Source organism: Actinomyces oris (assembly GCF_006546825.1).
Taxonomy (GTDB): domain Bacteria; phylum Actinomycetota; class Actinomycetes; order Actinomycetales; family Actinomycetaceae; genus Actinomyces; species Actinomyces oris.
Genome location: NZ_VICC01000001.1, coordinates 64,191 through 121,259 on the forward strand (window position 1 = coordinate 64,191; position 57,069 = coordinate 121,259).

Here is a 57,069-nt window from a genome sequence, read left to right on the forward strand (position 1 = left end):
CACAGGCCCGTCGTCACACCTCCCTTATTTTCACAAGAGATATCGGACCAAATAAGAGGGACTCGTGGAGAGATTCATGTCACTCTTATTGGATATCAAGTATTTTCCAAGGTTCGTCCCATGGAAGTAGGAGGAAACCCTCCCACATCTTGCCCCCTCAATGCGCGCAAGCCCCACGCCAGATATATTCACCACCCGGTCACCCCCTGTTGGACACTCATTTATTCAGGCCGTGACCCCGGCGTGACATCAGCGCATCAGGAATTGCAGAATATGCGCCATGACAGCACAGAATTCTACTGGTTTCGATTGGCCCGCCCGTTCCGCCGACAAGATCTGGCTCGGCGTCTGCGGAGGCCTGGCCAACAAATGGAACGTCAATGCCTGGCTGGTCCGCATCACCTTCTTCCTCTTCGTGGTGCCGCTCGGCTACGTGTACTACCTGGGCGCCCAGAACATGCCCGACCCTTCCGCCCGCTGACCCGCCCTCACCTCACCGGAAACCTCGATCCCACTCAATGATTCCCGAGGCCGCAGAGCGCAGGAAAACAGCTCTCGATTTCAGGTAGAAATATCCCTAACCAGCCATCCCGACATCTTATCGACCAACCACTTCCTGCTTCCGCAAGAGTATCTATCTTCGGAAGCAGGAAGTGGTCTCAGCATATTTTTTATGGGATGACCCCGCCGCCAAGCCCCACTCAACTCAGGGCAACCTTAGTTTCCACTCCCAGGTTTCACTAAGGAATCAGATCTCCTTCCCACCATCCCTCCGCACAGTTGCGTCTCAACACAGCAGAAGGCCTCCTGACCTGCTGCGAGGTTGAGAAGCATTGCCTTAGACTCATATCGACGAAGCCCTCTTCATGTCGATCTGAGGACACCATGGATTTTGCTGTTCCACGACACCGTGCCACCGAAGGCACCTCATACCTTCCCGAACCGGGTGCGACCACCTTCGCACTATCGGACCTGAGCCCCGGCACCAGCGGACGTATCACCGGCCTGGCCGACGACGGCGTCGGCGGCGTCCTGGTCAAGCGCCTGCGCAACCTGGGCTTCGTCCCCGGCCGGATCGCCACGCCGCTGCGCCGTGCCCCGATGGGGGACCCGGTGGTCTACCGCGTCTCCGACTATGAGCTGTGCCTGCGCCGCCAGGAGGCCAGGCTCATCCAGGTCACCACTGTGGAGGCCGAGAACCGCATCATCCTCCAACCCCGGCCTGCCGGACGGCACGCGGCCGACGACCCCGAAGCACCGAACACGGGAGAGACTCTGTGAGCACCCACGACACCACGCGGCACGCCACCGGGCAGTCGCAGCACTGCGAGCAGCCCTATGACGGCGCCGACTGCCACTGCGGCTCAGGAAGCTCCAAGACCCTGGTGGCCGGCGCTCCCCGCATTGCCCTGGCCGGCGCCCCCAACGCCGGCAAGACCTCCATCTACAACGCCCTGACCGGCCTGCACGCCAAGACCGGCAACTACCCCGGCGTCACCGTCCAACGATCGATGGGAACATGCAAGGTCGGCGGCAAGACCCTGACCATCGAGGACCTGCCGGGCGCCTACTCCCTGGACCCGATCAGCCCCGACGAGCAGATCGTCCACGACGTCCTCACCGGGACCTCGACCACGGTCAGCGCCCCGGACGCCCTGGTCATCGTCGTCGACGCCACGACCCTGCAGCGCGGCATGAACTTCATCGCCGAGGCCCTCGCCCTGGGGCTGCCCACCTGCCTGGTGGTCACCATGACCGACGAACTCAGCCGCCGCACGGGCCGGCTCAACGTTGCGGCCCTCGGGCAGGCCCTGGGGATCCCGGCCGTGCGAGTCATCGGGCACCGCGGCGTCGGCATGCCCGACCTGCGCGCCCAGCTCGCCCAGGTCGAGAACTGGCAGCGCACCCCGCTGCCGCCGCCCACCGACCCCGACGAGATCACCTCCTGGGCCGACTCGGTGCTGGCCGCGGCGGACTACCAGGCGCCCCAGAACGACCAGATCACCTCCGCGGTCGACAAGGTCCTGCTGCGCCCCGTCCCCGGCACCATCGTGTTCTTCACGATCATGTTCCTCTTCTTCCAGGCGATCTTCACCTGGGCGGCTCCCTTCCAGGACGCCGTCGAAGGAGGCTTCGGGTACCTGGGCGGACTGGTGCACAACTGGCTCGATGAGTCCCATCCGCTCATCGCCGGGCTCCTGGGGGACGGTCTCATCGGGGGTGTGGGCTCCGTGCTCACCTTCATCCCCCAGATCATCATCATGTTCCTCATCATCGCCGTCCTGGAGGGCGTGGGGTACATGTCCCGAGCCGCCTTCCTCATGGACAAGGTCATGAGTATCGCCGGGCTGGAGGGGCGGGCCTTCGTGGCGCTGCTGTCCTCGCTGGCCTGCGCGATCCCCGGGATCATGGCGACTCGCACGCTGCCCTCCACGAAGGACCGGGTGGCCACGATGCTGGCCGCCCCCCTCATGACCTGCTCGGCCCGCCTGCCCGTCTACGTCATCATGATCTCCTTGACGGTCGACGGCGACGCCAAGGTCGGCCCCTTCGGGACACGCGGCGTCGTCATGTTCGCCCTCTACCTGCTGGGCGCGGTCTCCGCGATGGCGGCCGCCTGGGTGGTCAAGCAGCTCACCGACCGCGGCGGGGTGCTGCTGCCCTTCTACATGGAGATGCCGCCCTACCGCATGCCCCGCCTGCGCACCGTCCTCATCATGGTGTGGGACGCCTGCAAGGGCTTCTTGAAGAAGGCCGGCACGATCATCACCCTGACCACCGTCATCCTGTGGGTGCTGCTCAACGTTCCGATGCGCTCGGACGCCCAGTTCGAGGCCTTCTGCGCCTCCGACAAGCAGTGCGCCGCCATCGCGGCGGCCGTGGACAAGCCGGAGTCCTCCACCGTCAAGGGCGATGACGGGCAGGTCATCACTGACGCCGAGGAGCTCGGCAAGCTGCTGGACGCTCAGAAGACCTCCTACACGATGGACAACTCCTGGGCGGCCAAGGGAGGCAAGGCGGTCCAGCCGGTCTTCGAGCCCCTGGGCTTCGACTGGCGCATCAACGTCGCCACCCTGTCCTCACTGGCGGCCCGCGAGACCTTCGTGGCCACCCTCGGCCAGATCGCCGCCGCCGAGGACCCCGAGGACCCCGGCGCCCACCTGGCCACGATGACCTACCAGAAGGACACCCTGACCAACAAGGCCGGCGACCAGCTGTTCAACCCAGCCACCGTCATCGCGATCCTCGTGTTCTTCGTCTACGCCCTGCAGTGCATGGCCACGGCCGGTGCGATGCGCCGCGAGACCGGCACCTGGAAGTGGCCGATCATCGCCTTCACCTACATGTTCGTCATGGCCTGGGTCATGGCGGCCCTCAGCCGCGCACTCGTGGCAGCGTTCATGTAGCTGGAGCACAACGAAGCAGTGACCAGGACGGTGCCCCCGCGACGGCGGGGGCACCCCGGACATCAGGAGAAGTGAGGCAGCCGTGCCCGTCGTTCCCACGCACCCGACAACCACGCCGGACCCGGACGTACTGCGGTGGGTCATTCCCGACGGCCTGCTGGCCTTCACCGGGGAGGTCGCCCACGCCCCGGCGCTTCTCCAGCAGCTCCTGGACGACGGCACCCTGCGCTCGGTGAGGGTCGACGGCGGCGGGGTGCTCACCCTCCTGGGCACCGGCCACGACTGGCGCACGGAGGGGGCCCGGGTGCGATCCGCCCTGGTGGACGCCCTGGGCGCCCCGAAGTCGTGGAAGGGCGCCGCCACCGCCCACGCCTCCGGCCCCGACGACGCCCTGGAGGCCGCCGCCCGGCAGATCGCCGACGGTTCCCTGGGGACCTTCGTCAACAGCCACGGGGGCGCGCTCGTGGTGCACTCGGTGCACGACGGCGTCGTCGAGATCGCCATGGAGGGCGCCTGCGACCACTGCCCGGCCGCGGAGATCACGATGCACGCGCGCTTCGAGCACCTGCTGCGGCGCCGCTGCCCCTGGCTGGTCGAGGTCCGTCGGATCGACGAGTAGCCTCCCCCGACAGCAGCCCGCCGTCGAGCCGGGTATTTTTCGCACAGTCTCGCCGTTTTCCGCACGGCTGCGCGAGAAGTGCCCGGCTCGGCGCGTTGCGGGACGTGGGCCCGCCCCTGATCTGTGTCGGTGCCGCCCCAAAGTCGTGACGATAGTTAAGCCTCACCTTAGAATGTCATCGTCGATGCGCTCCCCCGCATCGCGATCGAGAACAGACTCAAGGATCCGAGGAGCTCCGAGAGCAACATGGCGACTGCAGTCTCACATCACAGCACAACGACGCCGGCCGGCACCGGAGCCGCCCCGCCGTCGACGCACACATCCCTGTCCGATCTGCGTCTGGGGACCAACGCCCGGGTCATCGGGCTACAGGAGGACACGGCAGACGACCCCATCGCCAAGCGGCTGAGCAACCTGGGCTTCGTGCCCGGCCGAACCGTGACGCCGCTGCGCCGCGCCCCGCTGGGTGACCCGGTGGTCTACCGCGTCGCCGACTACGAGCTGTGCCTGCGCCGCCACGAGGCCCACATGGTTCACGTCGAGGTCCTCACCGAGGCCGACGTCGTCGAGCCCCTCACCGGGCAGCGGGCCGGCACCACCGAGCGTGAGGAGCAGCGCCCATGAGCGACCACTGCGCAGCCTCCGAGGTCCCCGGCGCCCCCGACTGCCACTGCGGGTCCTCCAGCTCCAAGACCCTGGTGGCCGGCGCCCTGAGGGTCGCCCTGGCCGGGGCCCCCAACGCCGGCAAGACCTCCATCTACAACGCCCTGACCGGTCTGCACGCCAAGACCGGCAACTACCCCGGCGTCACCGTGGCGCGGTCGCTGGGGACCTGCCGGATCGGCGAGACCAGCCTGACCATCGAGGACCTGCCGGGCGCCTACTCCCTGAACCCGATCAGCCCCGACGAGCAGGTGGTGCGTGACGTCCTCACCGACGCCTCGCAGAGCATCACCGTGCCCGACGCCCTCGTGGTCGTCGTCGACGCCACGACGCTCCGGCGAGGGCTGAACTTCGTCGCCGAGGCCCTCGCCCTGGAGCTGCCCACCTGCCTGGTGGTCACCATGACCGACGAGCTCACGCGGCGCGCCGGGCGCCTGGACGTGGCAGCCCTCGGGCAGGCCCTGGGGATCCCGGCCGTGCGGGTGGTCGGCAACCGCGGCATCGGGATTCCCGAGCTGCGCGAGCACCTCACGGAGGTCTCCGCGTGGCAGCGCCCGCCGCTGCCCGCGCCGACGGAGCCCACCGAGGTGGCCTCCTGGGCCGATTCCATCCTGGAGGCCGCCGACTACCAGGCGCCTCAGCAGGACCGCATCACGACCGCCGTCGATAAGGTCCTGCTCAACCCCGTCCTGGGGTCCCTGGTGTTCTTCGCCATCATGTACATCTTCTTCCAGGCGATCTTCACCTGGGCGGCACCTTTCCAGGACGCCGTCGAGGGCGGGTTCAGCGCCCTGGGGGAGCTGGTGCACGGCTGGCTCGACGAGTCCCACCCGCTGCTGGCCGGGCTCCTGGGGGACGGTCTCATCGGGGGTGTGGGCGCGGTGCTCACCTTCGTCCCCCAGATCATCATCATGTTCCTCATCATCGCCTTCCTCGAAGGCGTGGGGTACATGTCGCGCGCCGCCTTCCTCATGGACCGGATCATGAGTCGGGCCGGGCTGGAGGGGCGGGCCTTCGTGGCGCTGCTGTCCTCCTTCGCCTGCGCGATCCCCGGGATCATGGCGACTCGCACGCTGCCCAGCGCCAAGGACCGGGTGGCCACGATGCTGGCCGCCCCGCTCATGACCTGCTCGGCGCGGCTGCCCGTCTACGTCCTGCTCACCTCCATCATGGTGCCCGCCGACGCGAAGATCGGGCCGCTGAGCGCGCGCGGCACCGTCATGTTCGCCCTCTACCTGCTGGGGGCGGTCTCCGCGATGGTGGCCGCCTGGGTGGTCAAGCGCCTCACCGACCGCGGCGGGGTGCTGCTGCCCTTCTACATGGAGATGCCGCCCTACCGGCTGCCGCGGCCGCGCACCGTTCTCATCATGGTGTGGGACGCCTGCAAGGGCTTCGTGAAGAAGGCCGGGACCGTCATCGCCCTGACCACGCTCATCCTGTGGGTGCTGCTCAACGTGCCGATGCGCTCCGAGGAGCAGTTCAACGCCCACTGCTCCGCCAGCGCCGAGTGCGCGGCCGTGTCCGCGGCGGTGGAGGACCCGGCGTCGTCGACCATCAAGGGCGATGACGGGCAGGTCATCACCGACCCCGAGGAGCTCGGCAAGCTGCTGGATGCGCAGAAGACCTCCTACACGATGGACAACTCCTGGGCGGCCGCCATCGGCAAGACGGTGCAGCCGGTCTTCGAGCCGCTGGGCTTCGAGTGGCGCGTCAACGTGGCGATCCTGTCCTCGCTGGCGGCGCGCGAGACCTTCGTGGCCACGCTCGGCCAGATCGCCGCCGCCGAGGACCCCGAGGAGCCCAGTGCGCACCTGGCCACGATGACGTACCAGAAGGACACGCTCACCAACAAGGCCGGCGACCAGCTGTTCAACCCGGCCACGATCGCGGCGATCCTGGTGTTCTTCGTCTACGCCCTGCAGTGCATGGCCACGGCGGCGGCGATGCGCCGGGAGACCGGCACCTGGAAGTGGCCGGTCATCGCCTACACCTACATGTTCGTCACGGCATGGGTCATGGCGGCCCTCACGAGGGTCATCGTCGCCATGCTCATGTAGGCGGGGTGCGGCGCGCTGGCCGGGCCGCGCCTGCACCGTGTGCGCCCGCCGCCCCGGCACACACCGCCTACCCCCGCACCTCCCCCACACACTTCGACCGAATCTTCATAAACGACGCGGCTCCGGGTCTTTTTTGAAGATTCGGTCGAAGTGTTAGGCGAGTGCCGGCACTTGGCAGCTGCCAGCCCCCGCGGTCGCCTCCCACTCCGCCCCGCGGCGGGTGATCGTCTAGGCTCGCGGCATGGCGACTCCGGAGTTCATCGTCTCCCTGCGACAGAGGATCGGGCACGACATGCTGTGGCTGCCGGGGGTGAGCATCGTCGTCGTCGACGAGGCCGGCCGGCTCCTGCTGGGGCGGCGCGCCGACAACGGGCGCTGGGCGGTGGTCTCCGGCATCCCCGAGCCCGGCGAGCAGCCGGCGGTGGCGATCCGGCGCGAGTGCCTGGAGGAGACCGGTGTGGACGTGGAGGTGCTGGCCATCACAAGCGTGACCGCGGGCGAGCCCTTCGCCTTCCCCAACGGGGACAACTGCGTGTTCATGGACATCAATTTCGTGGGGCGGGCGAGGCCCGGCAGCGCGGATCGCGCCCACGTGGCCGACGACGAGTCCACGCAGGTGGGCTGGTTCGCGCCGGACGCGCTGCCCGAGCCGCTGCTGAGCTCGACCCCCGCACGCATCGAGGCGGCCCTGGCCTGGCTGGCCGACCCGACGTCGGGCGCGCGCTTCCACCCGGCGTCCTGACGCCGGCTACCGCCTTCGTCCGGCCGGCGACATCCGGGGACGTCGACGGGGACATTCCGCGCGGCGGGGTGCCGTCTCTTCCGGACGGGGGCAACCTGCGCGTACGGGGACGGGATTCCTGTCCCCGACGGCGTCGAATGCCCCCGGCCGTAGGAGGGAAAGGCGGCTGCAGTCAGGCCTCGGGAACCTCGATGCCGATGCGCCGGAGGCCATCGGCCTGCGCGCTGTTCGGGTCCAGGGGCCTGGCGGCGGTGAGGATGACGCGCACGCCCTCGGGGGTGACGACCTCGACCTCGCGGGAGTTCCACGGAGTGACGCGCGGGCCGGTGACGCTGCCCGGCCGGCGCTGCTCACAGGCCGCGGCGATCTCGTCGATCTGGGACAGGACGCAGGAGAAGCTGACGCTCATCGAGGGGCCGTCGGCCGGGGCGGGTGCCTGCGGCGCCGGCACCAGGAGGACATCCTGGAAGGCCCAGCGGCGCAGGTGCACCAGCTGGCCGGGAATGCTGAACAGAGTGAAGAAGCCCAGTGCCTCGGTCCAGAAGTCGACCGAGGCGTCCAGGTCCGACGTCGGGACGGTGACGAACATCGGCATGCCGTAGATGCCGTGGAAGGGCTCGGGCGGTTGGGCGTCCTCGCTGGGCGCGGGCACGGGGCTCATCTCGAATGCGTTGAAGGTGCTCATGCGGGGCAGCCTCGTCCCTCACGCTACGTGAGGGTCAAGGTGATCCGCGTTGCTGTTGGCCCCCTGCGGCCGGGGACATTCCGCGCGGCGGGGTGCGGTCTCTTTCGGACGGGGACAGCCCACGCGTTCGGGGGCGGGATTCCTGTCCCCGTACGCGTCGATGGCACCCGCCGGCGGCAAAGTGCCCCCGACGGCGTCGAATATCCCCGGCTGCGACAGCACGCCTCTGTCATCAATAACGCCGTCAGAATGGAGCCATCGCAGAAACGACGAGGTTGCTGCGCGGCAGCGGCTCGCGGCGAGCCAGCGCCCGGCACCAGTCGTCGGCAGTGGTCACCGCCGCCCAGTTGGAGTGCAGCAGCGCCATGAGCGTGGTGTGCACCGTACGCGCATCGACCTTGCCGGCGCGATTGCGCAGGTTGATGGCGCCGACGGCGTCGGAGAGCACCTCCGTCGTCAGACCGATCGCCTCTCCCCAGGCCGCCGAGGCCAGGACGCAGTTATTCGCCATGAAGCCGACGAGCGTCACGGTATTGACGCCCTGCTCGTGCAGCCATGCGGCGAGGTCGGTTCCCGCGTAGATCGACCCGTGGTGCTTGACGACGCTTTTCCACTGCGGGGTCCGTCGGCGCTCGATGCTCGGGCGGAGCTCGAAGCCCTTCCCTCCAGGGGTGAAGGTGGCGCCGCCGGGCGGACCGGCGTGCTGCACGCAGACCACGGGGAGTCCGGCACTCTCGGCGGCATCGAGTACCTGCTCGATCCTCTCCATGCAGTCGCGCAGGCGCGGGTAGCGGATGCGCAGCGGCGGGCGGGCGTACTCATTCTGTACGTCGACGAGGACCAGTGCCCTGCGAGGGGCGGTTCGTCCCGGTTCATCGCGATCAGTCACGGTGTCTCCAGACGTGTGCGCCGTGGCGCGGTGGTTGCGTGGTGACACTCAGGATGTGCAATCGGACTGGTGTCCACCAGTGGCGCATATGCTACGTAACGATGGTTTCACGCCAGGTGTTGAGGGACACGGTTCGGCGCCAGGCGGGACGTGCTCAGGGAGGTCGCATGCATATCGCCGTCTACGCCTTCGACGGCATCACCATGTTCCACCTGTCGATCCCCCAGATGGTCTTCGGGACCGTGAGCCGGCTGGGTCTTGCCAACTGGCAGGTCTCACTGTTCACCACCACCTCCGAGTCGGTGACGCCCCCACAGGAGGCCGCGGCTCCCGCGGAAGGTGCGGGCCCACCGCCGTCCACCGCGCCATCGCGCACCACCACCATCCGCACCTCGGAGGGCTACATCCTTGGTGGTCTGGGAGGTCCGGAGCTGGCGAGCGAGGCCGACGTCATTGTGGTCCCCGCCTGGTTCTCCGACGGCCGCCCCGCCGAGGAGGATCTGCGCTCACTCCTGAAGACCGCACATGCACGGGGAGCCTGCGTCGTCGGCCTGTGCCTGGGGGCGATCCCCTTGGCCGAGGCCGGTCTCATCGGCGGGCGCCGGGCGGTGACGCACTGGCGGGCCTTCGAGCCGATGGCGCATGAGCATCCGGAGATCGCGCTGGACGAGTCGGTCCTCTACGTGGACCATGGCGATGTTCTGACCTCGGCGGGTGCGGCGTCGGGCCTGGACACCTGCCTCCACCTGGTGCGCACGCACCTGGGGGCGCAGGCCGCCAACGAGGTCGCGCGTCAGCTCGTCATCGCGCCACATCGCGAAGGCGGGCAGGCACAGTACATCGAGCGGCCGGTGCCGCGGCGCGCCGACGACGACCCGATCAGCAGCACGGTGGCCTGGGCGATGGAGCACCTGGGCGAGCCGCTACCCGTGGAACGGCTGGCGAGGAAGGCGCAGATGAGCACCCGCTCCTTCATCCGCACCTTCCGGGAGTCGACTGGCACCGCACCTGCAGCATGGGTTCGCGCGCAGCGGGTGCGCGAGGCCCAGCGCCTCCTGGAGAGCACGGACCTGGCGGTCGAGCAGGTGGCCTCGACCTGTGGCTTCGGCAGCGCCGTCACTATGCGTCAGGCCTTCGCCCGGATACTGAGCACGACACCGTCGGCCTACCGATGCCGGTTCCGCACCGTTTCTCCTGACCCCGCCGAGATGCGAGGTCGCACTGACATCTGAGGCCTCACCGCCAGCGACATCGACGGGGACTTTCTGCGCGGCGGGGTGCGGTCTCGTCCGGACGGGGACAGCCCACGCGTACGGGGACGGGATTCCTGTCCCCGCACGCGTCGATGGCACCCGCCGGCGGCAAAGTGTCCCCGACGGCGTCGAATGCCCCCGTCAGCGTGCGTGCCCACCTGTTCCTCGGCTGCCAGGACGCCAGCACAACCGAGCCCCCGCCGGTGCGCGGGCCCCTCATTCCGCGGGCGGCTCGACGACGAGCAGCTCCTCACCGGGAGGCGCGCACCTCGGCGCGAGGCGTCTGCGCCACCCTTGGTATGATCCGGGTATGACTCAGAAGATCGCGGTGAGCCTCCCTGACGAGCAGGTCGTCTCGATCCGTCGCGCGGTCAAGCAGGGCAGGGCTCCGTCGGTGTCGGGCTTCATCAGCGCGGCGGTCGCCCGTGTGCAGCGGGAGGACAACCTCGCCCAGCTGCTGGACGACCTTGATCGCGAGCTCGGCCCCGTCGACGACGCCGACCTGGCTTGGGCGGATAAGGCACTGGGGCTGGCGTGACCACCACCGGTAGGAGAGGCGTCAAGGGCCTGACTCTCGACACCGGCGCGTTGCTCGCGCTTGAGCGCGGGGACTCGCGGGTCCGCGCACTCCTTCGCCGAGCACTGGAGACAGGCCTGCCTCTGAGTATTCCCGCCGGCGTCGTGGCACAGGCCTGGCGGGGCGGTCCGCTGCAGGCCCGCGTCGCACGACTGCTCGCGGATCCCAGCGTGCACGTGGCGCCTCTGGACGACATGACGGCGCGAGCTGTCGGCCTGCTGTGCGGACGCAGCGACCATCGGGACATCGTTGATGTTCACGTCGCCCTGCTGGCGCAGGAGCAGGGGCACACCGTGGTGACCTCTGACCCTGAAGACCTGAGCGCGGTCCATCCCAGTCTCCCACTCATCACGGTCTAGACGAGCGTCGCAAGCCCCGGCTGCAAACCCCTGCCGGCGACATCGACGGGGACGTTCCACGCGGCGGGGTGCGGTCTCTTTCGGACGGGGACAGCCCACGCGTTCGGGGGCGGGATTCCTGTCCCCGTACGCGTCGATGGCACCCGCCGGCGGCAAAGTGCCCCCGACGGCGTCGAATGCCCCCGTCAGTGCGAGGGGCTGTCTGCACCTCGACTGGCTAGGACGCCGGCACGGCCACCCCCGCCAGCGCGCGCCCCCTCACTCCGCGGGCGGCTCGACGACGAGCGGCGCCTCACCGGGGGCGCGCACCTCGGCACGGGGTACCGGTTCCAGGACCAGACTCACGTGCAGCCGCTGGCCCTCCTCGCCGACGGCGTCGTAGGACAGTCGTGGGTTGTCCAGCTCGGTGACCTCGGTGCGGGCGCGCACGAGCCAGGGGTGGCGGCGTCGCAGCCCGATGAGGTCCTGGTGGAGCCGCAGCATCCAAGCCCCCTGCGGCGCGAGCCCGGACGGCGTGGCCGGAAGGGCCGGGCGGACCTCGTCGTCGCCGCCGAGGGTCTCGGTCTTCACCCCGCGGAAGGCCTGCTCGTCCCCGTAGTAGACGCTGGGCACGCCGCCCACGGTCATGAGCAGGACGACGGCGAGCGCCGCCCCGCCGGGCCCGACCTTGCTGGCGATGCGGGTGACGTCGTGGTTGCCGACGAAGGTGGCCGGGACGAACCGGTCCAGCAGCTCATTGTGGCGCTTGAGGCACCAGTCGAGCTCGTAGAAGTTGACGTCGGCCAGCGAGCTCCAAGTCGCCTTCCACAGCTCGTACTGGGTGACGGTGTCCACGGTGGAGGCCTCCACGAAGCCGGCGTAGTCGCCGTGGATGACCTCGCCCATGAACCAGGCGTCGGGGTGGCGCTCGCGCACGGCGGGCAGGACGCTCGCCCAGAAGGCGGGGTCGACGGCGTAGGCGGCGTCCAGGCGCCAGGCGCTGGCACCGCGGTCGAGCCAGTGGGTGAGCACCCGCACGGCCAGGTCGCGCACCTGGCCGGAGTCGTGGTTGAGGGCGGCCAGGGACTCGTGCCCCTCGAAGGTGGCGTAGCCGGGGCCGGTCGGTCCGGCATCGTTCCCGCCAGCACCATCCCCGACGGCGGCGTCGTCGAAGCGGAAGAGGCCGCGCTCCTCTCCCCCGGCGCGGGCGGCCCGGAAGAGGGGGTGCTCGGTGCCGACGTGCCCGAGGACGCCGTCGAGCATGAGGGCCAGGCCTCGGGTGCGGCAGGCTTCGGCGAGGCGGTCGAAGGCGGCGTCATCACCCAGGCGAGGGTCGATGCGCAGGTGGTCGGTGGTGTCGTAGCCGTGGGTGGAGGAGGCGAAGATCGGCCCGAGCGAGAGGCCGTTGGCACCGAGCTCGACAGCGTAGTCGAGCCAGGGCTCCAGGCGGTCCAGGCGCGCGGGGGCGCCGGGCTCGGTCAGGGGCGCGCCCGGTTCGGGACGGACGGGGGCGCCGGTGGCGCCCAGGGGGTAGACCTGCCACCAGATGGCGTGGTCGATCCAGGCGGGGGTTGCGGGACGGCTTATTCCAGGTGACTCACTAACCATGCCTCCAAGGGTGCCGCCGCACCCGTTAGCATGTCAAGGTGCCGTCTCGTACCGACAAGCGTCCCCGCCTGCGCATGGATCCCGCCGAGCGCCGCGAGCTGATCCTGTCCGCAGCGAGGCGGGCCTTCGCAAGCCGCCCGTACGAGGAGGTCTCACTGGTCGAGGTCGCGGCGGAGGCGCAGGCCTCCGAGGCACTGGTGCACAAGTACTTCGCCGGCAAGGCCGGTCTCTACGCCCAGGTCCTCCGGCGTGCCGCTGACGAGCTGGCCGAGCGCACCCGGAGGGCCGACGACGCCCTGCCGGAGGGGTCGTCGGCCCGGGACCGAGTGCGGACCTCGGTGCTGACCTACCTGGACTTCATCGCCGAGCGCTCCCCCGGTTGGGTGACCTACCAGGCGCTGGCCGGGCACGACCCGGGCGATGAGGCGGCCCGAGTGAGGCGGCAGGCGCGCGAGGCGGCGGTGGCGGCCTTGGCCGAGGTTGTCGGCGGCAGCCGGGGCCACCGCGACGACTTCGCCCTGTGGGGCTACCTGGGATTCCTCGACGACGCCTGCCTGCGCTGGGTGCACGCCGGCTGCCCTGACGACCAGCGCCACAGTCTGGTTGACGCGGCGCTGGGCTGCCTGGAGGGGGCGCTGGGCGACTGGCGGGCATGAGATCTGGGACCGCCCCCGGCGAATAACACCCCGGAGCCGGCAGTCCGGCCCGCAGACACGACCGTGGGGCCCACCCCTCAAGGAGGTGGGCCCCACGTGATGGAGTCAGCGCATCAGCGTAAGCCTCGGGCTCAGCGGACGGGCTTGCGGACCTCGGCGGAGAGGAACCAGGCCTGCTGCTCGAGCTTGCCGATGAGGTCCTCGACGATGCCGGAGGAGGTGGGGTCCTCAGAGTCGACGTCCTCGTCCACACCGCGCAGGGTGGCGACGACGGCCTCGATGGCGGAGACGATGTAGGCGACGCCCTCGCTGGTGAGGATCTCGCCCTCAGGGGCGGCCGGCACGGTGGTGGCGGCGGAGACGGTGGCCGGGCGGCCGTCGGGGACGGCGTTGATGGCGCGCATGCGCTCGGCGACCTCGTCGGAGCCCTCGCGGGCGATGTCGACAACCTCGTCGAGGTTGAGGTGGACGTCGCGGAAGTTCGGGCCAACGATGTTCCAGTGGATCTGCTTGCCGACCAGCCCGAGGGCGATGAGGTCGGTCAGCACGCGCTGGAGGTTGTCGCTCAGAGCGGCGGAGGCGGTGAAGGAGAGGTTGATGGACGGCGTGGTCATGGTGTCTGCGTTCATGGCCATTACTTTACTACGTCGCCAGCCCCTGTGGGTGTTACTTATGATTCACAGGCAAGCCATGCCTCACCTGAAACCAAGGCTCACCTGCATGGCCAGGCTCTCGGGGTGGACGACGGCGGTCAACAGCACGTGGACACTGGCGCAAGCCGGCTGGCATAATGGCGGGGAGCCACCCGGCGGGTACCGGGCGGCTCCCCTAGGTAAGCGGCTCATCCGAACCACTTGCCGAGGGTATCCACAAGGACACTGACGGCCCGGGTCAGGCGAGCGAGTGCGGTTAACAGTTCGCTCACCTTCCGGGCCGTTTCCTTGTCTTTGCGGACTTGCCTGCGTCGGCCTTTCGGCTTGGACACGACCCTCACCTCCTTCCGACTCCCTTCCTCCCAGGCAGGACACTGGGCGTTCCGGGAGAAGGTGCCGAAGAAAGGTGAGGGCAATCATGCCATGGTGGCTCCCGAGATATCAGCCGACCTTGCAGGTGTTCGGCTCACCGGTCTCCTCCTCCTCGGAGGCGAGCCAGTGCCCGCCGCTGCCGGGCACCATGGTGTTCTTCGCCGGGATTCGCGCCTTGTTGGAAGGGTCGGTGACGTCCGCGCCCTGTGCGTCGATGTAGGTCACCTGCGTCAGGTCCACGCAGTAGGTGACGGTGGCGCTCTGGCCGTCGGCGCTCATGGCGACCTCGGAGATCGCGACCTTGACGGGAGTCTTGACCTTCTGCCCCTTGTTCTTCAGGTTGGCGGCGTCATCAAGGAGCTGCTGCTGGAGGTTACCGGTGGTAACGGCGGGGACCTTGCTGGTGTCCTGTCCGCCGCCGACCCACAGCTTCCAGGACATCTGGTCGTAGGCCACGAAGTCCTGGAGGATCGCGACCCGCTTGACGTCGAGACCGGCGGGGATCGTGGTGACGGTGTACCCGAGCTGGGCGTCGGACAGGGAGGCCGCGGTGACGGTGCCGGCGGTGCTCGACGCCGTGGCGGCGACCGAGGGGGCCGACGTCGCGCGCCTCGTGGCGCCGGCCTTGCTGGCGGGCGCCTTGGCGCTGGGCTTGGAGTCCTGGGAGGAGCACCCGCTCAGGGCCAGCGAGGCGGCGAGCAGCAGGCAGCCCAGTGCGGCGACTCGACGACGTCCCCCGGCTCGACTCACGGGGCGGTTCTCGGCATGTGCCACGGGGGCTCCTGACTGTCGGCCGGAATCAACCCGGCGGAAACCAACCCGTTGACAGTACCTCGAAGGTCACGAACATGTCTCGACCTTCGTCGCCCTCATTGCTACACCCCTGTTCTGGCGAGGGTGCGTGATGCCAACAGCCCTCAGAAGGAGGAACCAGGCCTGCTGCGCAGGCTTGCCGGTCAGGCCATCCAGGATGATGGCCGATGTCAAGGGCTCGTCATCGACAGGGACACCCGGCCCGGACCTGGCGGGCCCCAACGATGACCTGAGGGTCGACACGCCTCACCTTGGAGTAACCGACCTTGCGCAGCTCGTCCTCACGCTCGGCCTCGAAATACAAGGCGGTCATGTCATAGGCACAGCGCCAGCCCCCACCGGCGTTGGTGACGTGATCGAACAAGACGTTCGACAGATTCTCTAGGCAACGACCACTCACCACAGGATCGTCACACCGGACAGTTCCTCGAAGGCCGGATCGCGCGTCACCAACGCAAGCGACTCGTACATCGCTTGCGCCGCCAGCATCCGATCAAAGGGATCGCGATGCGACCACTCAAGCTGCCCGCTCAGGCGCGCGTGCGACCACTCGATGGGCAAGAACTCCGCTCCGAGCCGTCGCACGTGCCCCTCGAGAGCATCCAGCCACGGCCCCGCTCCAGGCAGTTTCCCAATGCGGTTCTTGGTATGCAGCTCCCATGCACTGGCGGCGGAGACCACCACGAGATTCCCTCGGTCTCGCAGCACCTCGACAGCCCTCCCGCCCAGACGCGAGGGCTCATTGATCGCCCACATGAGCGCATGCGTATCGAGCAGGTAGCCCTTCATGCACCCTCCCAGGCACTCAGCTCCTCCTCCGGCAGCTCGTCGAAGAACGTGTCCGGCAGCTGGTATCCGCCGAAGCCCAGCTCCCGCTCGCCCCCGACTGGAACCAAGCGCGCCACTGTCTGACGCCCTCGGGCGATGTTGATGGTCGCCCCCTGCTCGACCTCTACCAACAGCGCCGACAAATGCGTCTTCGCCTCCTGAACCTTCACCGTCTTCATGCATTGATGGTCCCAGGAGAAAGCGACCTGGTCAACCAGATTGGTCAGGTTGCGCCGCCGCCCACCCTCATGGTCGGGGACATTCCCCTCCGGCCAGGGACCAGTCACGCGTTGGGGGACAGGAATGCTGTCCCCCAACGCGCAGGATGCCCCCGGCCGCAAGGGAAGGTCCCCGACGGCGTCGAATGTCCCCGCGGGCAGGGAGTCAGGCCCAGGGCTGGCGCTGGGCCCACTCCTGTGGGCTGACGCGGCGCCCGGTGTAGAAGGGTGTGTCCACGCGCACGTGCATGCGCGCCTCCGTGTAGCGCTGGTGGTGCAGGACCCCCTCGAGCCGGTCGAGGCTGTCGGCCTCGAAGCCGAGGATCCACTCGTAGTCGCTCAGGCCGAAGGTGGACAGCGTCGAGCCCTTGACGTCGGGGTACTTGGAGAAGCCGTGGCGCCCGTGCTGGGCCATCATGCGCGAGCGCTCCTCGGGCTCGAGCAGGTACCACTCGTAGGAACGCACGAAGGGGTAGACCATGACCCAGTCGCGCGGCGCCACCCCGGCCAGGCAGGCCGGCACGTGGCGGGGATTGAACTCGGCGGGCGTGTGCAGCCCCATGCAGGACCACACCGGCTCCAGATAGCGGCCCAGCGCACTGCCGCGCAGACGGTGGTAGGCGTCCTGCAGGACCTCGGGGTCGTCGTCGAGCCACCACACGAGCAGGTCGGCGTCGGCGCGCAGGCCCCCGACGTCGTACCAGCCGCGCGTCGTCACGCCGCCGGCCTCGACGAAGTTGGCGCTCTCCCCCAGGAGCTGCTCGCGCTCAGGCTGGGAGGCGGGCAGCGGGCGAGCCAGGCGGAAGACGGCATAGAGGGTGTAGTGGTACTGGTTGTTGATGGCCTCCAGGTCGACGTCGGTGGCGTCGCGCGGATCGCGGTGGGGGCGGCGCTCCTCGTCCTCGAAGCGGTGCAGGCCCCCCTCACCGGGGTGACCGCCGGGATGTCCGTGCTGGCCGTGGGTGTCGGTGCTCATTCTCTTCTCCTGGTTCTTATCGGAGCTACTGGGATGGGGACTATCGAGAGCCGTCGCCGTCGGTCCCGTGGTGAGCGGGCCGGCCGGGGTGGCCGGCCCCGTTCCGGCAGCACGAGTCCGGGCAGACCGTGTGGAAGGGGCCGACGCCGGTGGTCGAGTCGGGCCGGACGTCCTCACCGCGGGCGGCGGCGGCCCGCTCGAAGAGGATGTCGACGAGGGAGTCGATGAAGGCCGGGTGGGTGCCGACGGTGGCAGCGCGCGCATACGGCATCCCCAGGTCGCGGGCGGTCTGGGCGGCCTCGGTGTCGAGGTCGAAGACGACCTCCATGTGGTCGGAGATGAAACCGAAGGGGGCCACGACGACGCCCTCGGGCCTGCTCACGGGGCTGCCGTCGGTCAGGTGCCCGGCGGCCAGTGCCTCAAGGTGGTCGTTGACGTCCGGTTCGAGCCAGCGGGCCTGCGGCGGGCCGGAGCGCGAGCAGTAGACGAGGTCGGCCTCGACCGTCTCCAGGCCGAGACGACGGGCGACCTCAGGCACGAGCACGGCGGCGAGCGCCTCGTGCTGGGCGACGTAGGAGACCTCCGTGGACAGGTCGGCGGCCACGCCCGGCTCTCGCCTTCCGGTCTCAGTCGGGCCGGCGACGTTGGAGGGGCCGTGCTCGTCGTGGGTGCTCTCGGGGCCCTCACCCGGGGCGGAGCCGGCCTCCATGCCCAGGGGGATGGAGTGGGTGACGAGCACGAGACGCGCGTCCGCGGCCGCCACCCCCTGCTCGGCCAGGGCGCCGTAAGCCTCGACGATGGCGTCGATGTTGGCCTGCAGCAGGCCGGGGGTGTTGTAGTAGGGGCGCGTCTTGTCCACCGTGAGCTCCACGGGACCGCCCCCGTCCCCGCCGACCCGGGCGGCGGCGTCGGCCTCGAATCCCTCACCGGTGGAGCCGTCCGCGCCGTCGGCGAGCAGGGCGACGGCGCCGGCCAGGTCCTCGCGGTACTGGCGGCACCCGGAGTAGGAGCCGAAGGCCGCGGTGGGCAGAGCCAGGACGCGGCGGGCCCCGGCGTCGGCCAGCTCGCGCAGGGCCTGACTGACGAAGGGGTGCCAGTTGCGGTTGCCGACGACGATCGGCAGCGTCGAGCCGCGCTCGGCCAGGCGGGCCTGGAGGGCATCGCGCAGCTCGGCGTTACGCGCATTGATCGGGGAGGCACCGCCGACACTCTGGTAGTGGCCGGAGACCTCTACGAGGCGAGAATCGGGCACGCCGCGGCCGGCGGTGGCGTTGCGCATGAAGGGCAGGACGTCCTCGGGGCGGCGGGGCCCGCCGTAGGACTGCAGGAGGATGGCGTCGTAGGGGGCCAGCGGGTCGAGGGCCGGGACAGTGGCCGGAGCTCCGGCGAGGTCGGCGCCCGGGAGGGTGTCCGGGCATGCGTCCAGGCGCGTAGGAGCCTCCTGGGTGGGCCCGGGCACGGGCGCGGCGGTGTCAGTCATGGTTCTCTCCTGTGCTTTCCAAACCCCAGACGAGCTCGAGGGCCTGACGGTAGGCCTCCTCGCGGCCCTCCTGGCCGGCGCGGCGAGCCATGACGGTGGGCTGGTGGAGGAGGCGGGCGGCCAGGTGGTGCAGGGCCCGCTCGGCCTGCGCCAGGGGCACCATGGGTTCGCCGTCGATCTCACCGGCGGCCTCGAAGCCGGGCTCGGCAGCGAGGTGATGGTGGGGGCAGGCCCCTGCGGCGGCGTCGGCGCTGTTGACACCGCTGACGCCGGTTCCGGCGCGCCCGTCGACGGCGGGGACGGCCAGGGCGAGCCGGCGGGCGGGCTGGGGGCGCAGGCGAGCGGCCTCCTCGGCGACGACGCGACCCACCTGGGCGCGCAGGGCGGTGATGAGGGGGTCCATGGCCCGGCCGGCCAGGGTGCGCTCGAAGTCGGCGGCCTCGGCCTCGACGATGGCGCGGGCGGCGGTCACCTGCTGGGCCTCGGCCTCGGGAACGGCGTCGCGCACGCGGGCCAGGTCGAGGTGGACGACGCCGGGCAGGGCGCCGACGGCCTCATCGACGTCGCGGGCCAGGGCCAGGTCGAGGATGACGAGCGGGCGACCGTCCCCCCCAGCCGAGCCGGCGCGCTCGGCGGCGACGGGGGCGACGACGTCGGCGGTGAGGATCGGCCCGCCGGTGCCGCGGCAGGTGACCACGAGGTCGGCGCGGCTCATGGCCTCACTCAGGGCGCCGGCGGGGACGGCGCGCAGGCCGTGGCCGGCGGCGAAGGCCTCGGCGCGGTTGGAGGCGGAGTAGACGGCGATGTCGCTCAAGCCTCGGGCGCGCAGGTCGGCGACGGTGGCGCCGGCGTAGGAGCCGGTGCCGACGATGAGGGCGCGGCAGTCCTCCAGCGGCGGCAGGTGGCCGGAGGCCTGATCCACGCCGACGGCGACGACGCTGCGCCCCTGACCGGACAGCTCGGTCTCGTGGGCCACCCGGCGGGCGGTGGCCGAGGCGCGCTCGACGACCCGCACGAGCTCGGGGCTGAGCGTGCCCTCGGCGGCGGCGGTCTCGGCGGCGCGGCGGACCTGGCCGACGATCTGGGCCTCGCCGACCACCATCGAGCTCAGGCCCGCAGCGATGGCGAGCATCTCCCTGCGGGCGGCCGCCCCGACCAGGTGGGTCAGCAGGAGGCCGCTCGGGGGGAGCCCGGCGCGCTCGGCCAGGAAGGCGGTGATGGTCTCCCCCAGGTCCGACGCCGCGGCCGACTGGCTCGCGTCCGCCGGAGAGAGGTCCGGGTGCAGGGCCGCCGGGCAGCCGGTGTCGGCCCAGGAGTCGGCATCGATGAGCAGGGTCAGGCGGTTGCAGGTGGACAGCACCAGGACCCCGCGTAGCGCGGGGACCGCTTCCAGGAGGTCCGGCCCCAGCCCCGGGGCGACCGCACCGAGCCGGGCAACGATGTCGAGGCCCGGCAGTCGATGGTCTGCGGAGAGAAGATGAGTAGTCACAACGTGGGCTATTGAAACATCACCGTGGGGAGCGGGCACAATAGCGGCGTGGCGACACACACCCGACATCACGACAATGCGTCATCACCATATTTCTGACACTCTGTCAGAACCTGACGGACGTCTGGAACGCCGCATCATCACGCGCAATAAACCCCCTCTGACCACTGCTGACAGGAGGCAGTCGGATATGTCTCGCATTCAGTTCCCTTATCGCAGGGAAAGCACGCGCCGTCAGCATTCTTCGCCCGATAACGGCGATTTCGTCACCGGCAGTTCACACAATGATTCAATGACTTCCGAGCCGGCGGCGCAGGCTGCCGAGGCGGCGAGGCCTGCCGGGACCACGACGGGACCGGCTCCGTCGCCGGCGCTCCTGGAGGCGCTGGCGGGGCGGAGGCCCGCACGCACACCGGTGTGGTTCATGCGCCAGGCGGGACGGTCGCTGCCGGAGTACCGGGCGCTGCGGGCGCGCGCCGGCGTGCCGATGCTGGATGCCTGCCTGGATCCTGCGCTGGCGGCGGAGGTGACGCTGCAGCCGGTGCGGCGCCACGGCGTCGACGCCGCCGTCTTCTTCTCCGACATCATGGTGCCGCTGCGCCTGGCGGGTGTGGGGGTGCGGATCGAGGAGGGCGTCGGGCCGGTCCTCGACGCCCCGGTGCGCAGCGGCCGCGAGGTGGGCGAGCTGGTAGCCCGCCGCTTCGGTGACGGCCCCAACGCCGAGGGGGTCGGGGCGATCGAGGAGGCGGTGCGGCGCGTCGTCGTCGAGCTGGGCAGTCCGCAGGCGCCGGGCGTGCGCGAGGGGCTGAGCGAGCGGGCGCGCGCCGGGCTGGAGCACAGTGCCGGGTCGGCGGGGTGGACGCCGGTGCTCGCCTTCGGCGGGGCGCCCTTCACGCTGGCGGCCTACCTGGTGGAGGGCCGACCCAGTCGCGACCACCTGGCGGCGCGCACACTCATGCGCGCCGACCCCGACTCCTGGGACCGGCTCATGACCTGGTGCGCGCGCCTGACCGGCGAGTTCATCGCCACCCAGGTGCGCGCCGGGGCGGCCGCAGCCCAGCTCTTCGACTCCTGGGCGGGCTCGCTGTCCCCGCGCGCCTACCGCGAGCGCGTGGCCCCCTACTCGGCGCTCGCGCTGGATGTCGCCCGTCAGGCCGTCTCCCCCACCACTGGTGAGGGTGCGCCGCTCATCCACTTCGGGACCGGGACCGCCCGGCTGCTGGGGCTCATGCGGCAGGCGGGGGCCGACGCCGTCGGCGTGGACGAGCGCATCGAGCTGGGCGAGGCCATTGAGGCGCTGGCCGGGGCCGACCCGCAGGCGGGGGCCTGCCCGGTCCAGGGCAACCTGGACCCGGCGCTGCTGGCGGCGCCGTGGCCGATCCTGGCTGAGGAGCTCGACGCGGTGCTGGCCGCCGGGCGCACGGCGCCGGGGCACGTGGTCAACCTGGGGCATGGGGTCCCGCCGGCCACCGACGCGGACGTCCTCACCCGGATCGTGGCTCGGGTGCACGGCTCGGCCGACTGGGAGTCCGTGGCCCTGGCCGGGTGGGAGGCATGAGCGGGGAGGCCCTCGGGGAGCGACGGTGGGACGCGCTCGTCATCGGCGGCGGGATCGCGGGTCTGACGGCCGCCTGGGACCTGGTACGCGCCGGGCTGCGGCCGCTGCTCATTGAGGCGCGCGGCTACACCGGCGGGCTCGTCGCGGCCGGGAGCATCGGTGGGGCGCGCATGGACCTGGGGGCTGAGGGCTTCGTCGTGCGCGGCCAGGCGGCCACTTCCATGCTCGCCGAGTTGGGGCTGCGCACCGCCGCCCCGCACGGCCGGCCCCGGCTCTTCCTGCCGCCCCTCGCGCCGGGCACCGGCGAGCAGTTGCCCCAGTGGGGGTTGCACCGGTTTCCTGACCACGCCTACCTGGGGATTCCGGCGGACCCGCTGGCTCCCGACGTCGTCGCCATCATCGGGCAGGAGGCCGCACGCCGGGCCGCGCAGGACGCCGACCTGCCCGGGACCGTCGGCACCGGCCCCGAGGATCCGGCCGACCTGGCCTCCTTCGTGGCCGCGCGGATGGGGGCCGGCGTCCTGGAGCGCCTCGTGCGGCCCATCGTCGCGGGCATCCACTCGGCCGACCCGGCGGATCTGGCGGCCGATGTCGTCATGCCCGGGCTGCGGCGGGCCACGGCGGAGCTGGGGTCGCTCAGTGCCGCTGTGGCGGCGGTGCTGGAGCGGCGTCGGGCCCGCCAGGACGGGGCGGGTGGTCGGAGCGTGGACGCGGCCGTCGAGGGCGGGCTGTTCCGGCTCACCGACGCGCTGCTCGAGGCCATTGAAGCCGGCGGAGGGAGCGTGCGCACCCGCACCGGCGCCCAGTGGCTGCGGCCCGGCAGGGGTCAGGACTGCGCGGGCGGACAGGCGCCGGCCGCCTGGCGGGTGGGGATCGCCCCGACACGCCGGGGTCCGACGCCGTCGGACGAGCCGGTGCCCGATGGTGCGCAGGAGGTCGTAGCCACCGACCGCGTCGTCGTGGCCTGCTCGGCGGGGGCCGCGCTGCGGCTGCTGCGGGGGATTCCCGGGCTGCCTGCGAGCGCGACGGAGCTGACCGTGCCGGTGGGGGCGCCGATCGCCCGCTTCACGCTGGTGGCCCGGGCTCCGGAGCTCAGTGGCGAGCCGGTGGGCTCGGGGCTGCTCGTGGCACCCACCGGCGTTGCTGAGCCCGCTGGTCCCGGTGAGCCCGTGGCAGCGGCGTCGTCGACCGGCACCGGGGCCTCTGGCCTGGTCTCCGATGGGACGGATCCCGGTGAGGGGCCTGTAAGCCTGGCGGACTGCCCGGTGCGGGCCAAGGCCCTGTCGCACCTGAGTGCCAAGTGGCCGTGGGTCGGTGCCGAGCTGCGGGCGCTGCACGGCCCGGACGTCCACGCGCTGCGACTGTCCTACGGTCGGCCCGGGCAGCCGCGCCCGCAGGTGGATCTGCAGGTGGCGCTGGATGACGTGGCGGCCCTGACGGGGGTGCGGATCGAGCCGGAGGCGGTCATCGACCACATGCTGGTGCGGTGGGACGGGACGCTGCCGCCGGTGACGCCCGCCTACCGGGAGCGCACGAGGCTCCTGGAGGAGCAGCTGGCGCCGGTGACGGGGCTGGAGGTCACCGGGGCGTGGGTAGCCGGGACCGGGATCGCCGCCGTCGTCGAGCACGCCCGCGCCGCGGTCGGGCGCCTGATGGGCTCCCATGGCGGGTGAAGCGCCTCGCCGGGACGGGGGCGGGCGGCGCGTTCGTATATTAGGTCGCGAGTTCGTACCCCCAAGGTACGAAGGCAAGCCCTACGGTACGAACGCGACGATGGAGAACCGCGCACGAGGAGGGGATGCATGACCACGACGGAGACGGACTCCCGGCGGCTTCGGCTGGGCACGCGCGGCTCGCGCCTGGCGCTGACCCAGTCCGGGCAGGTCGCCGAGGCGCTGCGCCAGGCGGCCGGTGGGGGCGGTGCGGCAGCCGCGGCCGGCAAGGCCAGCGAGGGTTCCGGCGGCCTGGGCATCGACCTGGTCACCGTACGCACGGACGGCGACGGCGACCGCACGCCCCTGAGGCAGCTCGGCGGGGTGGGGGTCTTCGCGGCCCGGCTGCGCCACGCACTCCTGGACGGCGAGGTGGACCTGGTGGTCCACTCCTTCAAGGACCTGCCCACGCAGCCGGTCGAGGGTCTGGAAGTCATCTGCGTGCCGGCGCGCGAGGACCCGCGCGACGCCCTGTGCGCCCGCGACGGCCTGACCCTGACCGACCTGCCCGAGGGGGCCCGCGTGGGCACCGGCTCACCCCGCAGGGCCGCCCAGCTGCTGGCCGCCCGCCCCGATCTGGAGGTGGTGGACCTGCGCGGTAACGTGCCCACGCGCCTGGCGCGGGTGCGGGGGCTGGAGGTGGTCGGCGTCGGCACCGATGAGCCGGTGGCGCCGAGCCGAGCCGATGCCGCCGGCGACCTGGACGCGGTGGTTCTGGCCCTGTCGGGGCTGCGGCGTCTGGGTCTGGAGCACTGCGCGAGCGAGGTCCTGGACCTGGAGACGATGCTGCCCGCTCCGGCCCAGGGGGCCCTGGCCGTGGAGGCGCGAGCCGACGAGGACTGCGCGGAGCTGGCCCGAGTGGCGGCGGTGCTCGACGACGAACCCACGCGCCTGGCGGTGACGGCCGAGCGGGCGCTCATGGCCCGGCTCGGGGCGGGCTGCGCGGCGCCGGTGGGGGCCTGGGCACACCTGCGGGGCGAGAGCCAGGAGCCGCGGGAGGAGCACGCCGAGCACGGGACCGGGTGGAACGAGGGCTTCCGCGGCGATGACACCGCCGCGACCAGGACCAGCCAGGGAGCTGGGGTGGCGGAGCCGCGTGGTTCAGCGGTCTCGCGCCGCTCGCCGCGGGTGCTCGTGCTGCGGGCGGTGGTCACATCGCTCGATGGTGGCCAGGAGGTCGGCTGCGAACTGAGCACCGAGCTGCCCGAGACCTCCGGGGGGCCGAGGACTCCCAGGGACATGGCGGCGGTTCGGGCGGCCGAGGCACTGGGGGTCAGGGCGGCCGAGGTCCTGCTGGACGACGGCGCCGACCAGATCGTCGACCTGCACGCCAACAAGCCCCGGCGGGACTGAGGCCATGGCGCAGTCCACCTCACGCAACGACTCGGCCGGGAGCCTCCCGGGCAACCCCCGGGAGGGCGGCGGGGCGCCGCTGTCGGGGCGGGTGGTTCTGCTGCCGCGCCTCAAGGAGCGCGACCGCATCGCCTCGGCGCTGGAGCGGGCCGGGGCTCGGGTGCTGCGCGCCGCCGTGACGCGGACGGTTCCGGGTGAGGCGACGGCACTGGAGGCGACTGCGCGCAGGATCGCGGCGGGCGAGGCGGCCTGGCTGGTACTCACCTCGGCCCGGACCGTGGAGGCGCTGGCACCGTACCTGCTTGCGGAAGCCGGATTCGGTTCGGCGACCTGGGGGCACGGGCTCTACCGGGAACCCGGTACTCCCGCCCCCCACGACAGCGCCACACCTCCCCGCACCCCAGCCATCCCGCCGCTGCGGGTGGCCGTCGTCGGTCCGGCGACCGCGCGCGCCTGGACCGAGCTCACCGTGACCGCCCCCGACCTGGTGGCCCGAGGCTCGGCCGCCGCTCTCCTGAAGGAGCCCGCGCTCGCCGGCGGCCCAGAAGCCACCCCACCCCCCACCCGAGACCCGGGTTCAGGCATTGGCCCCCATGGCTTCACCAATGCCGCCGGCTCTCATGACTCCGACGGGAGAGCCCGCGCCTTCAGCGATGCTCCCGATTCTCCTCAAACTCTCACGGAGGCGGCGCGGCGGGTGCTGCTGCCGGCCTCGGCTCTGGCCGACCCGGCACTGGCGGACGGCCTGCGTCGAGCGGGCTGGGAGGTGGAGCAGGTGGCCGCCTACACGACCGTCACGGCTGACGCCTGCGACCTGCCCCCGGACCTGGATCGCACGTGGGCCACTGGCGGTGTGGACGCGGTCGTGCTCACCGCCCCGTCCACGACGCGGGCCGTCCTGGAGCTGCTCGGCCCGCCACCGCAGAGAACCGGGCTGGTGGCCATTGGCGCCACCACGGCGGCGGCCACCCGCGAGCTCGGTCTGACGGTTGCTGCCGTCGCCCCCTCCCCCACGCCCGAGGGGGTCCTCCAGGCCACCATCGACACCATCCGGGCCACAACGGACCCCGCTCCTGCCTCTCAGGAGCCGCCGTGATGGACACATACCGGCGAAAGTGTCACGATTGGCGACTTTTCATCGCCACCACAGTCCCTGGGGCACCTACCCCTCGGGTATTCGCCCAGGTCAGAGCCGGATACTCCGATGAGCTCCGGAGCCGCACCCCCACTCGGCACGACTAAAAGTCGCCATTCGTGACACAAAGCCACCCCGCAGCCTCTGAATCCGACACGAGTGTCCCCCGCACAAACCCACCCGATCCGCCTGGTTCCAGTCATTCCAACACTGTGGACGGCCTGCGAGGCGGCGGACCACCAACCACCAGGAGCACCTCATGACCGATGCCCTTCGACCGGCCGCCGACTTCCTGTCGCGCCGCTCCGTCCCCGACCCGCAGGCCCCCACGGTCCGCCCCCGGCGCCTGCGCACTACCCCGGCGATGCGGCGCCTGGCGCGCGAGCACGTCGTGGACCCGGCCGCCCTCATCCTGCCGGTGTTCGTGCGCGAGGACATCGATACCCCCCGCCCCGTGGAGGCGATGCCGGGGGTCGTCCAGCACACGCTGGACTCGCTGCGCCGCGAGGCCGCCGCCTGTGCCGAGGCAGGCATCGGCGCCATTGACCTGTTCGGCGTTCCCGCCGCCCGGGACGAGGCCGGCACGGCGGCCTGGGCCGAGGACGGCATCCTCAACCGTGGGATCGCGGCCGTGCGCGCGGAGGTGGGGGACGAGGTCGTCGTCTGCGCAGACACCTGCCTGGATGAGTTCACCAGCCACGGCCACTGCGGCCTCATCCGCCCCGACGGCCCGCGCGCCGGTGAGGTCGACAATGACGCCACCCTGGCCACCTACCAGGCCATGGCCGTCTCCCAGGCGGAGGCGGGGGCGCACATGGTCTCGCCGTCGGGGATGATGGACGGGCAGGTCGCCGCGATCCGCGCCGCCCTGGATGCCACCGGCCACGATGACGTCGCGATCCTGGCCTACTCGGCGAAGTACGCGTCGGCCTACTTCGGGCCGTTCCGGGAGGCTGTGGGCTCCACGCTCACCGGGGACCGGCGCGCCTACCAGCAGGATCCGGCCAACCGCCGCGAGGGCATGCGCGAGGTGATGCTCGACGTCGCCGAGGGGGCGGACATCGTCATGGTCAAGCCGGCCGGCCCCTACCTGGACGTGCTGGCCGACGTCGCCGCCGCCTCACCGGTGCCGGTGGCCGCCTACCAGGTCAGCGGCGAGTACGCGATGGTGGAGGCGGCCGCGCAGCGCGGGTGGGTCGACCGCGAGCGCGTCATCGCCGAGTCGGTGCTGGGCATAGTGCGGGCGGGCGCCGACATGGTCCTGACCTACTGGGCCCGGGAGATCGCCGAGAACCCGGCCCTGCACTGATACAAGAGCCACGGAGGGCAGGATCGTTCCGGTAGGTTGGGAATCAGTTCCGGCCGGCGCGAGGTCACCTCCCGAACCGGCCCTGACCAGTTCATCGACAGGATCACCGTGACTCAGCAATCGCAGCCCGCAGGCCGGCCCTCCAGTGCCACCGCTTCGACCAACAACTCCCTGTTCGAGGCGGCTCGCGCCGTCATCCCCGGGGGCGTCGACTCCCCCGTGCGCGCCTTCGGCTCGGTGGGGGGCACGCCGCGGTTCATCGCCTCGGCGAGCGGTGCCCACGTCACCGACGCCGAGGGCCGCAGCTACGTGGACCTGGTGGGCTCGTGGGGCCCTGCGCTCCTGGGCCACGCCCACCCGGAGGTCGTCGCCGCGGTCCAGGCGGCCGCCGCCCGCGGCCTGTCCTTCGGCGCCCCCACGGCCACAGAGACGCTCCTGGCCGAGGAGGTGCGCCGTCGGGTGCCGGCCGCGCAGAAGGTGCGCTTCGTGTCCACCGGCACCGAGGCGACGATGACGGCCGTGCGCCTGGCCCGCGGCGCCACGGGCCGCGACCTGGTGGTGAAGTTCGCCGGCTGCTACCACGGGCACAGTGACGGCCTGCTCGCGGCGGCCGGCTCGGGCCTGGCCACCGGCGGCCTGCCGGGCAGCGCCGGCGTACCCGCGGCGGTGGCCGCCCAGACGATCGTCCTGCCCTATAACGACGTCGCCGCCCTGGAGGCCTGCTTCGCCGAGCGCGGCGGCGAGATCGCCGCGGTCATCACTGAGGGAGCCCCGGCCAACATGGGGATCGTGCCACCGGCGCCCGGCTTCAACGCCGCGATCCGCCGAGTGACCGCCGAGCACGGCGCGCTCATGATCCTCGATGAGGTCCTCACTGGCTTCCGCGTGGGCCCGGCCGGCTGGTGGGGTCTGGAGGCCCTCGACGGCTGGACCACGGACCTGCCGGTCTTCGCCACCGCCGGCGCCGCTGCTTCTGAGCTCGCCGGCGCCGGTACCCCCTCCTGGCCGGGTGCCGACTGGCGCGAGCGCGCCACCTGGGTGCCGGACCTGGTGACCTTCGGGAAGGTCGTGGGCGGCGGGATGCCGCTGGCCGCCGTCGGCGGGCGGACGGAGGTCATGGACCTGCTGGCGCCGGACGGCCCCGTCTACCAGGCGGGCACGCTCTCGGGGAACCCGCTGGCCACGGCGGCCGGCCTGGCCACGCTCCAGCGGGCCGACGACGCCGTCTACGCCTCGGTGACCGCCCGCGCCCAGACCATCGGAGAGGTGGTTTCGGCGGCCCTGAACGAGCAGGGCGTGCCCTACCGCGTGCAGCGGGCGGGCTCGCTGTTCTCCTTCATGTTCGGGCAGCGGGCCGCCGAGCAGGGCGTGAGCGACTACGAGGCCGCTCGCGCCCAGGAGACTTGGCGCTACGGGCCGTTCTTCCACGCATTCCTTGAGGCGGGGGTAGGCCTGCCGCCGTCGGTCTTCGAGGCCTGGTTCGTCTCGGCCGCGCACGGCGAGGCGGAGCTGGAGGCGATTGCGGCCGCGGCCCCGGCGGCCGCCCGCGCCGCGGCCCGGGCCCAGGCCCAGGCGAGCTGACCGCCCTCCGTGGATCTGGTCCGACGTCGGAGCCCAGAACTGCCCACACTGCACGAGGTTGGGGACCTACTGGCCAGGGGTTGTGCGTACTGCACGAACCCCCGCACCGCGTGGAGTACGCCCACCTGTCGGCCAGTGGAGCCCGACCCTCGTGCAGTGCGCCACCTCAGGCGCACTGCGGACGGCGGGGCACGGCGGACCCCAGTCCCCTACGGCCGCCAGGGCGGCGGGGCGAGGGCGGCTTCGTAGGCGGCGACGTCGACGTCGGCGTTGAGGCTGATGACGATGCGCATCCGGGAGTCGGGGTGGGCCGCCAGCCAGCGGCCGATCGTCTCCAGGGTCACCAGCGCGGCCTGCCGCTTGGGGTAGCCGAAGACCCCCGTGGACAGCGAGCACAGGCCGACGCTGCCCAGCCCCGCGGCGTGCGCGACGTTGAGGACGCTCGTGTAGCACGAGGACAGCAGGCGCCGGTCGCGCAGGGTCGGCTTGCGCCCGTCCTCGATGACGGGCCCCACCGAGTGGATGACGTGCTGGGCCGGCAGGTGGTAGCCGCCGGTGAAGACGGCCCGGCCGGCGGGCTCCCCGCCCTGGCGACGGGTGGGGTCGAAAGTCTCCGCCCAGGTCATGTAGCGGGCGCACTCGGCGCGCAGGGCCGGCCCCGCGACGGCGTGGATGATGTTGTCGATGCAGCGGTGCCCGGGGGCGAAGCAGCCGAGCATCCCGGAGTTCGCGGCATTGAGGACGGCGCCGGCGCGCAGCCGGGTGAGGTCGCCGCGCCAGAAGGCCACGTTACGGCCGAGCAGGCCGGGAACGTGATCGGTGATGGCCAGGGGCGGGATCTCGGTGGCGTCGACCATGCCGCGCTCGGCGGCCTCGGCCTCCAGGAGGGTGTCGAGGTCGGCGGCGATGTCCTCGGGCAGGGGCGCCGGAGGGCGGGCGGTGAGGAGGAAGTCGAGCATGGTGCGCAGCTCGTCGGGGTCGGTGGGGACCGTCGAGTCGATCCAGTCCGTGGCGCCCTCAGGGTCAGAACGCAGGAGGGCGTAGACGAGGTGGCGCACCAACGCGTCGCGGCCCGAGGCACCGACGGGGACCGCCCATCGGGCTCTGACAGCGTGGCTGACGTGGGACTCCAACTTCACGCGGGCCATCATAGGATATCAAAACGTAATGTTCTGCCCTTGGGTGGGCGAGCCGGGCAACAGACAACGACGTCGCCCGGAAACGGCGGGTTTCCGGGCGACGTCGGACGGCTGCAGGGGCCGGCAGGCGGCCCCGCGGTACCTGACGGATCAGGCCTGAGCGCCGGAGGCGGCCTCCTCCTCAGCGATCTTGGCCTTGAGCTCGTCCATGTCGAGCTCGCGCACCTGCGTGATGAGCGAGTCCAGCGCGGGGGCGGGCAGGGCGCCTGCCTCGCGGTAGACCAGCACGTTGTCGCGGAAGACCATGAGCGTGGGGATCGAGGAGATGCCCAGGGCCCCGGCGAGGTCCTGCTCGGCCTCGGTGTCGACCTTGGCGAAGGTGATGTCCGGGTTGGCCTCGGAGGCCTTCTCGTAGATGGGGGCGAAGCGCATGCACGGGCCGCACCAGGAGGCCCAGAAGTCGACGATGGTGATGCCCTCGCCGTGGATGGTGTCCTTGAACTCGGGGCCGGTGATGTTCTTGGTGGCCATGAGTGTTCCTTTCAAGACTGTGGAGACAGATGGGTTCCACTGCGGCCAACACGGCCGGGGCCCAACCTATTCCTGAGGCCGGCAATCCTCGTGACGGGGCCGCCCGGCCTCGCACCGGTACCGTCTCCCGTCTACCAGCACCACCCGCCCCATCACCTCCGGCCGATGCAGCACCCCTTCTGCCATTGCCGCCCGGCCTCCCACTGGCACCGCGCACCCTCCGATCACCACCGCCCACACTCTTGCCGGCACCACTCGACCTCGAGTCTCCTGCAGCCGGGGACATTCCACGCGGCCGGGTGCGCGCCTCCCCGGACGGGGACGCCCTGCGCGTCCGGGGACAGGATTCCGGTCCCCGACGGCGTCGACTGTCCCCGGCCGGAAGGACACGCCCCCGACCGCACCAAAACGTCCCCGACGGCGTCGAATACCACCCGGGGAGAACGGTCCCCATGGGCGTGAGGCACCCACCGCCCCCAGACTTGACTCGCCAGCCACTACCGACCTGTCGACAGTTTTCAGGAGGGCACCCCATGGCGATCTACCTCCGCACCTGCCCCACCACCGGCATCAAGGTGCTCGGGTGCCTGGGCGCCCTGGCCGCCGCCGGCATTGCGCTTCTCTACCCGTTGATCCTGCTCATGACCGCCTTTGCCCTGGGCGCCCTGGACGAGGCCGTCGCCTACCCGGAGGACAACGAATCGATAGCCAATGCCGCGATTGCGGTAGGCGCGACACCACTCATTTTCAGCTTCGTGCTGACCTCCGTCATCTTTGGAGCAACCTCCTGCTTCACGGGCACGGACCGGTGGCTCACCAAGGACGCGACAGTGACTTATCGCGATATCGCGTCGGCACGGTTCCTCCATGTCGCCCGGGACCCCAACAGCCGCGCCGTGGGCATGCTGTGGGCGATACTCGCGGGCATGCTGGTGACGGCCTCCCCGTTCACCATGATGTCTATCCCGCACTCCCTGATCTACAGCGATTCCACTCAAGATCTGGCCGTGGGGGCCACCTGGATTCTCGGCCTGGCCCACATCGGGTTGTTCATGGCGCTGAAACGCGCTGCCGCACACCGGCGGGCAAGCGCGGTACGCCTGAGAACGTACGGCATGGCGGTCGCTGACCCGAAGTCCTTCTCTCTCCCCCTACCTGCTGGGCGCAACAACCTCAGCATCCAGGAGGCTCCGGCACTCTGGGGGCGCGTGAAGGTCCAAGCCGTCTATGCCCCACCCGCCGGAGGTGCCGAGCCGGGGCGACCGGTCATCATCCCACGGCTCAGTCTGACGGTGAGACCCTCCCGGCTCGACGACGCCCGTTCCCGGGTCGAGGCCCGGCTCGACGAGGTCTGGCGGGCCACTCAACTGATACGAGCCTCAGTCGAGCAGGAGGAGACGGCCGACGCACCGACATCGGAGGCTGAGCCGCAGCCGGCCTGAGAAACATCGTCCTCGTCCTTGCGGACGGGGACATTCCACGCGGCCGGGTGCGCGCCGTCCCGGAGGGGGACACCCGACGCGTCCGGGGACAGGATTCCGGTCCCCGACGGCGTCGACTGTCCCCGGCTGCACAGAAATGTCCCCGACGGCGTCGGCCGCCCCCACCCACAACGGAACCCCACGGCGGCAGTCACCGGCGCACAGCCCTACACATGCCCGTTTCCGGACACACCCCCATCCGCAATGTTCGACAAGTCGCCAATATGTGCAATCCACCCTCTTTAGATGTCACACAACCATCACTAGGATGACATCATGGACGTGAGCATGTTCGTCGACGACACCATGGGGGAGCTGGTCGACATCACCGGCTCCGACCCGGTGACCGGCAACTGGCAGCACAAGGCCTTCGTCCCTACTCCGCTCGGCTCCGACGAGCCGCCTCTCAGCGGAGACACCTACCGCATGGTGGCAGCAGCCGGCCGCGCACTGGCCGCCCTCGACGCCACGGCTCAGCAGCTACCGAATCCCTATCTGCTGCGAACTCCCTCCCTGCGGCGCGAGGCGCAGTCGACGTCGGCCCTGGAGGGCACATACGCCCCCCTGCGCGAGGTGCTCACCGCCGACGACGATGCCCCCGCGACCGCCGAGATGACGGAGATCCTCAACTACGTCCGCATGGCCAACAGCGGTTTTCTGTGGGCGCAGGAGGGGCGCCCCATCACCCTGTCGCTCGTTGAGGACCTTCAGGGCGAGCTCATGCGGGGCACCCCCCTGGAGTCCGCTTCAGGTCGCCTGCGCGACAGCCAGGTCATGATCGGCCGCCGCACCGGTGCGCACAGCACGGCCCCCGTCCATGCGTCCCGGTTCGTTCCCGCGCCTCCCGGGGATCCTCTTCGCGCCGGTGTGCGAGCCCTCGTCGACTGGTTGCATCAGGATCACGCGGGAGACATCGACCCGATCATCGCCGCGGGCATGGCCCACTACCAGTTCGAGACCCTTCACCCCTTCCGGGACGGCAATGGGCGCCTGGGGCGGTTCCTCATCGTGCTCACCCTCCTGAACTCGGGTGTTCTCAGCGAACCCACGCTGACGGTCTCGCCGTGGTTCGAGGAGCGTCGCGCCGAGTACTACGACGCGTTGCTGCGAGTCAGCACCCACGGCGACTGGGACACCTTCCTGACCTTCTTCTCCCAGGGACTGGCCGCGGCGGCCACCAGCACGCGTCATCAGATGCTCGCTCTGGCCGCTGCGCACCAGAGCCTCAAGGAGACGGTGCGCTCCTCCAGCCTGCGGTCCGCGCACGCTCTTGACCTCGTCGACTTCGCGGTCGCGAATCCGAGCTTCACGGTGCGCAAGGTCGAGGCCGCCCTCGGCATCTCGTACGGGCGAGCCAACGGCCTGGTGGCCCAGCTGGCTGACATCGGGGTGCTCGACGTCGTCGAGACCGGCTCGCAGCCTCGCCGCTTCGCCGCCCCTGCGGTCCTGAAAGTCCTCCTCACCTGAGCCCGCCAGCCCCGCCTTCCAAGACGGGCGGGGACACTCCACGCAGCCGGGTGCACGCCTCCCCGGGCGGGGGCATCCTGCGCGTCCGGGGACAGGATTCCGGTCCCCGACGGCGTCGAATGCCCCCAGCCAAGGTGAACGGTCCCCATGGGCAGGAGACACCCACCACCCCCAGACTTGACTCGCCAGCCATTACCGACCTGCCGCCAGTTTTCAGGAGGGCGCCCTATGGCGATCTACATTCGCACCCGCCCCACCACCGGGACCAAGGTGCTTGGATGCCTGGGCACTTTGGCCGCCGTCGGCATCGCACTCCTCTACCCGTTGATCCTGGTCCTGACCGCCTTCGCCCTGGGTTCCCTGGACGAAGCCGTCGCCTATCCGGACGACACCAGCGCAGTGGGCGACGCCGTGGCTCAGGCAGTCATGGCAACATTCATTTACAGCTTCGTGCTGACCGGCTTCAGCTTCGGAGCGGCGTTCTGCTTCATCGGCACTGACCGTTGGCTGACTAAAGACGCGACGGTGACCCATCGCGATGTCACGTCGGCACGGTTCCTTCATATCTCCCAGAGCCCGAACAGGCGTGCCGTGGGGATGGCGTGGGCGATACTTGCGGGAGCACTGCTGGTGGCTTCCCCGTTCCTCGTGATAGCCATCCCACATCCCCTGATCTACGGCGAATCCACCCGAGAGCTGGCCGACGAGGCCACCTGGGCCGTGTCTCTTCTGATCACCGTGCTCTTCGTGGCACTGCTGCATGCCGCCGCGCGCCGCCGCTCGATCGCGGTGCGCATGACCCCGCGAGCCATGTCAGTCGCAGTCCAGGAGTCCTCCAGCCTCGCCCTACCTTCCAGCCGCGACGACCTCAGCATTCAGGAGGTTCCCGCGCGCTGGGGTCGCGTGAAGGTACAGGCCGTCTACGCCCCACCTGCCAAAGGCGCCGAGCAGGGGCGACCAGTCGTCATCCCGCGGCTCAGCCAGACGGCGAGGCCCTCACGGCTCGACGACGCCCGATCCCGGGTCGAGGCCCGACTCGACGAGGTCTGGCGGGCCACCCAACTGGTGCGCACCCCGCCCGAGCAGGAGGAGACAACCACCGCCCCGACGCCCAGATTCAAGACATCCAGGGCTGCCTCAACCGCCGACCCCGCATCGTCTTGAACGGACAGACCCCAACTGAGAAACTCAACGACATCATCAACGGTGCAAACACCACCTGACCCCACCGACAGACTCCCGGCCCCCGACGGCGTCAAACATCCCCAAGCGCACAGAAATGTCCCCGACGGCGTTGACTGTCCCCACCGGTGAGGGCAACACAGTCTTCTCCCCAGCGCCGTCTACCATCGGAGCATGCCGACTGACATCAGCCCGGGCACTCGGCTGCGGGCGTGGGAGCGGGCCGCGGAGTGGCCGCTGGCCGGCGCCGCCGTCGTCTTCCTGGGCGCCTATGCCTGGGAGGTACTCACCAACGCGCAAGGCGTAGCCAAGGAGACGGCCGAGCTCATGATCGGCGCCGTGTGGGCACTGTTCGGCCTCGACTATCTTGTCCGCCTGGTCCTGGCGCCGAACCGGGGCCGCTGGTTCCTCCGCCACCTGCCCGACCTGGCGATCATTGTCCTGCCGATCCTGCGGCCGCTCAGGCTCCTGCGCCTGGTGACGCTTGTGAGCATCATGCAGCGCAGCGCCGGCACCGCGCTGCGCGGGCGCATCACCCTGTACACGGCCGGCAGCGCCGCCCTGCTCATCTTCACCTCCGCACTGGCCGTGCTGGATGCGGAGCGTCATGAGCCGGGCTCCTCGATCCAGTCCTTCGGCCAGGCCCTGTGGTGGGCGCTGACGACGATCACCACTGTCGGCTACGGCGACACCTTCCCGCTCTCCACGCAGGGGCGCTTCATCGCGGCGCTGCTCATGATCGGCGGGGTGGCGCTCGCCGGCGTCGTCACGGCGACCCTGGCCTCGTGGATCGTCTCACTGGTCGAGGAGGAGAACGCCGAGCAGGAGGCCGCGACGCGGGCGCAGGTGGCAGCCCTGCAGCAGCAGGTCAGCGAGCTGAGCGAGCGCATCGACCGTCTTCTGGCGGAACGCGACTCGGACCGTGGATAGCAGTCGACACTTCCGGTCCGACGTCGGTCTAACTCCTCGAGTCGGCGTCCAACCCGCTGAAAGGCCATAACCATCACCCCGGACGGTTTACGCTACTCATCGAGGAACCGACCGCGCCTGCACTGACGGCGGTACCTTGCAGACTGGACACATCTTCCGCAGCCGTCTGAGAAGAACGGCATCGCCATACGAACAACGAGGAAAAGCGCTCCACGCACTTCGCATACCAGCAACCATCGTGGGCACTGTCATCACAGCCACCGTCTGACTCCTCACCGCATACAGCCACAAGAAACTCAGGTCTGTCACACAGAAATTCCCCGAAGAACGCGAGCACATTCATGGCTCAGGCGCCACCGCACCGTCAACCACACCTCGAGGTAACGACGAAAGGAGATTCATGAAGAGCAACGATTCACTTCAACAGGTGCGACCCCCATTCGCTATGGCGCTCACAGCAGTTTTCGCGTCGCTACTCGCCTCCACGACAAGCGCGGATCACCCCGGAAACCCATTGATCCTCATCCCTCTTCTGATGCTTCTCCCATGGGTCACCTGGAATCACCCACCCAGCCTGGCAACCTCTGGGGCGATGCTGTTGACAGTGAGCATCCTGGCACCCTACAGCAGCGACGGGCCGAGCGACCTTTATCTCGCTTACAGGACTCTATGGTTCTTCGCCGGCCTGCTCCTGGGAGCGGCGCTCGCTCTCATTATGGGAGAGCGCATACGCTCGTGGCACCCGCACATACGTGGGTGGCGATACACTCTTCATCCTGCACGGATCGCCGCAGCCACAACCGGAATCATCGTCGTTCTCGCCCTCTTTAAACCATCACCCCAGTCATCGCAGATCGAACAGACTCAGGCAGCCACGAACAACGACACAGTAATATTTTGGCTCGCAGCCGGCCTGTTCATCACTTTACTGGCGTCCATCTCCCCCACAGCGACCATGATCTGCTTGATCGCCTTCATCTCCATCCACGGTGTCACTACCCATGCACCTTTTCCGAACGCAAGCGCCGTCTTCATTCTCATTCTCTTCACGCCCGCGATCATCGGCCCCCTGTTCCTTCCTCGGGACCTCACCGCGCATGAGGCCGAGGAATCCGACACCAGCACCGATGCCTCGGCCATCCCGCCCCCCACCTCCGAGGCCTCGCCAAAGGAGGCATCGTGAACTTCAGATCGGACGCCTAGTCCGCATGCAACGAGCCGGGCACTTCCCGCGCAGCCCGACCGCATAACGGTCGCCTCACGCGAAAAGTGCCCGGCTCGGCGAAAGAGAAAACCCAGTCAGCCCCGCAACTCGGCGGCCACCAGCTCGGCCAGCTCGACGGCGTTGAGGGCCGCACCCTTGCGCAGGTTGTCCCCCACGGCGAAGAACTGCAGGCCGTGGCCCGGCGCGAAGGCCTGGTCGGCGCGCAGGCGCCCCACAAAGGTGCCGTCGCGGCCGGCGCCCTTGAGGGGGCTGGGCACGTCCTGGTAGGTGACGCCGGGCGCCGCCTCCAGCAGCTCGCGGGCCCGCTCGACGCTGATCTCGCGCTCGAACTCGGCGTTAATGCTGAGCCCGTGGCCGGAGAACACCGGGATGCGCACGCAGGTGCCGGAGACCAGCAGGTCCGGGATCCCCAGGATCTTGCGGGACTCGTTGCGCAGCTTCTGCTCCTCGTCGGTCTCACCGGAGCCGTCACCGGCGTCATTCCCGGCCCAGGCCACGGCGTTGAAGGCGATGGTGTCGACGTAGACCTCCGGCGCGGGGAACTCGACGGCCCGCCCGTCCAGGGCCAAGCCCTCCATGTCCTCGTTCACGACGGCGCGCACCTGCCCGGCCAGCTCGGCCACCCCGGCCCGACCCGATCCGGAGACGGCCTGGTAGGTGGAGACGATGAGGCGGATGAGCCCGGCCTCCTCGTGCAGCACCTTGAGGGCCGGCATGGCCGCCATGGTGGTGCAGTTGGGGTTGGCGATGATGCCCTTGGGGCGCTCGCGCAGCGCGTGCGGGTTGACCTCGCTGACCACGAGCGGCACCTCGGGGTCCTTGCGCCAGGCCGAGGAGTTGTCGACGACGACGGCCCCGGCCGCCGCGAAACGCGGGGCGTGCTCGCGCGAGGCCGCGCCCCCGGCGGAGAAGATGGCGACGTCGATGCCGCTCAGGTCCGCGGTGGCGACGTCCTCGACCTCGACCTGGGCGCCGCGGAAGTCCACGACGGTCCCGGCGCTGCGGGCCGAGGAGAAGAAGCGCACCGAGCGGGCGGGGAAGTCGCGCTCGGCCAGCATGGCGCGCATGACGCGGCCGACCTGGCCGGTGGCCCCCACGACGGCGACGCAGACGCCGTCAGCCACTCCGGTGTAGGTGTTCACGGGATTGCTCATCGTCCGGTCCCTCCGTAGACGACCGCCTCGGCGGCCTGGGCGTCGAGGCCGAAGGCGGAGTGGACGGCGCGCACGGCCTCGTCGAGTACGGCGTCGTCGACCACCACCGAGATGCGGATCTCGGAGGTGGAGATCATGTGGATGTTGACCCCGGCCTCGCTCAGCGAGCCGAACAGGCGCGCGGAGACCCCCGGGTTGGAGCGCATGCCGGCCCCCACCAGGGACAGGATGCCGATGTCGGGGTTGAAGTGCAGGCTTCGGAAGCCCAGCTCCTCGCGGGCGGCCTCAAGGGCCTCGCGGGCGGCGGCGGAGTCGCCGTCGGGGCAGGTGAAGGAGATGTTGGTCAGGCCCGTCCCCTCGGCGGAGACGTCCTGGACGATCATGTCGATGTTGGCGTCGGTGCCGGCCACGATCGCGAAGATGCGGGCGGCGGCGCCGGGGACGTCGGGCACGCCCACGAGCGTGATCTTGTCCTGGCTGCGGTCGTGGGCGATTCCGGAGATGACGGGGGCTTCCACGTGGTCCTCCTTGGCGGTCGGGCGGGGGCGGGCCTGGGCCCGTGCGGCGATGGCATTGCGGTGCGCGGTGTCGACGACGGCGGCCGAGGGCCCGTCGTCGAGCCCGGCGGGGTCTGAGGGCGAGGCCGAGGCGGCTGGGCTCGCGGCGCTGGGGGCGCTGTCAGTGTCGGCGGCAACGACGTCGTCGAGCTGGGCGGCCACGACCGAGGGCACGAAGGCGCCCTCGCGGCGGCCGTCGTAGATCCAGGTCCCGGTCTTGTCGGAGAAGGAGGAGCGCACGTGCAGGGGCACCCCGAAGCGGCGGGCGTACTCCACGGCGCGCAGGTGGAGGATCTTGGCGCCGTGAGCGGCCAGCTCCAGGGTCTCCTCGCTGGAGAGGGACTCGATGCGCTTGGCGGTGGGGACGATGCGGGGGTCAGCGGTGAACAGGCCGTCGACGTCGGTGTAGATCTCGCAGACGTCGGCGTTGAGGGCCGCGGCCAGGGCGACCGCGGTCGTGTCGGAGCCGCCGCGCCCCAGAGTGGTGGTGTCCTCGACCTCGTTGATGCCCTGGAAGCCGGCGACGATGGCGACCGAGCCGGTCTGGATGGAGCGGGCCACACGCTCGGGCAGCACGCCGACGATGGAGGCCTTGCCGTACTTGGAGTCGGTGAGGACCCCGGCCTGGGCGCCGGTGTAGGCGCGCGCCGGGACGCCGAGCTCGGAGACGGCCATGGCGAGCAGGGCCACGGAGATGCGCTCACCGGCGGACAGCAGGATGTCCATCTCGCGGGCGGGGGCGTCGGTGGTCAGGGCGGCGGCCTGGTCGAGGAGCTCGTCGGTCGTGTCCCCCATCGCGGAGACGACGACAACGACCGTGTTGCCGGCCTGGCGGGTGGCGACGATGCGCCGGGCGACGCGCCGCATCGCGTCGACGTCGCTGACGGACGAGCCGCCGTACTTCTGGACGACCAGTGCCATAAGGCGCTCCTCGGGTCCTGGAATCAGTGCGTGTCTAGCATCAGGTGCTCCGCGCCGGTGCGGGCGTCCTGGCAGGGGCTTCCGGGGGTGGAGCCGTCGCCGTGCGGCGCCCACGACGACGTGGCTGGGGCCAAGCATACGGTGCGCCGTGTTGCCTGCACATCACGCGGCCCGCAGCCCTCGCCCCGCACACCCTGCGACCACACTTCGACAGAATCTTCAGAATCGACCCGGAGCCGCGTCGTTTCTGAAGTTTTGGTCGAAGTGTCGACGTGAGGCGGGCCCGAGTTCCACCCACCGGCCCCGCGCCGACGACGTAGCCTGGCCGCATGAGCATTGAAGTCTCCCAGCTCACCCGCTTCTTCGGACAGGCGCCGGCGGTGCACCAGCTGGACATGTCGGTGCCCAGCGGCGCCGTCACCGGCCTGGTCGGCCCCAACGGCGCCGGCAAGACCACACTGCTGCTCATGCTGGCGGCCCTCCTGGCCCCGGACCACGGAACGATCCGGGTGGCGGGCCTGGACCCGGTGACCCAGCCGCGCGAGGTCCACCGCGCCGTGGGCTGGATGCCCGACGCCTTCGGCACCTGGGACTCCCTGACCTGCACCGAGATCCTCCTGACCTTCGCCGCCGCCCAGGGCATGGACGCCGACGCCGCCCGCCCCCGAGCCGTCGAGATGCTCTCCCTGGTCCACCTCGAGGAGATGGCGCGCACGCCCGCCCGGGTCCTGTCCCGCGGCCAGAAGCAGCGCCTGGGCCTGGCCCGCGCCCTCATCCACGCCCCCAAGGTCCTGCTCCTGGACGAGCCGGCCGCCGGCATGGACCCGCGTTCGCGCGCCGACCTGCGCGTCCTGCTGCGCGACCTGGCCTCGGGCGGCACCACGATCCTGCTCTCCAGCCACATCCTGACGGAGATGGAGGAGATGGTCGACGGCGTCGTCTTCATGTCCCACGGGACCGCCGTCACCTCGCCGCCGGGGTGGGGCCCGGCGCCCGGGCAGGCGGGCTCGGGAGCGCCGGCCCCGCTCCCGATGCAGCGGACCTGGCGGATGCGGGCCCTGGACGCCGGGCGACTGGGCCAGTGGACACGCTCCGCACAGCTGCCTGTCACGGTGGAGGAGGACGGCACCGTGCGCCTCCCGGTCGCCGACGACGCAGCCGCGGCCCGCCTGCTGCGAGGGGCCGTTGAGGCCGGGGTGGAGGTCGTCTCCTTCGCCCCGCTGTCCGGAACCCTGGAGGAGACCTACCTGGCTCTGGAAGGAGAACGCCGATGACCTGGACCGGTGTGCGCACCATCATGGTGCTCGAGCTGCGTCAGCGGGTGAGGGCCACGCGCTGGCGCATCATGCTGGGGATCTGGCTGGCGGTCCTCATCGTCCTGTGCGGCGGGCTGGTGATCGCCGTCGAGACCACGAGCCCCGATGGCGCGTCCAACGACTTTCTGCTGACGCTCTACGACATCGTCGTCTGCTTCGTCCTGGGGATCGGGCTCATCGTCGCCCCCACGTTGTCGGCGACCTCCATCAACGGTGACCGGGCCGACGCGACCCTGGCGCTGCTGCAGGCCACGGCGCTGCGCAGTCGGGAGATCGTCGTCGGCAAGCTGCTGGCGGCCTGGGTGGCGGCAATCGCCTTCCTGGGGGTGGCGGTGCCCTTCCTCATCGGCTTGACGGTCGCGGGCGGTTCGCACTGGCAGGCCCTCCTGGCCCACCTGGTCATCCTCGTCTTCACCCTGGGGGCGGTGTGCGCCATCGGCCTGGGCTTCTCGGCGTTGGCGGCGCGGCCCTCGGCCTCGGCGGTCCTGACCTACCTCGTGGTGGCCGCCCTCGTCGTCGGGACTCCACTGTTCATGGCCATCAGCTCACCCCTGGCGGTCGGCAACCAGACACTGGTGACCTACAGCGTGGACTACGACAAATCCACCGAGGGCAAGCTCGTGTGCAAGACCGACCCCGAGGTCTCCGTCGAGGAGGTCACGCACACCGATCGGATCTGGTGGATGTTGGCCCCCAACCCCTTCATCATCCTGGGGGACGCCACCGCCCACGCGCCCCGTCGGCTCGACGGCTGGGGCCACCGCAGCAGCTACTCCCCGCTGGAGGCCACGGGTTCGTGGACTGACGAGCTGCGCGACCCCAAGCCCGATCGGGTCGTCAGCAACTTCTGCGACAACTGGAAGGACTCCTCCGACGCTCCTTCCAGCAGGCGCGACAGCGGGGCTCCCGTGGCCAAGCACCTGGTCTTCTGGCCCGTGAGCCTCGTGGTGCTCATGGCTCTGGGGGCCGGCGGCGTGGTGACGGCCAGCAGACGTCTGCGCGTCCCGGCCGGCCGACTGCCGCGCGGCGTGCGCCTGGCCTGACCCTCCCGCCCTGAGCCGGCCGGGCATTCTTCGCGCAGCCCTCCCGACACTCTGTTGGCGGCGGCGAAAGATGCCCGGCTCGGCGCGAGCAGCAAACGAGCGGAGGGGCGGTCAGTCCTCGACGCGGCGTCGGCCCTCGAAAGCCCGCCCGAGGGTGACCTCGTCGGCGTACTCCAGGTCGGCGCCCACGGGCAGGCCGGAGGCGAGCCGGGAGACGGGCACGGCCATGGTGCGCAGCATGCGGGTGAGGTAGGCGGCGGTCGCCTCGCCGACGACGTCGGGGTCGGTGGCCAGGATGACCTCCTCGACCTCGCCGTCTCCCAGGCGGCTGAAGAGCTCGCGCACGCGCAGGTCGTCGGGGCCGACGCCGTTGATGGGGTCGATGGCGCCGCCGAGCACGTGGTAGAGCCCCCGGTACTCGCGGGTGCGCTCGATGGCGACGACGTCCTTGGGCTCCTCGACGACGCAGATGACGCGCTGGTCGCGGCGGGGGTCGCGGCAGATGGCGCACTGGGGGGCCTCGGCGATGTTGCCGCAGGTCTCGCAGAAGCGGACCTTGGCCTTGACGGCGCGCAGGGCCTCGATGAGGCGCTCGACGGCGGCCGCGTCGGCGGCGAGCACATGGAAGGCCATGCGCTGGGCGGACTTGGGGCCGATACCGGGCAGCTCGCCGAACTCGTCGATGAGGTCCTGGACGGCGCCTTCGTAGACGGCGGGCATGTCAGCGTCCTTCCTGGGTCACGGTGACCTCTTCGATGACCTGGGCGCCAAGGATCCGTTTGACGACCTCGAGCCCGACGACGCCGGCGTCCTCGGCGTCGGGGTCGTCCTCGCTGGGGGTGTCGTCGGCCAGGGAGTCGGTGTCGGCCTCCTGGGCGGCAGCGCGGGCGGCGGCCATGGCGGCGGCCAGGCGCGAGCCGGCGATACCCGACGGCGCCCAGGTGGACTCGTCCTCGGGTGGGGCGCTCGAGGCGCTGGGCTCCTCGGGGGGCGGGCCCGGGCTGAAGGGGCTCGACGTCGTCCCCTCCCAGGTGACGGGGGCCAGGCCGGGGGAACCTGCGGTGGTCTCCGAGGAGCCGGGGGCGTGTGACGCGCTGCCGGCCCCCGGTGCCTGCGGGGACGGGGAGGAGGGCGTCTGCTGGAAGGACTGGGGGGCCGCCGGAGCGGACGCGGCCCCGCCGGGAATCTCCGGCAGGGCGCGCAGACGGTGGACGGTGGCCAGGGGCGCCTCGTCGGGCGCCTGCGCGGCGGGGGCGGAGCGGGACTGGGCAGGTGAGGCGGAGGCCGCCGGGACCGAGGTGGGGGCCGGAGCGGACTGGGGACCGGTGGGCGTGGGGGACGCAGGCGCTCCTGAGCCTGCGCCTGAGGAGGGCCCGGGCGGCGGGGACGAGGGCGCGGAGGTGGGTGCCGACTGGGCGGGCACGGTTCCGCCGCCGGGGACGGCGACCGGGCCCCAGCCGTCGTCCAGGTCGGTGCCGCCGGCGGCAGGCGCGGAGACCGGGGCCGGGGCCGAGCCCCCGCCGGGGATAGCGACGGGCCCCCAACCGTCGTCGGGATCGGCGGGGTTCGCGGAAGCGGGGGATGGCTGCGCCGCCATGGGAGCAGCGGTGGGCGCCGGGGACGTGGAGGCGGTCGAGGATGCTGGGGAGACCGCCTGGAACTCGGTGGGGGCGGCGGGATTGGGGTCGGCCGGAGCCGGCTGCGGCTCGGGCGAGGTCGCGGCCTCCTGGGCGACGGCGGCCGGGGCTGGAGCGGCGGAGTGCCCAGCAGAGCCGCTGGGCTCATCAACGCTGAGAGCCCCACTGACGTAGCCGGAGTCCTCGGCGTAGGGATCGGCACCCCAGTCGTCCTCGGGCGGGGGTTCGGGGATCGGGGAGCCATCGTCCCAGGTGGTGGAGACGGGCCGTTGCGCGCCGGGGCGGTCGGCAGGCTCGACGTCGGTGGGCCGTGCCGACGCAGCAGCGGGCGACTGCGCGGCCGGGCCCTGGGCGGGGCGGCCGGCGTCGTGGACAGCGCTACTGGGGTTGTGGGTGGCAAGCGCCTGGGAGTCGGGAGCGGATGCGGCGACTGGTTCACCGGTGGAGCCGTGCAGCACGGCACTGTCGACGCCGGGGCCAGAGCTGTCGGCGCCACGGCCAATGCTGGGGGCCGCTGCTTCGGCCGGGCCTTGGCCGCCGGTGTGCGTCCCGATACCGTTGACATCCTGCTCCCCGCCGCTGGCGGCCGAGCCCGCCGAGGCGAAGGCGCCGGCCTGTGGTCCAGGTCTGCTCGGACCTGCGTCGGGGGCGCCGCCGTAGGAGCCCTGCGGCCCGCCGTGGCCGGCATCGTGGGCGACGCCGGAGCCGTCGCCGGCGGTGTGCGCGGCCTCGGTCCCGGTGGGGGCAGCCCCGGATCCGCCCGGTCCTTGCGGTCCACGCGGGCCACCTGAGCCGCCCGGGCCTCCGGAACTGCCTGGCCCGTCGTCGCCGGCGACGATCGCGTGCACCTCGAGACGCAGTCCCAGGGCCTGATGGAGGGCCGCGGAGAAGATGGGGCCGTGTCCACCGTTCTCGAAGGCGCTCACGAGGCCGGGGGCGGCGAACAGGAGCGTGAAGACGCCTCCGGAGACGGTGCCCGGTCGGGAGTTGGGGCCGACCAGCGCCCAGGTGGCGCGCCGCGAGCGCTTGGCCGCCTCGAGGACCTCCTCCCAGCGGGTGCGGATCATCTCCGCGTCGGCCGCCTCGCCCCCGCCCGAGCTGCCAGCAGCGACACCTCCCTGGACGACGGGTGCTGAGGCCGCAGCAGGGACTGCCCCCCAACCGGCGCCTGCCTGGGCAGCGGGGGCCGAGGGAGCGACGGGCGCGCTCGGGGCGGCCGGGGCGCTGGCCGGCTCGGCCGCGCGTGGCGGCTGCTCGACCGGTCGCGAGGCCGCTGCGGCCGAGGGTGCGGAGGGCCCCGGCGAGGCGGCGGCGCCGTCATGCGGGCCGTCCCAGCTGACGGCGGGGCCGGCCTGCGAGGCCGGTGCGGTCGACGTCGGGCCCGCAGCGGGCGCCGAGGGCGCGGCAGGGGCTGCTCCCCAACCGGCGTCGGAGTAGGGCGCCTGGGCGGCGGGCGCCGGGCTCCCGACTCCCTTCGGTCCTCCGGCGTTCTCGGGCCGCTGCCCTCCGCGCCGACCGGCGGCCTCTGCGGAGGCCTGGCGGGCGATCTGGGCGGCCATCTCGCGTCCCGACCCGGCGGGCACGGCACCGGCGGTACTGCCGGCCGCTCCCGTGCCCGCGCCGACGCCCGCACCACCGGGGGCGGGCGAGGCCATCGGTCCGGCGCTCCCAGCAGGCCCGGCCGCACCCCCGGCCGCAACGCCACCGCCTCTGGCGGCGCCGCCGGCGGGGATGAGCAGGCGGGCCACGAGCAGCTCGAGCTGGAGGCGCGGGGAGGTGGCGCCGACCATGGCGGTCAGGGCCTGGGCGGTGGTGTCGGCGGCCCGCGAGAGAGCGGCGGCCCCCATGGTGCGGGCCTGCAGGTCCATGCGCTCGAGCTCATCAACCGGCAGGGAGCCCAGCGCCGCGCCGGCCTCGGAACCGGCCAGGGCGATGACGAGCAGGTCGCGCAGCCGGGCCAGCAGGTCTTCGACGAAGCGGCGGGGGTCGTGCCCGGAGGAGACGACCCGGTCCACCACCCGGAAGACGCCGGCGCCGTCGGAGGCCGCGATGGCGTCGACGCACTGGTCGAGCATGGTGGTATCGGTGTAGCCCAGCAGGGCGACGGCCCGCTGGTAGTCGACGCCGCCGTCGTGCGCCCCTCCGATGAGCTGGTCCATGACGGAGAGGGTGTCGCGCACGGAGCCGCCGCCGGCGCGCACCACGAGGGGGAAGACGCCGGGGCCGATCTCGACGCCCTCGGCCTGGCACAGGTGGGCGAGGTAGCCCTCGAGGACGTCGGGCGGGACGAGACGGAAGGGGTAGTGGTGGGTGCGCGAGCGGATGGTGCCGATGACCTTCTCCGGCTCGGTGGTGGCGAAGATGAACTTCACGTGCGCGGGCGGCTCCTCGACGAGCTTGAGCAGCGCGTTGAAGCCCTGCGCGGTGACCATGTGGGCCTCGTCGAGGATGAAGATCTTGTAGCGGTCGCGGGCCGGTGCGAAGGCGGCGCGCTCGCGCAGGTCGCGGGCGTCGTCGACGCCGTTGTGGCTGGCGGCGTCGATCTCGACGACGTCGAGGCTGCCGGAGCCGCCGGTGGCCAGGTCCCGGCAGGAGGGGCAGGTGCCGCAGGGGGTGTCGGTGGGGGCCTGGGCGCAGTTGAGGCAGCGGGCCAGGATGCGCGCCGACGTCGTCTTGCCGCAGCCGCGCGGGCCGGAGAAGAGGTAGGCGTGGGTGACGCGGTCGGCCCGCAGCGCCGCCATGAGCGGAGCGGTGACGTGGTCCTGCCCGATGACCTCCTGGAAGGTGTCGGGGCGGTAGCGGCGGTACAGAGCGGTGGTCACGGCCCGAGCCTAATCGGCCGGGCCGACACCGTGCGAGGCTCCGGGCGGGTCGGGTGCCGTCTGGCACGATGGGCGGGGCCGGCGCGTCGCCGGCTGGAGGAACGGAGGAACCATGACCGTCACCGAGGCTCTTGTCTCCCGCAACGCCGCCTACTCCACCGAGGTCCTCGCCCGCGGCGGCCTGGCGGCCAAGGGGACGCAGAAGGTCGCGGTCGTGGCCTGCATGGACTCGCGCGTGGACGTCTTCGCGGCGCTGGGGCTCACCCCGGGTGAGGCGCACGTCATCCGCAACGCCGGCGGACTGGTCACCGAGGACACGATCCGCTCCCTGTCGATCAGCCAGCACCTTTTGGGCACCGAGGAGATCCTCCTCATCCACCACACCGGCTGCGGCATGCTCTCCTTCACCGACGAGGAGCTGTGCTCCACCCTGGAGGCGGACACCGGCGCGCGGCCGACCTGGGCGCCGGGGGCCTTCACCGACCTGGCCGGCAGCGTGCGCCAGTCGATCGCCCGCATCAAGGCCTCGCCCTTCATCCCCCGCACCGACGCCGTGCGCGGCTTCGTCCTGGACCTGGCCACCGGCCGCCTGGCGGAGGTCGACGCAGCCCGGGTCTGACCCTCCGCCGCCCGGGCACGTGAGGACCCCTCGCGCACCCGCCAGAGCCTGCTTACCCTTGCTACCTTCCGGTCCTGGGGGATTCGCTGGATGACGCCGCACGAGGGGCCGAGCGAGAGACTACCCGATCCGGCCCCCGGTTGCGAACCGTCCCGGCCGAGCTCGCGTGACAGATCCCACCACCCCGGGCTGGCCCCGGGGATGGGCGTTCCGATATATTCCTTTCTCGTTGCACGTGGTTGTCGCCGCGTGGAGCGCCTGGAGGATTCGCCTAGTGGCCTATGGCGCACGCTTGGAAAGCGTGTTGGGTGCAAGCCCTCGGGGGTTCGAATCCCCCATCCTCCGCCACCACCCCGGAATCCGTGTGATTCCGGGGTTTTTCCATCCTCCCCTCCGCTGCACGCAGCAGGCTCCCGATCAGGTCTCCTCCCCATCGACGCCGCCTCCCGCTCCTGCCACGATGACCCCATGCGCACGAACACCCCATCCCTCATCGCCCTCCCGATAGCACTCCTCCTCGCCGTGAGCCTCAGCGCCTGCGACGAGGAGGCGGTGGGCACCCCCTCCACTCTTCCCTCCTCCTCGGCCACGGCCGACCCCACGGACTCCCCCAAGGACGAGCCCTCTCGAGGCTCCGACGCCACCCCCTCGGCCACTCCTCAGGCCGACGCCTCCGCCAGTTCCAGCGCTAAAGCGGAGGGCGAGGCCAAGACCGTGAGCATCCAGGACCTCAAGACCGGCAACTGCATCTCCGAGATGGTCAACGGGGCCGAGCAGGGCGGAACAGATGCCACGGGCGCGAAGCTCGTCGACTGCTCCACGCCCCACCAGTACGAGGTGACCGGGACGGGGCAGTCCACAGCCTCCACCTATGCCGAGGCGAGCACCTCGGATGAGGTCACCGCGGTCTGCAACCCGGTGCTGGAGAAGTACGTCGGCTCCTCATCCAAGGCCAAGAAGTACCGGGCGGCGGCCCTGACCCCCTCACAGTCCTCCTGGGACCAGGGGGACCACTCGTTGGTCTGCTTCGCCCAAAACCGGGATAACACACCATTGAATAATTCCATCAAGAACTCCTAGTCTGTCCCCAACGAGCAGGACGGCCGCACACGGGCGAACCACGAATGGAGGGGACCACTTCTCCCTTCCCACGCCTCGTGAACACTGTCCAGCCTCCCACTCCGGCCGGGTGGCGACTCTCCGTCTCTCCGTCTCATGTCGCCACCCGGTCCTTATCCCGGATTATTCAGCCGCCTTTCTGGCTGCGACCAGGAGCCTGCAGAAAACCGGCACAATGCCGCCATTCCGACTGTTACGGTTCGACCCATGCGCACCCGGACCACGCTCCTCACCCTCCCCGTCGCCGCCGCCGTCACCATGGGGCTGGCCTCCTGCAGCCTGTTCTCCTCGCAGACCACCACCGCCACCAAGGACCTTGAGGTCGGGCAGTGCTACAACACCGTGAGCAAGGACTCCGGCGGGGATCAGGCGATCGGCGAGGTCGTCGTGGTCGACTGCTCCAAGGCTCACACCTACGAGGTCATCGCCCAGACCACCTTCAGCGATGACATCAAGGACTTCCCCAAGCAACAGGCACGTGACTCCCTAGGTCAGGGCTTCTGCCTGGGCGAGGACTTCACCAAGTACGTCGGGATCGAGTCCGGCAAGACCAGCTACCAGGTCGAGTACCTCACGCCGGGCGAAGGCACCTGGGCCCAGGGCGACCGCAAAATCACCTGTGTCGTCACCCAGGGGGACAAGTCACAGGTCAAGGGCTCGGCCAAGAACTCCAAGAAGTAGCCCCCACCCCAGGAGCCGCCGCTCCGGGCGGCCGCGGCCACCCCGAAACCCTGAACAATACTGAATATCGCGTCGATAGCCTTTCATAAAATGAGGCCAGCCGTCACACTTTTCCGGGAGCGCCGACCCCGATCAAGCGCCGCGTTCTTCCGGAACTTCTCGGGTTGGAGAAGGGGCCGGCATCACGCGCAGCTGCAGCGCTCGTAATCTCCTGGAGTGACCAGTGACGCCCTCAGTGCACCGCAGCCCGGCGCTCCGCTCGACGACGAGCCCTCCGAGCGCCGCCCTGGCCGCCCGCGCCGTCGAGGCCCCAGACGTCGCCCGGGCGAAGGCGGCAGCCGACCGTCCTCCACTCAGGAAGCGATCCTGTCCGCCGCACGCGAGTCCTTCCTGACCCAGGGGTATGAGGGAACCACCATCCGCGCGGTGGCCCGGGCGGCCGGCGTGGACCCGGCACTCGTGTCCTACTACTTCGGCTCCAAGGGGGACCTGTTCGGGGCGGCGGTCAACCTGCGCGTGCGGGCGAGTCAGGAGATCGCCACCGCCATCAGCGGGGATCTCCTCTCGGCCGGCCCCCGGCTGGTGCGCCTGTCGCTGACGGCCTGGGACGACGACGCCGACGGCGCGACCTTCCGCAGCCTGCTGCAGTGGATGGCCACCGACACCCGCAGCCCGGAAGCGATCCAGAACTACGTCACCGAGCAGATCGCGGCTCCGATGGCCGAGGCCCTTGAGCAGTCAGGCCTGTCAGTCACCTCGCCGCGCGAACGGGCGACCCTGGCCGGCTCCCAGCTGGTGGGACTGGCCATGATCCGCTACGTGCTGCGCCTGGAGCCCATCGCCAGCGCGAGCATCGACCGCCTCGCGGAGGTCGTCGGGCCGACGATCCAGCGCTACCTCACCGGCCCGCTGCAGTCCGCGTGAACAGGGTTCGCCCCGGTGACACGTCACCGGGGCGAACACAGGCGTACCGAGGATGTCTCGGGTTCGGCTCAGAAAGTCTCGTAGCGCCCCGAGCTGAGGAAGACGCCGTGACCGGTCTCGGTATTACGGCAGGTCATGCCAGTCTCCTCGGAGCTGCACACCCAGGAGCCGAAGGTGACGGACTGGCCGTACTCCACCACCTGGGGCGAGGAGCCGCCACCGCGGAAGGCCTCATCGAGAGAGAAGGCGCCCTCACTGCGGCCGGCGAGCTGCGGAGTTCCCCCGGAGCTGAGGTCGAACCACCACTTCGGCGAGCCCGCCTCATCCTTGCCGTAGGTGCCGTTGGAGCGGTAGGACAGCACGCCGCAGCCCGCGTAGTGGACGGACAGGTCGCAGCCGATGTTGCCCGACGGCGACACGATCATGGCAGTCTTCTCCGAGACGAGGTTGCCCGGGACGAAGGACGTGGCCTGGCTGGGCTGCTCGTCGGCGGGGGCGGCCGGCTCGGCCGGATTCTCAGCGGGCTTGTCGGCAGGTGCCTCGGCCGGCTTGTCGGCCGGTGCCGGCTGCGCGTCAGCAGGTTTGTCGGCAGGCGCCTCAGCCGGCTTCTCGGCGGGCTTGTCAGCCGGCTTCTCGGCCGGCACCGGCTGCTCCGCGCGCTTGTGAGCCTCAGGGGCCGGGGAGCTCGGCGCCTGAGTGGATCCGGCATAAGACTTACCGGCGCCGTCGGTCTTCCCCTGAGCCTGAGGAGCCTTGGAGGCGCCACTGTTCTGCTGCCCCGGAGCGTCCGTCTTGCCGGAGGCCAACACCCTGGTGGCGTCGGTCCCGCTGGCGGCCGGACGGGGCTCGTTGGCCCGCGGGCTCGCAGGACGGGACTGGGAGCCGGAGGGCTGCGACGCGGAGGAGTCGGCGGGGCCCTTACCGGTGGGACTGGGAATGCGAGGAGAGGCGTGCCCCGACTTCTGGCCGGAGGTCGCCTTGGCACTGGCCGTCGACTGCGCCTTCGCAGATGACGATGAACCCGTGGTGCCCTGCTGATTGGCGTTGGAGGCACCACCGGACTGACAACCGGCCAGAAGCATGGCGGTCGAGGTGAGAACAACAAGGGACAGGGGAATGGTGAAGCCGCTTCGGCGGACCGCGATGGTCATGGCTGCGGCATCCTTTCGGTCGAGGTCGGTGCAGCGAACACGGTACTAGAGCCGCGAAGCAGAGGGGAACAGTCCGAAGGTCAGGCATGCCGCCGATTTCCGGCATCAGACATACCACCTTCCCAGTAAACCACCAGATATCGCAGCGATAACGCCAATCACAAAGAGATGACAAAATCGCCGTCCTGTCGGCCACATTCCAACTAGTGAGACAGATAACGGAAGCGACTCCCCACCTCGGAGGGGCCCGGACAGGTTGAACCCAGCGGACCGGCGCCCCGGGACAAGTCGATCCTGTCGATCTTGTCGATGCAGTCGACGTCGTCGACGTCGTCGATGTTGGACGACCCACGGCTCCCCCACGCACCTACGGCCGCTTCATTCACTAGGATGTTGCCGTGATCTTCAAGGCAGTACGCGAGAGGCCCCCCTACCCCGACCATGGGGTCACCACTCAGCGCGATTGGGCCGTCATCGCACCTCGACAGATCCGCCTGGCCGATCTCACCACCACCCGCGCAACCCTCGATCTGCGCAGCCTCCTGGATGACGACTCCACCTTCTACGGCGACCTGTTCGCCCATGTCGTCTCCTTCAAGGGGGACCTCTACCTGGAGACCGGGCTGCACCGGGCACTGCGCGCCGCCCTGCAGGGGCGCACCGCGATCCACGCCCGCATCCTGGAGGTCACCGAGGAAGGGGTGCCGCGGCTCGCCCCGGCGCCACCGAACGCCTGACCCTCGCCGGCAGCACCCGGAAACCCGCCCGGCACCCCGGTCCACGGCTCGGTCCCATGTCACATCGAGCCCACCACCACCCGATGAGCGCCGTCGTCCATTACCCTGGATCGCGTGAGTAGTCCCGCAGATCCGCGCGCCGAGTACCGGCGGCACATGCAGCACCGTCAGACCACCGTCATCGGCGCCATCCTGGCCGTCATGGTGGTCGCGGTCGCCGTGAGCCTCCTGGTATCGCTGGGCATCCTGCCCGCCTACAACCCGGGCTTCTCGCAGCCCAAGAGCACGGCGACCTACGTGCCCCAGACCTGCCCGCCCAGCGGCGCCAAGACCGTCGACGTCACCACGATCGAGAAGATCAACATCTACAACGGCTCGGAGACGGTGGGGCTGGCAGCCACGGTGCAGCAGGAGCTGGAGGAGGCCGGCCTGACCGTCACCTCGGCGAATGACTGGCCAGGAGGCATCTACAACGGCGAGGTCCAGATCATGGCCTCCAAGGGCGGCCTGACCAACGCCTACTCCCTGGCCCAAATCTTCCCCAAGTCCACGGTGCAGCTCGACAAGAGCCTGTCCGACGACGACACCACGGTCTCGGTGGTCCTGGGCAAGGAGTACCTGCAGAACGCGCTGAAGTCGGACGAGATCAAGCTCCTCGGCGCCGACAAGCCGATCACCGCCCCCAGCGACTGCGTCCCGGCGGACAAGGCCGCCACGAAGAAGCCCAGCTGACCCCGGGGCCGCCCGGTCCGGGCAGGAGCGTCCCGACGACGACTCCCAGCCTCGATGGCTTCCGCCTCGATCGAGAACGTACTTCTCCGACGAGGACTGCGCTGTCCCCCAGACGACTGGGAGCTGACCTCAGTCATCTGGAGGAGAAGGACGTTCTGGGCGGGAAACGCAGTTCCCGATTCAGAGCGTCATAGCGTCTGAGACGCCGGCTCGGGTGAGGTGCCGGGATGGGGCCGGTCTTGCAGGGGGCGACAGCGGGCCCGTGGCAGAGCCCATGTCAAAGGTATGGCGCAGCCGCAGTGTCCACAGTGCTGACATTCACGGCGCACCGGCGCCGCACGCCGAAAACAAACCGCAGAATGACAACGATCTCCACTGGCTGCTTTGACGGCTGGCTGGTCGATGTCAGCGCTGTGGACACTGGACTGCTGGCGGAGCTGACTCCGCGGGGATCTCAGGCGCGGCTGTCACCAGCGCCATCGGTGCTCGACGACGTCGGAGCCTGCGCCTCCGAGGCGGCCGAGGGCGAGTGGGCGGCGCGGCTGGAGTAGGCCGGGCCCTCCAGCTCAGTGCCGGCGGGGGCCGAGGCCGGGGAGGCCTGCTCCAGGTTGGTGCCGCGCAGCTTCGAGATCCAGCGCATGGCGTGGTAGACGCCGATGGCAGCGGCCGAGCCCAGGGCGATGCCCTTGAAGGTCATGTCGCCCCAGACCAGGGTGTAGTCGGCGATGGCCACCACCATGGACACGGCCGCCGTGTTGAGGTTGACCGGGTCGGAGAAGTCCACACGGTTCTGCACCCAGATGCGCACCCCCAGCATGCCGATCATGCCGTAGAGGACCGTGGCCGCCCCGCCCAGGACGCCGGCGGGGATCGAGGCGATGATCTGGCCGAACTTCGGCAGCAGGGACAGGCCCAGGGCACTGAGCGCCGCCACCACGTAGGCGGCGGTGGAGTAGACGCGGGTGGCGGCCATGACGCCGATGTTCTCCGCGTAGGTGGTGGTGCCCGAGCCGCCGCCGCTGCCGGCGAGCACGGTGGACAGGCCGTCGGCGAACAGGGCCCGGCCGGTGACGTCGTCGAGGTCCTCCCCGGTCATGGCCGAGACAGACTTGACGTGACCGATGTTCTCAGCGATGAGGACGAGCACCACGGGGATGAACAGCCCCAGGTAGCGCACGTCGAAGGCCGGGGCCTGGAAGTCGGGCAGCCCCAGAACGGGGGCCTTAGCGACGGCGTCGAAGTTGACCTCCCCGCGCAGCACTGCGGTGGCGTAGCCGATGAGAACGCCGATGAGGATCGCCAGGCGCCCGATGATGCCCTTGAACAGCACCGTGATGACCAGGATCGAGACGATCGTGACGACCGCTGTCACCGGCCCCTTCGTGACATTACCCCAGGCCGCGGGGGCCAGGTTGAAGCCGATAAGGGAGACGATCGCTCCGGTGACGATCGGGGGCATGAGACGGTCGATCCAGGCCGAGCCGACCAGGTGGACGATGATGCCCACCACCAGCAGGCACAGTCCCACCGAGATGATCCCGCCCTGCGCCAGGGCGGCCTTGTGGGGGTCGAGGGGGGCACCGCTGTCGCGCGTGTAGCCGGTCACCGCCCCGATGGGGGCGAGGAGCGCGAAGGAGGAGCCCAGGTAGCTGGGCAGGCGCCCGGAGGTGATGCCCAGGAACAGCAGGGTGCCCACACCGGTGAAGAACAGCGTCGTCGCCGGGTCGAAGCCGGTCAGCAGCGGCACCAGGAAGGTGGCGCCGAACATGGCGACGACGTGCTGGACACCGATGCCAATGGTTCGCGGCCAGGTGAGGCGCTCACCGGGGGCGACGACCTCGCCCGGAGCGATGGACCGGCCATCGCCGTGCAGGCGCCAGCCGCGAGAGGGAGAAGAGGACACGAGTGAGCTCCTGCCTAAGCAACGAGGGAATGGCTGTGTCCCGTGGGAAATCCTCTCGCAGGAGACCCGCGGGACGCTTGGCAGGACCCGGCAGAGCCTGCCGGAACTTCAGCATAGCCCCTGCTCGGTGGGCACGCGGACCGGGCTTCTCGTGGGTACCTGCCGGCCACCTGCCGGCCACTTGGCGGCTCCCACCCGATTCGTCCGCGGGAAGGATGCCGTCTGCGGGCGCCGACGGTGCATGATGTGCTCATGAGCACCGTCGGGACCTCCACGCCAGGGCAGAGCGCGCCACGCTTCTCGCCGAGCTCGGAGCAGTACGTCGACGGACTTCCCCCGGGATTCGTCTTCCCCGGAACCGAGAATCTCGATCCGGCAGAAATCTTCTCCGGCCCCGGCTACACCGCACCCCGCCCTCGCAGTGACTCCGGGGCGACGGCCGCCCTGGTGTGCGGACTGCTCAGTTTCATCCCCCTCGTCGGCGTCGCCGCGATCATCCTGGGCATCAGTGCGCTGCGGCGCCTGCACCACAGCTACAACTCCGGTGAGGGACTGGCCTGGCTGGGCCTCATTCTGGGCACCATCTCCCTCATCCTGTGGCTCTGCGCCCTCATCCTCATCCTGTTCGTGGTCTAGAGGTCACACGGCCACGCCCGGCCAACCGGTCCCCTACAGTGGTCCCGTGAAGCCTTTCATCATGGTGACCACGCGCCCCGAGCACGAGGCGGCGCAGGACGAGTACGAGTCCTTCCTGGCTCAGAGCGGTCTATCGCGCGATGACCTGCAGCACATCGCCCTGGAGGAGGTCGATTTCCTCGACTCCTTCACCGCGGCCGATGTCTCCGGGGTCCTCATCGGGGCCAGCCCCTACAACGCGGACACGCCGGCGGCCGAGAAGACCCGCAGTCAGCTCAACGTCGAGGAGCAGATCCGCGAGCTGCTCGGGGTGATCCTCAAGGAGGGCATTCCCCTCCTGGCCACGGGCGTCGCGCTCCAGGTGCTGGCCGCGTACCTGGGCACCGGGACGCAGGAGGAGTTCGGTGAGGAGCTGGGCGCCGTCGACCTGTTCCTGACGGCCGAGGGCCGCGAGGACCCGGTCCTGAAGGGGCTCCCCCAGGCGGTCACGGTCTTCGCCGGCCACTACGAAGGAGTCGGGGAGGTCCCCGCGCACGCGACCCTGCTGGCGAGCTCGCCGGACTGCCCGGTCCAGATGCTGCGCGTGGGCAGGAACGTCTACGCCTGCCAGTTCAACCCCGAGCTCGACGCCGTCCAGTTCGAGCGGCGTGTCAGTATCTACGACGAGGCCGGTTATGGTGACCCGGACATGAGCGAGGACATCCTCACCCAGGCCCGGTCCTCCGAGGAGCACGACGCCGGACAGATCATCCGTAACTTCGTCTCGCACTTCTCCCGCAGCTGAGCTGCCGCTCCTTGGGGCCGCACGCCCCGAACGACTCGGCGGTCCAGGCGCGGTTCTGGAGCTGAGAGCCACGATCATCAGGACGTTGTCATGACTTACCCGCCCGCCTATCCGCCGCCACAGGGATACAGCGGCCCACCCAACCCGCAGTACCCGCCGCAGGCAGCCTATGGCTCCGTCCCGGCGGGCGCCCCGCAGAACGGGGCGACCTACGGGCAAGCGCCGACGCCGGCCGGTCACGGCGCGTACATGCCTCCCGCGCAGAGCGCAATTCCGACCCAGTCAGTGCTGCGCCCACCCGGGGCTCCCTCCTTCTCGGGCCAGCCCTATCCGTCTGCGCCCATGCAGGCCTCCGCGCCGCAGTATCAGCCATATCAGCCGTACCAACCGCAACAGCAGCAGTTCCAGCAGTTTCAGCAAGGCGCGGGCTCGAGCACCGGGTCGGCATACCTGAGCGGAGCAGTCACCGCTCCGGGCTACTCCTCTCCTGCCAGGCCACCGCAGGTGGGCGGCCCGCGCCCGGGAACGACATCATCCCGGCCCTTGGATGCACCACACCATGTGCCATGGCGCGGTTTGAAGGCGGCGACACTGGTCATGATGATCGTTGGCTGCGCCCTTGAGGGCGTCATCTATGTCACCTTTCTTCTCGCTTTGGCGCGGGGCAGCGTGTGGAACACAGCCATCATCTCGACGCTCTTATTTATTATCGCCACCCCAGTGATCTGGTGGCATTATTTCGGATTACGCCACCTCTTCCACAACCGGCCAGTCACTGAGATATTAGGGCTCGCACTGTGGTTCGGCTACGGCGTTGTCACCATGCCCATCGCCGGCGACAGTCAGGACCCGTACACCAGCGTGCAGAACGTCACCTTTGTCCTCCTACTCATCGTCACCGCAGTGGGCGCCATCCTCACCACACGCCTCAACCAACGCTTAACGACTCCGCAGCCGTGGCCCACCACCTTGGCCCTGGGAGCCTGCCAGTTCGTGCTCATCAACAGCGCCGTACACATTTCATACCTCGCCATATCGGCCTACGTAAGCATATCGGCAGGAAGGGGCCTCAGTAACTACACGACCAGCGCCTGGTTCATATGGTCAGAATCAGGGGGTGCCGGCCTCCCCATCGCGGCAGGGCTACTCATTTTCACCATCGTCACCTCCCTGGCCACCGCAGGCCTGTTCCTGGGAATGCGGCGCCCTTCCAGCGCATCGTTCCGAATCGTGTCCACAAGCGCCGTCTCACTTTTGACGCTCTATAACATCGTCGTCGTCCTCGCCTACGGGTTGCCCACCGCTGGCGAGTACGCTTTTCAGCCATCCAGCACAGGAATCGCGATGGCGATCATCATCGGCCAGGGAGCCCTCCTCATCGGTTCAACGCTGATGGCCGGACGCCGA

The 57,069-nt window shown here is 70.4% G+C and carries 51 protein-coding genes, 1 tRNA gene, 1 other RNA gene and 1 pseudogene (1 of these 54 cut by a window edge); 34 read left to right on the plus strand and 20 right to left on the minus strand.

The features are described 5' to 3' along the window. Positions 1-280 precede the first annotated feature (280 nt). The 7 genes from FK267_RS00280 (at position 281) to FK267_RS00310 (ending at position 7,488) form a co-directional block, all read left to right on the plus strand. The gene (locus FK267_RS00280) at positions 281-481 is read left to right on the plus strand and encodes a PspC domain-containing protein (protein WP_101558972.1); all 201 of its coding nucleotides are present in this window, start codon (positions 281-283) and stop codon (positions 479-481) included. 404 nt (positions 482-885) lie between these two features. Then, complete coding sequence (locus FK267_RS00285) at positions 886-1,281, plus strand: FeoA family protein (protein WP_003788016.1); 396 nt, start codon at positions 886-888, stop codon at positions 1,279-1,281. Beyond that, the gene (gene feoB / locus FK267_RS00290) at positions 1,278-3,407 is read left to right on the plus strand and encodes a ferrous iron transporter B (protein ID WP_141405776.1); all 2,130 of its coding nucleotides are present in this window, start codon (positions 1,278-1,280) and stop codon (positions 3,405-3,407) included. The genes FK267_RS00285 and feoB (FK267_RS00290) overlap by 4 nt, the downstream gene beginning before the upstream one ends. 82 nt (positions 3,408-3,489) lie before the next feature. Next, on the plus strand, positions 3,490-4,026 hold the full coding sequence (locus tag FK267_RS00295) for a NifU family protein (RefSeq protein ID WP_141405777.1): 537 nt from the start codon (positions 3,490-3,492) through the stop codon (positions 4,024-4,026). A gap of 246 nt (positions 4,027-4,272) precedes the next feature. Continuing rightward, entirely contained in the window at positions 4,273-4,650 is a 378-nt protein-coding gene (locus tag FK267_RS00300) for a FeoA family protein (protein ID WP_141405778.1), read from the plus strand. After that, on the plus strand, positions 4,647-6,746 hold the full coding sequence (gene feoB, locus FK267_RS00305; RefSeq protein ID WP_141405779.1) for a ferrous iron transporter B: 2,100 nt from the start codon (positions 4,647-4,649) through the stop codon (positions 6,744-6,746). The genes FK267_RS00300 and feoB (FK267_RS00305) overlap by 4 nt, the downstream gene beginning before the upstream one ends. Before the next feature lie 241 nt (positions 6,747-6,987). Beyond that, positions 6,988-7,488, plus strand: coding sequence for an NUDIX hydrolase (locus FK267_RS00310; RefSeq protein WP_141405780.1), 501 nt, complete (start codon positions 6,988-6,990; stop codon positions 7,486-7,488). 172 nt (positions 7,489-7,660) lie between these two features. Here FK267_RS00310 and FK267_RS00315 read toward each other — a convergent pair whose 3' ends face one another. Both FK267_RS00315 and FK267_RS00320 read right to left on the minus strand, forming a co-directional pair. Continuing rightward, positions 7,661-8,173 (minus strand): VOC family protein, encoded by a 513-nt coding sequence (locus FK267_RS00315; protein WP_141405781.1) that lies wholly within the window; start codon positions 8,171-8,173, stop codon positions 7,661-7,663. Positions 8,174-8,417: 244 nt separating this feature from the next. Next, positions 8,418-9,062 (minus strand): isochorismatase family protein, encoded by a 645-nt coding sequence (locus FK267_RS00320; protein WP_141405782.1) that lies wholly within the window; start codon positions 9,060-9,062, stop codon positions 8,418-8,420. Between the two features lie 167 nt (positions 9,063-9,229). Between FK267_RS00320 and FK267_RS00325 the strand changes: the two genes are divergently transcribed. From FK267_RS00325 to FK267_RS00335, 3 genes are all read left to right on the plus strand, one after another. Beyond that, a complete protein-coding gene (locus FK267_RS00325) occupies positions 9,230-10,294 on the plus strand; it encodes a GlxA family transcriptional regulator (RefSeq protein WP_141405783.1) in 1,065 nt (354 codons plus the stop codon). Positions 10,295-10,625: 331 nt separating this feature from the next. Then, positions 10,626-10,853: a ribbon-helix-helix domain-containing protein gene (locus tag FK267_RS00330; RefSeq protein WP_141405784.1), complete on the plus strand. Its 228-nt coding sequence runs from the start codon at positions 10,626-10,628 to the stop codon at positions 10,851-10,853. After that, the gene (locus FK267_RS00335) at positions 10,850-11,251 is read left to right on the plus strand and encodes a PIN domain-containing protein (protein WP_141405785.1); all 402 of its coding nucleotides are present in this window, start codon (positions 10,850-10,852) and stop codon (positions 11,249-11,251) included. The genes FK267_RS00330 and FK267_RS00335 overlap by 4 nt, the downstream gene beginning before the upstream one ends. A gap of 258 nt (positions 11,252-11,509) precedes the next feature. On the opposite strand, the gene FK267_RS00340 is transcribed toward FK267_RS00335, so the two are convergent. After that, positions 11,510-12,838 carry an alpha-amylase family protein gene (locus FK267_RS00340; RefSeq protein WP_141405786.1) on the minus strand — a complete coding sequence of 443 codons (1,329 nt, stop codon included), beginning with the start codon at positions 12,836-12,838 and terminating at the stop codon, positions 11,510-11,512. 38 nt (positions 12,839-12,876) lie between these two features. Between FK267_RS00340 and FK267_RS00345 the strand changes: the two genes are divergently transcribed. Beyond that, positions 12,877-13,494, plus strand: coding sequence for a TetR/AcrR family transcriptional regulator (locus tag FK267_RS00345; protein ID WP_141405787.1), 618 nt, complete (start codon positions 12,877-12,879; stop codon positions 13,492-13,494). A gap of 131 nt (positions 13,495-13,625) precedes the next feature. Here FK267_RS00345 and FK267_RS00350 read toward each other — a convergent pair whose 3' ends face one another. The 8 genes and pseudogenes from FK267_RS00350 to FK267_RS00390 all read right to left on the minus strand — a co-directional run bounded on the left by FK267_RS00350 (position 13,626) and on the right by FK267_RS00390 (position 20,323). Further along, positions 13,626-14,123, minus strand: a complete 498-nt coding sequence (locus FK267_RS00350) for a Dps family protein (RefSeq protein WP_198498112.1) — start codon at positions 14,121-14,123, stop codon at positions 13,626-13,628. Positions 14,124-14,588: 465 nt separating this feature from the next. Continuing rightward, a complete protein-coding gene (locus tag FK267_RS00355; RefSeq protein ID WP_141405789.1) occupies positions 14,589-15,293 on the minus strand; it encodes a hypothetical protein in 705 nt (234 codons plus the stop codon). Between the two features lie 229 nt (positions 15,294-15,522). Continuing rightward, a pseudogene (locus FK267_RS13805) lies at positions 15,523-15,714 on the minus strand (IS1634 family transposase); the annotation flags it as partial. A 14-nt stretch (positions 15,715-15,728) separates the two neighbouring features. Continuing rightward, a complete protein-coding gene (locus FK267_RS00370; RefSeq protein WP_003788050.1) occupies positions 15,729-16,121 on the minus strand; it encodes a type II toxin-antitoxin system VapC family toxin in 393 nt (130 codons plus the stop codon). Beyond that, positions 16,118-16,339: a type II toxin-antitoxin system Phd/YefM family antitoxin gene (locus FK267_RS00375; RefSeq protein WP_003788052.1), complete on the minus strand. Its 222-nt coding sequence runs from the start codon at positions 16,337-16,339 to the stop codon at positions 16,118-16,120. The genes FK267_RS00370 and FK267_RS00375 overlap by 4 nt, the downstream gene beginning before the upstream one ends. 205 nt (positions 16,340-16,544) lie before the next feature. Continuing rightward, complete coding sequence (gene hemQ, locus FK267_RS00380) at positions 16,545-17,354, minus strand: hydrogen peroxide-dependent heme synthase (RefSeq protein ID WP_003788055.1); 810 nt, start codon at positions 17,352-17,354, stop codon at positions 16,545-16,547. Between the two features lie 40 nt (positions 17,355-17,394). Continuing rightward, positions 17,395-18,834, minus strand: a complete 1,440-nt coding sequence (locus FK267_RS00385) for a ferrochelatase (protein ID WP_141405791.1) — start codon at positions 18,832-18,834, stop codon at positions 17,395-17,397. After that, complete coding sequence (locus tag FK267_RS00390; RefSeq protein ID WP_170198560.1) at positions 18,827-20,323, minus strand: glutamyl-tRNA reductase; 1,497 nt, start codon at positions 20,321-20,323, stop codon at positions 18,827-18,829. The genes FK267_RS00385 and FK267_RS00390 overlap by 8 nt, the downstream gene beginning before the upstream one ends. A gap of 292 nt (positions 20,324-20,615) precedes the next feature. Between FK267_RS00390 and FK267_RS00395 the strand changes: the two genes are divergently transcribed. The 6 genes from FK267_RS00395 to hemL all read left to right on the plus strand — a co-directional run bounded on the left by FK267_RS00395 (position 20,616) and on the right by hemL (position 28,971). Further along, positions 20,616-21,881 carry a uroporphyrinogen decarboxylase gene (locus FK267_RS00395; RefSeq protein WP_373693221.1) on the plus strand — a complete coding sequence of 422 codons (1,266 nt, stop codon included), beginning with the start codon at positions 20,616-20,618 and terminating at the stop codon, positions 21,879-21,881. Further along, complete coding sequence (locus FK267_RS00400; RefSeq protein WP_141405793.1) at positions 21,878-23,554, plus strand: protoporphyrinogen/coproporphyrinogen oxidase; 1,677 nt, start codon at positions 21,878-21,880, stop codon at positions 23,552-23,554. Before FK267_RS00395 ends, FK267_RS00400 begins: the two co-directional genes overlap by 4 nt. A 129-nt stretch (positions 23,555-23,683) precedes the next feature. Beyond that, complete coding sequence (locus FK267_RS00405) at positions 23,684-24,946, plus strand: hydroxymethylbilane synthase (protein WP_141405794.1); 1,263 nt, start codon at positions 23,684-23,686, stop codon at positions 24,944-24,946. Positions 24,947-24,950: 4 nt separating this feature from the next. Then, on the plus strand, positions 24,951-26,042 hold the full coding sequence (locus FK267_RS00410) for a uroporphyrinogen-III synthase (RefSeq protein WP_141405795.1): 1,092 nt from the start codon (positions 24,951-24,953) through the stop codon (positions 26,040-26,042). A gap of 298 nt (positions 26,043-26,340) precedes the next feature. Continuing rightward, the gene (hemB, locus tag FK267_RS00415; protein ID WP_141405796.1) at positions 26,341-27,390 is read left to right on the plus strand and encodes a porphobilinogen synthase; all 1,050 of its coding nucleotides are present in this window, start codon (positions 26,341-26,343) and stop codon (positions 27,388-27,390) included. A 171-nt stretch (positions 27,391-27,561) separates the two neighbouring features. Continuing rightward, entirely contained in the window at positions 27,562-28,971 is a 1,410-nt protein-coding gene (gene hemL, locus FK267_RS00420; protein ID WP_373693223.1) for a glutamate-1-semialdehyde 2,1-aminomutase, read from the plus strand. A gap of 209 nt (positions 28,972-29,180) precedes the next feature. On the opposite strand, the gene FK267_RS00425 is transcribed toward hemL, so the two are convergent. Both FK267_RS00425 and FK267_RS00430 read right to left on the minus strand, forming a co-directional pair. Further along, entirely contained in the window at positions 29,181-30,122 is a 942-nt protein-coding gene (locus FK267_RS00425; RefSeq protein WP_141405798.1) for a macro domain-containing protein, read from the minus strand. 138 nt (positions 30,123-30,260) lie between these two features. Next, positions 30,261-30,641, minus strand: coding sequence for a thioredoxin family protein (locus tag FK267_RS00430; RefSeq protein WP_060956929.1), 381 nt, complete (start codon positions 30,639-30,641; stop codon positions 30,261-30,263). A 533-nt stretch (positions 30,642-31,174) separates the two neighbouring features. Between FK267_RS00430 and FK267_RS00435 the strand changes: the two genes are divergently transcribed. From FK267_RS00435 to FK267_RS00455, 5 genes are all read left to right on the plus strand, one after another. Beyond that, on the plus strand, positions 31,175-32,083 hold the full coding sequence (locus FK267_RS00435; protein WP_075377843.1) for a hypothetical protein: 909 nt from the start codon (positions 31,175-31,177) through the stop codon (positions 32,081-32,083). A gap of 315 nt (positions 32,084-32,398) precedes the next feature. Further along, a complete protein-coding gene (locus FK267_RS00440; RefSeq protein ID WP_081379293.1) occupies positions 32,399-33,589 on the plus strand; it encodes a Fic family protein in 1,191 nt (396 codons plus the stop codon). A 228-nt stretch (positions 33,590-33,817) separates the two neighbouring features. Continuing rightward, positions 33,818-34,753 (plus strand): hypothetical protein, encoded by a 936-nt coding sequence (locus FK267_RS00445; RefSeq protein WP_141405799.1) that lies wholly within the window; start codon positions 33,818-33,820, stop codon positions 34,751-34,753. Between the two features lie 192 nt (positions 34,754-34,945). Beyond that, positions 34,946-35,701, plus strand: a complete 756-nt coding sequence (locus FK267_RS00450) for a potassium channel family protein (RefSeq protein WP_141405800.1) — start codon at positions 34,946-34,948, stop codon at positions 35,699-35,701. Positions 35,702-36,101: 400 nt separating this feature from the next. Beyond that, a complete protein-coding gene (locus tag FK267_RS00455) occupies positions 36,102-36,884 on the plus strand; it encodes a hypothetical protein (RefSeq protein ID WP_141405801.1) in 783 nt (260 codons plus the stop codon). A gap of 116 nt (positions 36,885-37,000) precedes the next feature. Here FK267_RS00455 and FK267_RS00460 read toward each other — a convergent pair whose 3' ends face one another. Next, positions 37,001-38,080 (minus strand): aspartate-semialdehyde dehydrogenase, encoded by a 1,080-nt coding sequence (locus FK267_RS00460; protein ID WP_075377846.1) that lies wholly within the window; start codon positions 38,078-38,080, stop codon positions 37,001-37,003. Continuing rightward, positions 38,077-39,558: an aspartate kinase gene (locus tag FK267_RS00465; protein WP_141405802.1), complete on the minus strand. Its 1,482-nt coding sequence runs from the start codon at positions 39,556-39,558 to the stop codon at positions 38,077-38,079. Before FK267_RS00465 ends, FK267_RS00460 begins: the two co-directional genes overlap by 4 nt. Before the next feature lie 329 nt (positions 39,559-39,887). Between FK267_RS00465 and FK267_RS00470 the strand changes: the two genes are divergently transcribed. Together FK267_RS00470 and FK267_RS00475 are read left to right on the plus strand one after the other, a co-directional pair. Next, on the plus strand, positions 39,888-40,832 hold the full coding sequence (locus tag FK267_RS00470) for an ABC transporter ATP-binding protein (protein WP_070512033.1): 945 nt from the start codon (positions 39,888-39,890) through the stop codon (positions 40,830-40,832). Beyond that, positions 40,829-41,917 (plus strand): ABC transporter permease, encoded by a 1,089-nt coding sequence (locus FK267_RS00475; protein WP_070512036.1) that lies wholly within the window; start codon positions 40,829-40,831, stop codon positions 41,915-41,917. The genes FK267_RS00470 and FK267_RS00475 overlap by 4 nt, the downstream gene beginning before the upstream one ends. A gap of 111 nt (positions 41,918-42,028) precedes the next feature. Here the strand turns inward: FK267_RS00475 and recR are convergent, their stop codons facing one another. Continuing rightward, positions 42,029-42,637 carry a recombination mediator RecR gene (gene recR / locus FK267_RS00480; protein ID WP_003788101.1) on the minus strand — a complete coding sequence of 203 codons (609 nt, stop codon included), beginning with the start codon at positions 42,635-42,637 and terminating at the stop codon, positions 42,029-42,031. A 1-nt stretch (position 42,638) separates the two neighbouring features. Beyond that, a complete protein-coding gene (locus tag FK267_RS13725) occupies positions 42,639-46,376 on the minus strand; it encodes a DNA polymerase III subunit gamma and tau (protein WP_269781166.1) in 3,738 nt (1,245 codons plus the stop codon). Positions 46,377-46,488: 112 nt separating this feature from the next. Between FK267_RS13725 and FK267_RS00495 the strand changes: the two genes are divergently transcribed. Further along, a complete protein-coding gene (locus FK267_RS00495) occupies positions 46,489-46,995 on the plus strand; it encodes a beta-class carbonic anhydrase (protein ID WP_141405803.1) in 507 nt (168 codons plus the stop codon). Positions 46,996-47,013: 18 nt separating this feature from the next. On the opposite strand, the gene ffs is transcribed toward FK267_RS00495, so the two are convergent. Then, an RNA gene (gene ffs / locus FK267_RS00500) (signal recognition particle sRNA small type) lies at positions 47,014-47,108 on the minus strand. Between the two features lie 147 nt (positions 47,109-47,255). Between ffs and FK267_RS00505 the strand changes: the two genes are divergently transcribed. From FK267_RS00505 to FK267_RS00520, 4 genes are all read left to right on the plus strand, one after another. Next, positions 47,256-47,343, plus strand: a tRNA-Ser gene (locus FK267_RS00505). A 120-nt stretch (positions 47,344-47,463) separates the two neighbouring features. Further along, a complete protein-coding gene (locus FK267_RS00510) occupies positions 47,464-48,075 on the plus strand; it encodes a septum formation family protein (protein WP_141405804.1) in 612 nt (203 codons plus the stop codon). A 246-nt stretch (positions 48,076-48,321) separates the two neighbouring features. Further along, entirely contained in the window at positions 48,322-48,795 is a 474-nt protein-coding gene (locus FK267_RS00515) for a septum formation family protein (protein ID WP_070510005.1), read from the plus strand. A gap of 216 nt (positions 48,796-49,011) precedes the next feature. Then, positions 49,012-49,719, plus strand: coding sequence for a TetR/AcrR family transcriptional regulator (locus FK267_RS00520; protein WP_075378001.1), 708 nt, complete (start codon positions 49,012-49,014; stop codon positions 49,717-49,719). 68 nt (positions 49,720-49,787) lie between these two features. Here FK267_RS00520 and FK267_RS00525 read toward each other — a convergent pair whose 3' ends face one another. Then, entirely contained in the window at positions 49,788-50,870 is a 1,083-nt protein-coding gene (locus tag FK267_RS00525) for a hypothetical protein (protein WP_141405805.1), read from the minus strand. A 398-nt stretch (positions 50,871-51,268) separates the two neighbouring features. Between FK267_RS00525 and FK267_RS00530 the strand changes: the two genes are divergently transcribed. Together FK267_RS00530 and FK267_RS00535 are read left to right on the plus strand one after the other, a co-directional pair. Continuing rightward, the gene (locus FK267_RS00530) at positions 51,269-51,607 is read left to right on the plus strand and encodes an antitoxin VapB (protein ID WP_070510020.1); all 339 of its coding nucleotides are present in this window, start codon (positions 51,269-51,271) and stop codon (positions 51,605-51,607) included. A gap of 156 nt (positions 51,608-51,763) precedes the next feature. Further along, complete coding sequence (locus tag FK267_RS00535; protein ID WP_020992016.1) at positions 51,764-52,339, plus strand: LytR C-terminal domain-containing protein; 576 nt, start codon at positions 51,764-51,766, stop codon at positions 52,337-52,339. Positions 52,340-52,793: 454 nt separating this feature from the next. On the opposite strand, the gene FK267_RS00545 is transcribed toward FK267_RS00535, so the two are convergent. Continuing rightward, positions 52,794-54,242, minus strand: coding sequence for a uracil-xanthine permease family protein (locus FK267_RS00545; protein ID WP_003788124.1), 1,449 nt, complete (start codon positions 54,240-54,242; stop codon positions 52,794-52,796). A 252-nt stretch (positions 54,243-54,494) separates the two neighbouring features. On the opposite strand from FK267_RS00545, the gene FK267_RS00550 reads away from it, so the two are divergent. The 3 genes from FK267_RS00550 to FK267_RS00560 form a co-directional block, all read left to right on the plus strand. Then, positions 54,495-54,878: a DUF4190 domain-containing protein gene (locus FK267_RS00550; RefSeq protein WP_141405806.1), complete on the plus strand. Its 384-nt coding sequence runs from the start codon at positions 54,495-54,497 to the stop codon at positions 54,876-54,878. Positions 54,879-54,924: 46 nt separating this feature from the next. Then, a complete protein-coding gene (locus FK267_RS00555; RefSeq protein ID WP_075378005.1) occupies positions 54,925-55,662 on the plus strand; it encodes a glutamine amidotransferase-related protein in 738 nt (245 codons plus the stop codon). A gap of 90 nt (positions 55,663-55,752) precedes the next feature. Beyond that, positions 55,753-57,069: the 5' portion of an annexin A7 gene (locus FK267_RS00560; protein WP_141405807.1), read on the plus strand. 132 nt of this gene lie beyond the right edge of the window; only the first 1,317 of its 1,449 coding nucleotides appear in the window; the start codon lies at positions 55,753-55,755; its stop codon lies off the right edge, out of view.

Bases quoted from the DNA above. Each gene is read 5' to 3' on its own strand.
- FK267_RS00280 (WP_101558972.1), top strand. From the start codon at position 281: ATGACAGCACAGAATTCTACTGGTTTCGATTGGCCCGCCCGTTCCGCC.
- FK267_RS00285 (WP_003788016.1), top strand. From the start codon at position 886: ATGGATTTTGCTGTTCCACGACACCGTGCCACCGAAGGCACCTCATAC.
- FK267_RS00300 (WP_141405778.1), top strand. From the start codon at position 4,273: ATGGCGACTGCAGTCTCACATCACAGCACAACGACGCCGGCCGGCACC.
- feoB (WP_141405779.1), top strand. From the start codon at position 4,647: ATGAGCGACCACTGCGCAGCCTCCGAGGTCCCCGGCGCCCCCGACTGC.
- FK267_RS00310 (WP_141405780.1), top strand. From the start codon at position 6,988: ATGGCGACTCCGGAGTTCATCGTCTCCCTGCGACAGAGGATCGGGCAC.
- FK267_RS00315 (WP_141405781.1), bottom strand. From the start codon at position 8,173: ATGAGCACCTTCAACGCATTCGAGATGAGCCCCGTGCCCGCGCCCAGC.
- FK267_RS00325 (WP_141405783.1), top strand. From the start codon at position 9,230: ATGCATATCGCCGTCTACGCCTTCGACGGCATCACCATGTTCCACCTG.
- FK267_RS00330 (WP_141405784.1), top strand. From the start codon at position 10,626: ATGACTCAGAAGATCGCGGTGAGCCTCCCTGACGAGCAGGTCGTCTCG.
- FK267_RS00340 (WP_141405786.1), bottom strand. From the start codon at position 12,838: ATGGTTAGTGAGTCACCTGGAATAAGCCGTCCCGCAACCCCCGCCTGG.
- FK267_RS00350 (WP_198498112.1), bottom strand. From the start codon at position 14,123: ATGAACGCAGACACCATGACCACGCCGTCCATCAACCTCTCCTTCACC.
- FK267_RS00370 (WP_003788050.1), bottom strand. From the start codon at position 16,121: ATGAAGGGCTACCTGCTCGATACGCATGCGCTCATGTGGGCGATCAAT.
- FK267_RS00375 (WP_003788052.1), bottom strand. From the start codon at position 16,339: ATGAAGACGGTGAAGGTTCAGGAGGCGAAGACGCATTTGTCGGCGCTG.
- hemQ (WP_003788055.1), bottom strand. From the start codon at position 17,354: ATGAGCACCGACACCCACGGCCAGCACGGACATCCCGGCGGTCACCCC.
- FK267_RS00385 (WP_141405791.1), bottom strand. From the start codon at position 18,834: ATGACTGACACCGCCGCGCCCGTGCCCGGGCCCACCCAGGAGGCTCCT.
- FK267_RS00395 (WP_373693221.1), top strand. From the start codon at position 20,616: ATGACTTCCGAGCCGGCGGCGCAGGCTGCCGAGGCGGCGAGGCCTGCC.
- FK267_RS00400 (WP_141405793.1), top strand. From the start codon at position 21,878: ATGAGCGGGGAGGCCCTCGGGGAGCGACGGTGGGACGCGCTCGTCATC.
- FK267_RS00405 (WP_141405794.1), top strand. From the start codon at position 23,684: ATGACCACGACGGAGACGGACTCCCGGCGGCTTCGGCTGGGCACGCGC.
- FK267_RS00410 (WP_141405795.1), top strand. From the start codon at position 24,951: ATGGCGCAGTCCACCTCACGCAACGACTCGGCCGGGAGCCTCCCGGGC.
- hemB (WP_141405796.1), top strand. From the start codon at position 26,341: ATGACCGATGCCCTTCGACCGGCCGCCGACTTCCTGTCGCGCCGCTCC.
- FK267_RS00425 (WP_141405798.1), bottom strand. From the start codon at position 30,122: ATGATGGCCCGCGTGAAGTTGGAGTCCCACGTCAGCCACGCTGTCAGA.
- FK267_RS00430 (WP_060956929.1), bottom strand. From the start codon at position 30,641: ATGGCCACCAAGAACATCACCGGCCCCGAGTTCAAGGACACCATCCAC.
- FK267_RS00435 (WP_075377843.1), top strand. From the start codon at position 31,175: ATGGCGATCTACCTCCGCACCTGCCCCACCACCGGCATCAAGGTGCTC.
- FK267_RS00440 (WP_081379293.1), top strand. From the start codon at position 32,399: ATGGACGTGAGCATGTTCGTCGACGACACCATGGGGGAGCTGGTCGAC.
- FK267_RS00445 (WP_141405799.1), top strand. From the start codon at position 33,818: ATGGCGATCTACATTCGCACCCGCCCCACCACCGGGACCAAGGTGCTT.
- FK267_RS00450 (WP_141405800.1), top strand. From the start codon at position 34,946: ATGCCGACTGACATCAGCCCGGGCACTCGGCTGCGGGCGTGGGAGCGG.
- FK267_RS00455 (WP_141405801.1), top strand. From the start codon at position 36,102: ATGAAGAGCAACGATTCACTTCAACAGGTGCGACCCCCATTCGCTATG.
- FK267_RS00460 (WP_075377846.1), bottom strand. From the start codon at position 38,080: ATGAGCAATCCCGTGAACACCTACACCGGAGTGGCTGACGGCGTCTGC.
- FK267_RS00465 (WP_141405802.1), bottom strand. From the start codon at position 39,558: ATGGCACTGGTCGTCCAGAAGTACGGCGGCTCGTCCGTCAGCGACGTC.
- FK267_RS00470 (WP_070512033.1), top strand. From the start codon at position 39,888: ATGAGCATTGAAGTCTCCCAGCTCACCCGCTTCTTCGGACAGGCGCCG.
- FK267_RS00475 (WP_070512036.1), top strand. From the start codon at position 40,829: ATGACCTGGACCGGTGTGCGCACCATCATGGTGCTCGAGCTGCGTCAG.
- recR (WP_003788101.1), bottom strand. From the start codon at position 42,637: ATGCCCGCCGTCTACGAAGGCGCCGTCCAGGACCTCATCGACGAGTTC.
- FK267_RS00495 (WP_141405803.1), top strand. From the start codon at position 46,489: ATGACCGTCACCGAGGCTCTTGTCTCCCGCAACGCCGCCTACTCCACC.
- FK267_RS00510 (WP_141405804.1), top strand. From the start codon at position 47,464: ATGCGCACGAACACCCCATCCCTCATCGCCCTCCCGATAGCACTCCTC.
- FK267_RS00515 (WP_070510005.1), top strand. From the start codon at position 48,322: ATGCGCACCCGGACCACGCTCCTCACCCTCCCCGTCGCCGCCGCCGTC.
- FK267_RS00525 (WP_141405805.1), bottom strand. From the start codon at position 50,870: ATGACCATCGCGGTCCGCCGAAGCGGCTTCACCATTCCCCTGTCCCTT.
- FK267_RS00535 (WP_020992016.1), top strand. From the start codon at position 51,764: ATGCAGCACCGTCAGACCACCGTCATCGGCGCCATCCTGGCCGTCATG.
- FK267_RS00550 (WP_141405806.1), top strand. From the start codon at position 54,495: ATGAGCACCGTCGGGACCTCCACGCCAGGGCAGAGCGCGCCACGCTTC.